At 66.4% G+C, this 54,668-nt stretch carries 58 protein-coding genes and 2 pseudogenes (2 of these 60 cut by a window edge); 25 read left to right on the forward strand and 35 right to left on the reverse strand.

Annotated elements, in window-relative coordinates:
* The 3 genes from ACZ1HC_RS04355 to ACZ1HC_RS04365 all read left to right on the forward strand — a co-directional run.
* On the forward strand, positions 1-62 hold the final stretch of the coding sequence (locus ACZ1HC_RS04355; protein ID WP_472698916.1) for a hypothetical protein. 154 nt of this gene lie to the left of the window's left edge; 62 of the gene's 216 nt are visible here — the last part of the coding sequence; its start codon lies beyond the left edge, outside the window; it ends in the stop codon at positions 60-62.
* Positions 63-174: 112 nt separating this feature from the next.
* Positions 175-399: a hypothetical protein gene (locus ACZ1HC_RS04360; protein ID WP_472698917.1), complete on the forward strand. Its 225-nt coding sequence runs from the start codon at positions 175-177 to the stop codon at positions 397-399.
* Positions 400-489: 90 nt separating this feature from the next.
* Complete coding sequence (locus tag ACZ1HC_RS04365) at positions 490-1,059, forward strand: DUF3489 domain-containing protein (RefSeq protein WP_472698918.1); 570 nt, start codon at positions 490-492, stop codon at positions 1,057-1,059.
* Positions 1,060-1,111: 52 nt separating this feature from the next.
* Here ACZ1HC_RS04365 and ACZ1HC_RS04370 read toward each other — a convergent pair whose 3' ends face one another.
* The 6 genes from ACZ1HC_RS04370 to ACZ1HC_RS04395 all read right to left on the reverse strand — a co-directional run bounded on the left by ACZ1HC_RS04370 (position 1,112) and on the right by ACZ1HC_RS04395 (position 5,100).
* A complete protein-coding gene (locus tag ACZ1HC_RS04370) occupies positions 1,112-1,336 on the reverse strand; it encodes a DUF7220 family protein (RefSeq protein ID WP_472698919.1) in 225 nt (74 codons plus the stop codon).
* A gap of 135 nt (positions 1,337-1,471) precedes the next feature.
* Positions 1,472-2,773, reverse strand: a complete 1,302-nt coding sequence (locus ACZ1HC_RS04375; RefSeq protein WP_472698920.1) for a DNA modification methylase — start codon at positions 2,771-2,773, stop codon at positions 1,472-1,474.
* Positions 2,748-3,512, reverse strand: coding sequence for an HNH endonuclease (locus ACZ1HC_RS04380; protein ID WP_093359506.1), 765 nt, complete (start codon positions 3,510-3,512; stop codon positions 2,748-2,750). The genes ACZ1HC_RS04375 and ACZ1HC_RS04380 overlap by 26 nt, the downstream gene beginning before the upstream one ends.
* 451 nt (positions 3,513-3,963) lie before the next feature.
* Positions 3,964-4,389 carry a DUF6362 family protein gene (locus ACZ1HC_RS04385; RefSeq protein WP_472698921.1) on the reverse strand — a complete coding sequence of 142 codons (426 nt, stop codon included), beginning with the start codon at positions 4,387-4,389 and terminating at the stop codon, positions 3,964-3,966.
* On the reverse strand, positions 4,382-4,582 hold the full coding sequence (locus ACZ1HC_RS04390) for a hypothetical protein (protein WP_111406098.1): 201 nt from the start codon (positions 4,580-4,582) through the stop codon (positions 4,382-4,384). Before ACZ1HC_RS04390 ends, ACZ1HC_RS04385 begins: the two co-directional genes overlap by 8 nt.
* Positions 4,579-5,100: a crossover junction endodeoxyribonuclease RuvC gene (locus ACZ1HC_RS04395; protein ID WP_472698922.1), complete on the reverse strand. Its 522-nt coding sequence runs from the start codon at positions 5,098-5,100 to the stop codon at positions 4,579-4,581. Before ACZ1HC_RS04395 ends, ACZ1HC_RS04390 begins: the two co-directional genes overlap by 4 nt.
* Before the next feature lie 507 nt (positions 5,101-5,607).
* On the opposite strand from ACZ1HC_RS04395, the gene ACZ1HC_RS04400 reads away from it, so the two are divergent.
* Both ACZ1HC_RS04400 and ACZ1HC_RS04405 read left to right on the forward strand, forming a co-directional pair.
* Positions 5,608-6,228: a hypothetical protein gene (locus ACZ1HC_RS04400; RefSeq protein WP_472698923.1), complete on the forward strand. Its 621-nt coding sequence runs from the start codon at positions 5,608-5,610 to the stop codon at positions 6,226-6,228.
* Between the two features lie 7 nt (positions 6,229-6,235).
* The gene (locus tag ACZ1HC_RS04405; RefSeq protein ID WP_472698924.1) at positions 6,236-7,306 is read left to right on the forward strand and encodes a helix-turn-helix domain-containing protein; all 1,071 of its coding nucleotides are present in this window, start codon (positions 6,236-6,238) and stop codon (positions 7,304-7,306) included.
* Positions 7,307-7,340: 34 nt separating this feature from the next.
* On the opposite strand, the gene ACZ1HC_RS04410 is transcribed toward ACZ1HC_RS04405, so the two are convergent.
* The 13 genes from ACZ1HC_RS04410 to ACZ1HC_RS04470 all read right to left on the reverse strand — a co-directional run bounded on the left by ACZ1HC_RS04410 (position 7,341) and on the right by ACZ1HC_RS04470 (position 17,547).
* Entirely contained in the window at positions 7,341-9,932 is a 2,592-nt protein-coding gene (locus ACZ1HC_RS04410; RefSeq protein ID WP_472698925.1) for a VapE domain-containing protein, read from the reverse strand.
* Between the two features lie 8 nt (positions 9,933-9,940).
* A complete protein-coding gene (locus tag ACZ1HC_RS04415) occupies positions 9,941-11,260 on the reverse strand; it encodes an ATP-dependent DNA helicase (protein WP_472698926.1) in 1,320 nt (439 codons plus the stop codon).
* Entirely contained in the window at positions 11,257-12,006 is a 750-nt protein-coding gene (locus tag ACZ1HC_RS04420; RefSeq protein ID WP_472698927.1) for a hypothetical protein, read from the reverse strand. Before ACZ1HC_RS04420 ends, ACZ1HC_RS04415 begins: the two co-directional genes overlap by 4 nt.
* A complete protein-coding gene (locus ACZ1HC_RS04425) occupies positions 12,003-12,854 on the reverse strand; it encodes a hypothetical protein (RefSeq protein ID WP_472698928.1) in 852 nt (283 codons plus the stop codon). Before ACZ1HC_RS04425 ends, ACZ1HC_RS04420 begins: the two co-directional genes overlap by 4 nt.
* Entirely contained in the window at positions 12,851-13,066 is a 216-nt protein-coding gene (locus ACZ1HC_RS04430) for a hypothetical protein (protein WP_472698929.1), read from the reverse strand. The genes ACZ1HC_RS04425 and ACZ1HC_RS04430 overlap by 4 nt, the downstream gene beginning before the upstream one ends.
* Before the next feature lie 11 nt (positions 13,067-13,077).
* Positions 13,078-13,305 carry a DUF6511 domain-containing protein gene (locus tag ACZ1HC_RS04435; RefSeq protein WP_472698930.1) on the reverse strand — a complete coding sequence of 76 codons (228 nt, stop codon included), beginning with the start codon at positions 13,303-13,305 and terminating at the stop codon, positions 13,078-13,080.
* Positions 13,306-13,445: 140 nt separating this feature from the next.
* A complete protein-coding gene (locus ACZ1HC_RS04440; protein ID WP_123195559.1) occupies positions 13,446-13,676 on the reverse strand; it encodes a hypothetical protein in 231 nt (76 codons plus the stop codon).
* A 79-nt stretch (positions 13,677-13,755) separates the two neighbouring features.
* Positions 13,756-14,520: a hypothetical protein gene (locus ACZ1HC_RS04445; RefSeq protein ID WP_472698931.1), complete on the reverse strand. Its 765-nt coding sequence runs from the start codon at positions 14,518-14,520 to the stop codon at positions 13,756-13,758.
* A 22-nt stretch (positions 14,521-14,542) separates the two neighbouring features.
* Complete coding sequence (locus tag ACZ1HC_RS04450) at positions 14,543-15,400, reverse strand: ATP-binding protein (RefSeq protein WP_472698932.1); 858 nt, start codon at positions 15,398-15,400, stop codon at positions 14,543-14,545.
* A gap of 103 nt (positions 15,401-15,503) precedes the next feature.
* Complete coding sequence (locus ACZ1HC_RS04455) at positions 15,504-15,986, reverse strand: hypothetical protein (protein ID WP_446287918.1); 483 nt, start codon at positions 15,984-15,986, stop codon at positions 15,504-15,506.
* Between the two features lie 35 nt (positions 15,987-16,021).
* Positions 16,022-16,369, reverse strand: coding sequence for a hypothetical protein (locus ACZ1HC_RS04460; RefSeq protein WP_472698933.1), 348 nt, complete (start codon positions 16,367-16,369; stop codon positions 16,022-16,024).
* On the reverse strand, positions 16,369-16,665 hold the full coding sequence (locus ACZ1HC_RS04465; RefSeq protein ID WP_068767861.1) for a helix-turn-helix transcriptional regulator: 297 nt from the start codon (positions 16,663-16,665) through the stop codon (positions 16,369-16,371). Before ACZ1HC_RS04465 ends, ACZ1HC_RS04460 begins: the two co-directional genes overlap by 1 nt.
* A gap of 198 nt (positions 16,666-16,863) precedes the next feature.
* Positions 16,864-17,547: a hypothetical protein gene (locus ACZ1HC_RS04470; protein ID WP_068767860.1), complete on the reverse strand. Its 684-nt coding sequence runs from the start codon at positions 17,545-17,547 to the stop codon at positions 16,864-16,866.
* Between the two features lie 116 nt (positions 17,548-17,663).
* On the opposite strand from ACZ1HC_RS04470, the gene ACZ1HC_RS04475 reads away from it, so the two are divergent.
* The 11 genes and pseudogenes from ACZ1HC_RS04475 to ACZ1HC_RS04525 all read left to right on the forward strand — a co-directional run bounded on the left by ACZ1HC_RS04475 (position 17,664) and on the right by ACZ1HC_RS04525 (position 30,634).
* Complete coding sequence (locus tag ACZ1HC_RS04475; protein ID WP_472698934.1) at positions 17,664-17,978, forward strand: helix-turn-helix domain-containing protein; 315 nt, start codon at positions 17,664-17,666, stop codon at positions 17,976-17,978.
* The gene (locus ACZ1HC_RS04480; RefSeq protein WP_472698935.1) at positions 17,924-18,340 is read left to right on the forward strand and encodes a S24 family peptidase; all 417 of its coding nucleotides are present in this window, start codon (positions 17,924-17,926) and stop codon (positions 18,338-18,340) included. The genes ACZ1HC_RS04475 and ACZ1HC_RS04480 overlap by 55 nt, the downstream gene beginning before the upstream one ends.
* Positions 18,341-18,342: 2 nt before the next feature.
* On the forward strand, positions 18,343-19,689 hold the full coding sequence (locus ACZ1HC_RS04485) for an AbiJ-related protein (protein ID WP_068767859.1): 1,347 nt from the start codon (positions 18,343-18,345) through the stop codon (positions 19,687-19,689).
* 314 nt (positions 19,690-20,003) lie between these two features.
* On the forward strand, positions 20,004-20,459 hold the full coding sequence (locus ACZ1HC_RS04490) for a DUF2924 domain-containing protein (RefSeq protein ID WP_472698936.1): 456 nt from the start codon (positions 20,004-20,006) through the stop codon (positions 20,457-20,459).
* The gene (locus tag ACZ1HC_RS04495; protein ID WP_472698937.1) at positions 20,456-21,781 is read left to right on the forward strand and encodes a recombinase family protein; all 1,326 of its coding nucleotides are present in this window, start codon (positions 20,456-20,458) and stop codon (positions 21,779-21,781) included. Before ACZ1HC_RS04490 ends, ACZ1HC_RS04495 begins: the two co-directional genes overlap by 4 nt.
* Positions 21,778-22,176 carry a hypothetical protein gene (locus tag ACZ1HC_RS04500; protein ID WP_472698938.1) on the forward strand — a complete coding sequence of 133 codons (399 nt, stop codon included), beginning with the start codon at positions 21,778-21,780 and terminating at the stop codon, positions 22,174-22,176. Before ACZ1HC_RS04495 ends, ACZ1HC_RS04500 begins: the two co-directional genes overlap by 4 nt.
* A gap of 62 nt (positions 22,177-22,238) precedes the next feature.
* Positions 22,239-23,542: pseudogene (locus ACZ1HC_RS04505) on the forward strand (IS3 family transposase).
* Between the two features lie 132 nt (positions 23,543-23,674).
* Positions 23,675-26,641, forward strand: coding sequence for a type I restriction endonuclease subunit R (locus ACZ1HC_RS04510; protein WP_472698939.1), 2,967 nt, complete (start codon positions 23,675-23,677; stop codon positions 26,639-26,641).
* The gene (locus tag ACZ1HC_RS04515; RefSeq protein WP_472698940.1) at positions 26,628-27,872 is read left to right on the forward strand and encodes a restriction endonuclease subunit S; all 1,245 of its coding nucleotides are present in this window, start codon (positions 26,628-26,630) and stop codon (positions 27,870-27,872) included. Before ACZ1HC_RS04510 ends, ACZ1HC_RS04515 begins: the two co-directional genes overlap by 14 nt.
* Positions 27,873-27,875: 3 nt before the next feature.
* Complete coding sequence (locus ACZ1HC_RS04520; protein WP_472698941.1) at positions 27,876-29,003, forward strand: hypothetical protein; 1,128 nt, start codon at positions 27,876-27,878, stop codon at positions 29,001-29,003.
* The gene (locus ACZ1HC_RS04525; RefSeq protein WP_472698942.1) at positions 29,000-30,634 is read left to right on the forward strand and encodes a type I restriction-modification system subunit M; all 1,635 of its coding nucleotides are present in this window, start codon (positions 29,000-29,002) and stop codon (positions 30,632-30,634) included. The genes ACZ1HC_RS04520 and ACZ1HC_RS04525 overlap by 4 nt, the downstream gene beginning before the upstream one ends.
* Positions 30,635-31,073: 439 nt before the next feature.
* Here ACZ1HC_RS04525 and ACZ1HC_RS04530 read toward each other — a convergent pair whose 3' ends face one another.
* Both ACZ1HC_RS04530 and ACZ1HC_RS04535 read right to left on the reverse strand, forming a co-directional pair.
* Positions 31,074-32,351 (reverse strand): ATP-grasp domain-containing protein, encoded by a 1,278-nt coding sequence (locus ACZ1HC_RS04530; RefSeq protein WP_472698943.1) that lies wholly within the window; start codon positions 32,349-32,351, stop codon positions 31,074-31,076.
* Positions 32,352-32,576: 225 nt separating this feature from the next.
* Entirely contained in the window at positions 32,577-32,987 is a 411-nt protein-coding gene (locus ACZ1HC_RS04535) for a c-type cytochrome (RefSeq protein ID WP_411969835.1), read from the reverse strand.
* Positions 32,988-33,131: 144 nt separating this feature from the next.
* On the opposite strand from ACZ1HC_RS04535, the gene ACZ1HC_RS04540 reads away from it, so the two are divergent.
* The 9 genes from ACZ1HC_RS04540 to ACZ1HC_RS04580 all read left to right on the forward strand — a co-directional run bounded on the left by ACZ1HC_RS04540 (position 33,132) and on the right by ACZ1HC_RS04580 (position 41,283).
* Positions 33,132-33,515 (forward strand): hypothetical protein, encoded by a 384-nt coding sequence (locus ACZ1HC_RS04540; protein WP_245884992.1) that lies wholly within the window; start codon positions 33,132-33,134, stop codon positions 33,513-33,515.
* A gap of 72 nt (positions 33,516-33,587) precedes the next feature.
* Complete coding sequence (locus ACZ1HC_RS04545) at positions 33,588-35,123, forward strand: multicopper oxidase family protein (protein WP_275103815.1); 1,536 nt, start codon at positions 33,588-33,590, stop codon at positions 35,121-35,123.
* A gap of 103 nt (positions 35,124-35,226) precedes the next feature.
* Positions 35,227-35,355 carry a hypothetical protein gene (locus tag ACZ1HC_RS04550; RefSeq protein ID WP_269802031.1) on the forward strand — a complete coding sequence of 43 codons (129 nt, stop codon included), beginning with the start codon at positions 35,227-35,229 and terminating at the stop codon, positions 35,353-35,355.
* Positions 35,356-35,442: 87 nt separating this feature from the next.
* Positions 35,443-35,928, forward strand: coding sequence for a DUF305 domain-containing protein (locus ACZ1HC_RS04555; RefSeq protein WP_105514051.1), 486 nt, complete (start codon positions 35,443-35,445; stop codon positions 35,926-35,928).
* Positions 35,929-35,994: 66 nt separating this feature from the next.
* Positions 35,995-36,381, forward strand: coding sequence for a DUF302 domain-containing protein (locus tag ACZ1HC_RS04560; RefSeq protein ID WP_472698944.1), 387 nt, complete (start codon positions 35,995-35,997; stop codon positions 36,379-36,381).
* 1 nt (position 36,382) lies between these two features.
* Positions 36,383-37,057, forward strand: a complete 675-nt coding sequence (locus tag ACZ1HC_RS04565; protein ID WP_140197618.1) for a TVP38/TMEM64 family protein — start codon at positions 36,383-36,385, stop codon at positions 37,055-37,057.
* Entirely contained in the window at positions 37,054-38,364 is a 1,311-nt protein-coding gene (locus ACZ1HC_RS04570; RefSeq protein WP_472698945.1) for an APC family permease, read from the forward strand. Before ACZ1HC_RS04565 ends, ACZ1HC_RS04570 begins: the two co-directional genes overlap by 4 nt.
* A gap of 66 nt (positions 38,365-38,430) precedes the next feature.
* Positions 38,431-40,764, forward strand: coding sequence for a heavy metal translocating P-type ATPase (locus ACZ1HC_RS04575; RefSeq protein ID WP_472698946.1), 2,334 nt, complete (start codon positions 38,431-38,433; stop codon positions 40,762-40,764).
* Between the two features lie 39 nt (positions 40,765-40,803).
* Positions 40,804-41,283: a DUF411 domain-containing protein gene (locus ACZ1HC_RS04580; protein WP_472698947.1), complete on the forward strand. Its 480-nt coding sequence runs from the start codon at positions 40,804-40,806 to the stop codon at positions 41,281-41,283.
* Positions 41,284-41,478: 195 nt separating this feature from the next.
* On the opposite strand, the gene ACZ1HC_RS04585 is transcribed toward ACZ1HC_RS04580, so the two are convergent.
* The 14 genes and pseudogenes from ACZ1HC_RS04585 to ACZ1HC_RS04650 all read right to left on the reverse strand — a co-directional run.
* Positions 41,479-41,736 carry a hypothetical protein gene (locus ACZ1HC_RS04585; protein WP_472698948.1) on the reverse strand — a complete coding sequence of 86 codons (258 nt, stop codon included), beginning with the start codon at positions 41,734-41,736 and terminating at the stop codon, positions 41,479-41,481.
* Positions 41,733-42,407: a YcbK family protein gene (locus ACZ1HC_RS04590; protein ID WP_472698949.1), complete on the reverse strand. Its 675-nt coding sequence runs from the start codon at positions 42,405-42,407 to the stop codon at positions 41,733-41,735. Before ACZ1HC_RS04590 ends, ACZ1HC_RS04585 begins: the two co-directional genes overlap by 4 nt.
* 72 nt (positions 42,408-42,479) lie before the next feature.
* Entirely contained in the window at positions 42,480-42,767 is a 288-nt protein-coding gene (locus tag ACZ1HC_RS04595) for a DUF6127 family protein (RefSeq protein ID WP_085378178.1), read from the reverse strand.
* Between the two features lie 20 nt (positions 42,768-42,787).
* Positions 42,788-43,864: a DUF2793 domain-containing protein gene (locus ACZ1HC_RS04600; protein WP_472698950.1), complete on the reverse strand. Its 1,077-nt coding sequence runs from the start codon at positions 43,862-43,864 to the stop codon at positions 42,788-42,790.
* A gap of 7 nt (positions 43,865-43,871) precedes the next feature.
* Entirely contained in the window at positions 43,872-47,837 is a 3,966-nt protein-coding gene (locus ACZ1HC_RS04605) for a baseplate multidomain protein megatron (protein WP_472698951.1), read from the reverse strand.
* A 10-nt stretch (positions 47,838-47,847) separates the two neighbouring features.
* Positions 47,848-48,294, reverse strand: a complete 447-nt coding sequence (locus ACZ1HC_RS04610) for an NlpC/P60 family protein (protein ID WP_472698952.1) — start codon at positions 48,292-48,294, stop codon at positions 47,848-47,850.
* A complete protein-coding gene (locus ACZ1HC_RS04615; RefSeq protein WP_093359545.1) occupies positions 48,291-49,175 on the reverse strand; it encodes a DUF2163 domain-containing protein in 885 nt (294 codons plus the stop codon). Before ACZ1HC_RS04615 ends, ACZ1HC_RS04610 begins: the two co-directional genes overlap by 4 nt.
* Positions 49,172-49,798, reverse strand: a complete 627-nt coding sequence (locus tag ACZ1HC_RS04620) for a DUF2460 domain-containing protein (RefSeq protein ID WP_083548837.1) — start codon at positions 49,796-49,798, stop codon at positions 49,172-49,174. Before ACZ1HC_RS04620 ends, ACZ1HC_RS04615 begins: the two co-directional genes overlap by 4 nt.
* Positions 49,798-52,215, reverse strand: a complete 2,418-nt coding sequence (locus ACZ1HC_RS04625) for a phage tail tape measure C-terminal domain-containing protein (RefSeq protein WP_472698953.1) — start codon at positions 52,213-52,215, stop codon at positions 49,798-49,800. Before ACZ1HC_RS04625 ends, ACZ1HC_RS04620 begins: the two co-directional genes overlap by 1 nt.
* Positions 52,208-52,366 carry a DUF7697 family protein gene (locus ACZ1HC_RS04630; RefSeq protein ID WP_419181863.1) on the reverse strand — a complete coding sequence of 53 codons (159 nt, stop codon included), beginning with the start codon at positions 52,364-52,366 and terminating at the stop codon, positions 52,208-52,210. The genes ACZ1HC_RS04625 and ACZ1HC_RS04630 overlap by 8 nt, the downstream gene beginning before the upstream one ends.
* Positions 52,367-52,434: 68 nt before the next feature.
* A complete protein-coding gene (locus ACZ1HC_RS04635) occupies positions 52,435-52,872 on the reverse strand; it encodes a hypothetical protein (RefSeq protein WP_083548835.1) in 438 nt (145 codons plus the stop codon).
* A pseudogene (locus ACZ1HC_RS04640) lies at positions 52,872-53,813 on the reverse strand (phage tail tube protein). Before ACZ1HC_RS04640 ends, ACZ1HC_RS04635 begins: the two are co-directional and overlap by 1 nt.
* Before the next feature lie 24 nt (positions 53,814-53,837).
* Entirely contained in the window at positions 53,838-54,254 is a 417-nt protein-coding gene (locus ACZ1HC_RS04645; protein ID WP_197644523.1) for an acyl-CoA transferase, read from the reverse strand.
* On the reverse strand, positions 54,251-54,668 hold the 3' portion of the coding sequence (locus tag ACZ1HC_RS04650) for a MerR family transcriptional regulator (RefSeq protein WP_165054027.1). 8 nt of this gene lie beyond the right edge of the window; the window shows 418 of its 426 coding nt (coding positions 9-426); its start codon lies beyond the right edge, outside the window; the stop codon is at positions 54,251-54,253. The genes ACZ1HC_RS04645 and ACZ1HC_RS04650 overlap by 4 nt, the downstream gene beginning before the upstream one ends.

Raw genomic sequence — 54,668 nt, forward strand, 5'->3', positions numbered from 1 at the left:
AACTGCCCACCGCGCAGCTCGCCGCAGCCAGCGCATCGCTGGCCGGGATGGGGCTGATCTGAGCGCGGGCGGCCAGATAGCAATCATATGGCTCTGGATTGCCTACACTTTCCGGCGCCGGAGAGCGATTCTGATTGCACAAGGACGATGCAACTCAGCCACGGAGCCAGCCCGATGACCCGCCGCGCACAGGACAACACGAAAGCCCTCGACGCCTTCCTCGCCGCCAAGTTCGAGATCGACGCCATGCTGGAGCGGCTCGCCGCCCTCAGCGCCGACCATTTCGAGACCAGCCCCGACGAGATCAACTGGGGCCACGTCGGCACCCTGAACCACCACCGCGACCGCCTGCGCGAGATCACCGACAGCGCCTTCAAGGAAGGCGAACACGCCGAGTGAGACGACCCGCTCCCAATCCTGCCCGCCGACTGGCGGGCTTGGCTTCGTAGAAGGGCCCGCATCCCGCGCGCCCCGATACGGAAGACGACGATGACCCAGCTTTCCGACACCCAAGCCCTGATCCTGAGCGCCGCCGCCCGGCGGCCCGAGCACGTCGCCCTGCCGCTGCCCGACAGCCTGCGCGGCGGCGCCGCCGCCAAGGTGATCGGCGCGATGCTCGCCAAGGGCTTCCTCGAAGAGGTCGACGTCGACCTGCGCAAGGGCGAGCCCATGTGGCGCGAGAGCGGGGACGGCCACGGCGTCACGCTGGTCGCCACCGACGCGGGCCTCGCCGCCATCGGCATCGAGACCGAGGACGCGAACACCGCGCCTGTGGGCGCGACGGACGCGCCGATAGAGGGGCCCGCGCCGGACAACCCCACCGGGGCCGAGACCGCGCCCAAGACGCGGACGCCGCGCGAGGGCACCAAGCAGGCGCAACTGATCGCGATGCTCCGCGCCGAGAGTGGCGCGACCATTGAAGAGATCGTGGCAGCACTCGACTGGCAAGCTCACACCGCTAGAGGTGCCATGTCCGGCGCGCTGAAAAAGAAGCTGGGCCTGACGATCACCTCCGACAAGGTCGACGGAAGGGGGCGAGTCTACGCCATCCGTGACTGACGCCTGCACCTCAAGTAACCGATGCCGCCGCCCGCCCTCGGGCGGCGGTTCTTCATTCTGCGCTCCGCATTCGGATCGCCTCGAACAGCCGCCTCAGCAGACAGCCGCGCACCAGCGAGACGCCGGCGAAGGCGAGGCCGATGGTCAGATGCTCCGCGAGCCCGGTCTCGATCCCGAACCACGGGAACACGATGATCTGCGTGGCGATGGCCAAAACGTAGCCGACGACAACGTTTGCGGTTGCCTCGACCATCGACATGGTCCGGCTCTGCTTCATCGCAGGCTCTCCATGAAGGCCGTCACGAACTCCGCCGCAAGCGGCGGAACGATCGCATTGCCGTAGCCCCGCAGCAGCCCCAGGCGCAGGCCGCGGGATCGGCATCGTTGTAGTAGACGGCCATCAGGCAGCGGCTTAGGCCTTGTCACCCAAGCGCTCGGCTCTCACCTGCGCGAAGGTCCGGCCGTCGCCGTCGAGGATCGCGTCTCGGCCGGTCTCGGCCTGCCAACGCTCCACGGCGACATCGACATAGGCCGGGCTGATCTCCATCGCGAAGACGCGTCGACCATTGGCCTCGCCTGCCATGATCTGCGACCCGGAGCCCGAGAACGGCTCGTAACATAGGCCGCCGCGGGCGACGTGCTGGCGCATCGGGATGCCGAAGGCGTCGAGCGGTTTCGGCGTCGGGTGGTCGGGGCGCTCGTCCTTCGTGAAGGACGGCATTTCCCAGGTCGAGGGGAGCGTCTGCTCGGCCACCTTCGGCGGGCGGTTCGGGCGGCGCCAACCCATGAAGCAGGGCTCATGCTTCCAGAGGTAATGCGAGCGGGTGAGAACCCCTCGGTCCTTCACCCAGATGATCTGCTGGTGCACGAAGGCACCGGCCTTCTCCCAGCAGGCTTCCAGCATCGCCTGGCGGCGCGAGGCGTGCCAGCAGTACCAGGCGGCGTCCTCGGTGATCGCCTCGGCGACAGCGGCCGCGATGAAGCCATCGTATAGTTCCGCCCCCTGAGAACTGTCGTCCCAGGTCGTGCCATAGGAGGCCGACCAGTCCTTGTTGCGGGTCGGATGGTTCGAGCCGTCGTAGTCGACGAGATACGGCGGATCGGTCGCGAACAGGATCGCCCGCTCGCCATTCATCAGACGGCGCACGTCGGCAGCGCTGGTGCTGTCGCCACAGAGGAGGCGGTGGTCGCCGAGGATCCAGAGATCGCCGGTGCGCGACGCAGGATTGCGCGGCGGCTCGGGGATGGTCACCGGCGGCACGGAGCCCCCGGCGCCACCCTCTTCTTCACCGCCCCCGTCCGGATCGAACGCCAGAAGCTTGTCCAGCTCGCCGTCCGAAAAGCCGACCAGCGACAGGTCGTAGTCGTCCGCGAGCAGGTCCTGCAGCTCGGCCGAGAGGAGCAGTTCATCCCACTCCGCCCAGTTCGCCGATTGGTTGGCCAGCAGACGGAACGCCTTGATCTGCGTCTCCGACAGCTCGTCGGCGAGGACCACCGGCACGGTGTCGAGACCGAGCAGACGGGCCGCCTTCAGCCGCAGGTGCCCGTCGACCACCAGCCCGTCGCTGCGCGCGACGATCGGGATGCGGAAGCCGAACTCGACGATGGCCTGCGCCATCCGGTCGACCACATCGTCGTTCTTGCGCGGGTTGCGCTCGTATTCGACGAGGCGGCCGATGGGCCATTGTTCAAGCTGCAGCGCGTTGGCCGGCATGGGCGGAACTCTTGAGCATGTGAAGGGTCACCGTCCGGCGCGCATGGATGCTGCAGAACAGGACGAGCTTGGTGACTGGGAGCGGCGGATCGACCGCCTCGACATCGTGGAACACGCTCTCCACGCGCTTGTGGCAGGCGCGGCAGAGCGGGATCAGGTTGGTCGGCGAGTTGTCCCGCGTCAGGCGGAACGGGATGATGTGGTGCACCTGAAGGTGCCTGGTCCTTCCGCAGCAGGCGCAGAAGGGCGTCTGCCGGAGCGCAGCCTTGCGGATCGTTTTCCATCGCGAGCCGCGCCCGCGGATGCGCGGCGTCCGGCACAGATGGCGCTCGTAGCAGGACCGCGAGCAGAACCGTCCGCTGGCGTTGGTGCGACCCGACAGGACCGACCGGGGAATGTGAAACGAGCTCCCGCAGGTCGCGCAGCATCGTTCGACCGACTGCGCGGCGCGACGACACGCGAGGCAACAAAACTGCTGGCGGCTGCTCGGCGGCGCCGGGAAGACCCTGCCGCAGTGCCGGCACGTCTCATGGTTCCGATCCGCGGATCGCCTGCAGTGGCCTCTATCCAGCGCTGGTCGGGAGCCGCAGGCTCGACACCGAGTGGCGGGGTTGTCGGCGCGCACCTCCTCGACCTTGCCGCACTCCGCGCAGGTCCGGAGGCGCATCCCGCGGTTGCGCGACCTGGCGCGCGTCGCGACGGCGTCCGTGCCCGCCGCAGTGCCGTGGGCGAGGGTCATGAAGGTTCCTGTCGATGGTCGATCGGCATCCGCCGGGTGGACTCCGGCACGGCGGGGTCCACCGGCTTCCGGCTGGACTCCGGTATCCGCGGGGTATCCACCCCGGGCGGCCGGTCAGATGTTTGAATTCACGAGGCTTTCAGGACGCCGCGGGTGGATGCTGGATTCCGGCGGCTTCCCAAAATTCCGGCCCTGTCGCTGGCGAAATGCCGAGCCAAGCCCGCCAGCATACGTTCCGGCCCGAAAAGGAACCGGAAAGCAACGGCTTGGCGGCCTGGACCCCGGCTGGACCCCGGAAGCCAGCCCCGGTGTCCACTTCGGGATGAGCGTCGGTTCGCCCGAGCGCACGACCCCGAGTATATCGCCATGGATAGCGTCAGCGGGGCGATCCGTCTCGCCGTCCGGTGTCTCGCCGGAAATTGTCTCACGCGCCCGTCGAGCCTTGACATGCTCAGTGCGACGCGTGCGCCACCACGAACTCCATCGACCGCTTTCGCGGCACGCGCCTCCCGTTCAGCCTCCACACGATCACCGCGATCCCGTACTGCCAGCGCCGGTTCGCGGTGGCGCGGCTGATGCCGAGTTCCCAACAGATCGGCTTCCACGGCTTTCGGTTCGCCCGCAGCCAGAGTAGGCGCGCATCGGCGGGCTCGAGCCAGCGCAGCCAGAGCAGAGCATCCTCGGCCAGCGTGATGTCGCGCGGACCGGGCTTCGGCCGGCGGGTTCGGGGCTCCTGGCCGACTTTGTCGGCGAAGCTATGGAAGTACTCGGGCCAGGCGTTGAAGTAGCCCTGCGGTTTCACCTCGGGCAGCGATCGGAACACGTCGGCCGCGCTCTCGAGCCGGTCCTCGACCATGGTGGGCGTCCACTCAGCCATTCGCCGCCTCCCGGGCGCCCGCACGTGGCCCGTAGAGCTTCTCCGCGAGCTGACGCACCAGCTCGCGCTCCGGCCAGGTCAGCCGGTCGTCGTCGACGGAGACGGCGAGCACGCCTTCGTCATGCCAGCCATCGCGCTTCACTTGGTCGGGATCCCGGCGCGTGCCGCCGTAGCCTTTCGGATACCACCTCATCCCAAGCCCCCGTTCGTCTCGATCGCCCACTGCAGAATGGCGATGGCGTCGGCCTCGTTGTCGTCGGCGGGCGAGAACCCTCGTGCTCGCGCCGCAGCGATCATCGTCTCCTTCCGCGCGTTGCCCTTGCCGGTGGCGTGGCGCTTGATCGTGCCGACCGGAACGCCTTGGTAGGGGATGCCGCGCAGCTCGGCCCAAGAAGTCAGGGTCGCCATCAGCCCACCATAGACATGGGCCGCATCGGTGCCGGCGTGTCGGCGGACCTCCTCGAACCAGATGGCGGCGATGGGCCCGGACAGCCGGTCGAGTTCGGTCAGCCAATTGGTGAAGCGCAGGTATCGCATGCCGCCGCCATCGAAGCGTCCGGGCCGGAAGCTGACCGTGCCGCTGGTGATCAGTCCGTCATGACTGCGGAGCGCCCAGCCGGTCGTGGTGCCGAGATCGAGGGCGAGGATGCAGGACCGGCTGATCGCGCCCGGTTCGGGGCGGACGTCCTGCGCGGGGATCGGAGTGTTCATCGTGAAGGCTCACAAGCTGTGGGCCTTCGGCTTCGGTCACCGCAAGATGTAGCATCCGGCGGTCCTCGGCCAAAGCGAAAACGACGAGGGACGACGAGGCCGGCGAAGATCGATGTGCTGCTCGTCTCGGTCCCAACCTCCGACCGCGTGGTCCCAACCTTCAAGGGGGTTGGGACAGCCCTTTATCTTTCCATCCCAATGACTTGACCGGATGTGGTCCCAACCTCGGTGTCCCCAACGGGGGTCCTTATCTTTTCGTATAGAAAAGCATGTTCCCGACCTTTTCCGTTCTCCCACATGAATGTGTAGCAAAAGGTTGGGACCACAGGGTGAGGTTGGGGACACCGTTGTTTTTGAAAGGATTTTAGTGTCCCCAACCCCCTCGGGAGGTTGGGACAGGGTTGGGGCCACCGGGGAGGTTGGGACGGCGTGCGTCAGTTGCATCTTGACCGTGCCCGTTTTTCTAACCTACAAGTAGGTCGAAAAAACGGGCACGAGGAATCGAGCATGGCTGAATGGATCGAGACTAGGCTGCTGGATGAGCCTTGGGATGTGGATCGCCGCATCACCGAGCTGGGATTGACCAAGGACGGCCTGGTCAACGCGGTGCAGGCTGCGCGCACTGCGAGCGGCAACGCGACAGCGCTGCATCCCTCAAACGCGGCAGGCACCTTTGGGTATCATGAAGGCGTCGCGGCTCTGCGCCAGGAGTTCATTGGCGAAGAGTGGGTCATCGACCGCAAGGACGGGGTCGAGACCATCCGCAACGACCGAAAAGGTTTGAAGATTGGCTTCTGCAACGTGGACCGTGCTTGCGGTGAAAAGGCGCCGAAGCCGCGATCAGACAAGGGTGCGGCTTCGGAACGCGCCTGCGGTCCGATGCTATTTGACCCCGAAGAACTTCGCTATTTCGTACGCGATGACGCTGTCGGCCTAGCGTTCTATTATCTCATGGTAGATGAAACTGGGCGGGCAGAGCTTACCCGTCCAAAGATTTCCGGGAAGACATTTGAAGGTGCCGTTGAGCGCATCTTCCTGCTTTCCGAGGGCGACGAGGAAGAAACGTTCCTGAATCTCGACGACGACGGTATCGCGGAAGACTTCGAGCCCAAGATCGTGCGCAAGTAGGCGTCACATGTTCGAAGAAACACGATTGAAATTGGCCCGTGCACGGCGCGGGCTGACAGCTAAGGCACTTGCCGAACAAGCAGGCGTGAGTGTCGATACGATCAAACGCCTCGAGAAGGGGCGCAACGAGCCGGAACCCGATACCGTCGGGAAGCTGGCAGTAGCCCTTCGTTATCCGGAAGAATTTTTCTTTGGCCCAAAGGTCGATGCAGTGGATTCCGGTGCCGTCAGCTTCCGCTCGTTCTCGAAGATGACGGCGAGAGAACGCGACGCGTCTCTCGGCGCCGGATCGGTGGGATTGATGCTGAGCGAGTGGGTCGATGAACGATTTGGCTTGCCTGAGCCTAAGCTCATCGATCTGTCGTACGAGAGCGACCCCGAGGTTGCAGCTGCCCATGTGCGGCAGCACTGGTCACTCGGGCAGCAGCCTATCACGGATCTACTGGCGCTACTGGAGGCAAAGGGTGTCCGGCTGTTTTCGCTCACCGAGAATACCGCGTCGGTAAACGCGTTTTCGTTCTGGCGTGGCGGCAAGCCCTACATGTTTTTGAATAACTTCAAGACCGCCGAAAGCAGCCGATTTGATGCGGCCCACGAATTGGCCCACTTGGTGATGCACATGCACGGCGACCCGAAGAAGGGGAGAAACGTGGAGCGCGAAGCGAACGCCTTCGCTTCAGCCTTCCTGATGCCCGCGGAAGACGTGATCGCCCGCATTCCGAGGCGTATCACGACCGATATCGTTATTCGTGCCAAGGCACGCTGGCGCGTCTCGGCAATGGCGATGGCCTACCGTCTGCATCAGCTGAGGCGGCTGTCTGAGTGGCAATATAAGTCGATCTGCATCGATCTGACAAAGCGCGGTTACCGCACCGGCGAGCCCAACGGCATAAGCCGCGAAAAGTCCAAGGTCTGGCGGCAGGTGCTTACGATGCTCTGGCAGGAGCGCGTGACGAAGGCCGAAATCGCGAGAGAACTCGGCCTGCCGCTCGACGAGGTGGAAGGGCTCATCTGGAGTTTGACGGCAGATGATGTTGCGGCTGAGAGGCAAGCAAAGGGCTCGCTGCGCGCGGTATAACCGGGGCCTCTAGCAAGCGGCGCGGCGGGCGGGACTATGTCAGGGCCCTCCGATACCGCCACTCCCGCGGCGCCTCGCGCCCGCCCTCGTCGCGCCGTCGGTACCGCTCCCAGCCGTTCGCCTTGAGGTAGGCCGAGACGCGCATCTGGTCGCCGCGGGTCCAGCGTGCAGGTTCGAGCCCTATCGCCTCCTCGAGGATCTCGCCGACCGACACGTCCTTCAGCGGCTCAGGGCGCGGAACGCTTTCGGTGCGGGAGTTGCCGTAATCGGGGAAGCCGTCCGATACGGTGCGCATCTCGTGGGTCAGCCAGTGCTCGATCAGGTCGTCCCAGGCGTCGGACTGGTAGCGGCGGTCCTGTTCCTCGCGGGCTTCGGCCAGCAGCGCCGGGTCGTCGATCCACCAGATCGCGCCGGCGCGGAAGCGGTGGACGGCCTCGGCCCAGAGCTGGTCCCGGTCGCGGGCGAGCGCCGCGATGTCGATGGCGCCGCAGCGGAGTGGCCAGAAGCGCCGGTTGCCGGTCTCGTCGCGCAGATAGGTGTCTGGATTTACGGTGCCGGCGAAGACACACTGGCGCGGCACCTCGACGGTGTAGCGCCCGTAGGGCGGGCGGAAGCGGTCGGTGGTGCGGGTCAGGAACGCCTTGATGCGCGAGACCTCGGCGCGGCCGATGGCGTCGAGTTCGGCAATCTCCACGATCCAGACGCCCTGCATGTGCAGCGCCGCGTCCTTGGACCCGAGCTCCGGCAGCTCGTCGGTGAACCATTCCTCGCCGGCGAGCACCTTGATCGCCGTGGATTTGCGCGCACCCTGCGGCCCCTCGAGGATCAGCATGTGATCGGCCTTCACGCCGGGCCGGTATATGCGGGCGATGGCCGAGATCAGCCAGAGCGCGCCGATGGTGTGATGGAACGCCGTGGGCTCGGCGCCGAGATAGGCGCTGGTCCAGGTCTCGATCCTGGGCGTGCCGTCCCATTTCAGCGTGTCGAGCCAGTCGCGGACGGGATGGATGCGCAGCTCGCGGGCGACGGCGCCGACGGCGCGGCTCACGACCACCGGCGCCACGTTGATGCCGCGCAGTTGCAGCCACTCGGCGGTGCGGATGTCGTCGGCATCCTCCCAGGGGCGCGGGAGCGACGTGGCGACGCTGTCCCACGCCAGCGGTTGGCGTACCACGATCTCCTGGCCGAACTCGTCGAAGGCCAACACACCGGCGAAGGCCGGATCGGAGATCAGCGCGACGATGACGTTGGCCTCGTTGCGCTCGGGCGCACCGGCGAGGTCGAGCCGGAGACGTCTGAACCAGGCGGGTTTCGGGATCGGCGCGTGCGGGTCGCCGGTGGCGTTCACGCGGCGGCGGAGCTCCGCCAGCTGCTGGGTCAGCACCGACATGCCGATCCCGGTCGCGGATTTGATCCGCGCGACGACTTGCCGCTCGGGCAGCGGGTCGAGCTTTGCAAGCGCGATGCGCCCGAGCAGCGTGGACAGGGCTTCGAACTCGGGCGGGTTGGTCAGCGCCTCGGCCGCGGCGATCAGGGTCGCGGGATCGTCGGCGGACGCAACGACCGGTGTTGCCGTCTCGGGCTGTGCCGGATCCCCGTCCTGCGGCTCCACTGTGGTGTCAGCCGGTCGCGCGTAATCCTCGGCGCCAGCGCCGCGCAGAAAGTCGTCGTTGAAGTCGTCGCCATGCAGCGGCGCAACGATCTCGTTCGGGATGTCCGCCCGGTTCAGGCGGTCCGAGAGCGTCGCGGCCGCCTGGCGGCCAGCGTCTCCGGCATCGGCATAGATGGTGACGCGCCGGGCACCCTCGGGCCACTGGAACCGCGCCAGACCGTCGGCCGACAGCGCCGCCCAGACCGGTGTGCCGAAGAGCGCGTGCGCGGCGAGCGCCGTCTCGATCCCCTCGGCGATGCCGATTTGACCATCCTCCGGCATCGGTAACAGCCGGACCACGGCATCCTTCACGCTGCCCAGCATCTTCTTGCCCGGAGGCGCCTTGGCGCTGCCGTCGTCGAGTAGGAACGTGCGATGGATACCCGGCGCGCGCTCCCCGCCCGGCAGCCGCAGGATCGCGATCAGGCCGGGCCAGCCGCGGCAGCTGTCGAAGTCCGGCAAGTCGGGATGGAACAGAAGGTCGGGCGATCCGGGATCCGACAGCCCGCGCGCGCGCAGATAAGTCTCGCCCAGCGTGCCCGCGAGTGGAACGGCCCCGTCGACGAGACGTGCGATCTCGGAAGAATGATCCGGGCGCGCGCGCAAGGGCGCCGCCGGCGCAGGCCGCGGCGCTGGATGGTCCATACCCGCGAGCCGCGCCGCCTCGTCGAAGAGCGCGCCATCGCAAAGGCCGGTCGCCTGGGCGATCAGGTCGATGGGACCGGCCCGCTCGCCTGTGGCGTAGTCGAAGCCCCAGCCGGCATAGGGCCCGTCGAGATGGATGGTGCAGGAGCCTTCCTTCCGTGGCGGGCGCCCGGAGAGGTCGGCGCAGCGCAAGGAACGACGGTCGCGCGCCAGCCGGGCCTCCGGGAAGAGCCCCGGCAGCCAGTCGGCGGCCGTGCAGGCCAGCCGATCCTTCACCGCCGCGAGATCGTGCCGGGTCTTCGGGACCGCGATGTCGTTAAGGTCGATCATCGCGCCCCTCAGGCCAGCAGGACGAGCCCGCGCTCGGCGCGGGTGATCGCGGTGTAGAGCCAGCGGCGCCGGTCGATCTCGCTGCGGCCCAGCCCGTCGTCCCAGACGATCACGTTCTCCCACTGCGACCCCTGCGCCTTGTGAGCGGTGATCGCCCAGCCGAAGGTCGCCTCGGTCAACAGGCGCTTCTCCTTGTAGTCGCGGTCATGACGCTTGTCGTCGTAGGCGACGTGGTCCTCGAAATGCCCCTTGTAGATGCGCAGCCGGCCCGGACGCCCGTCCTCATAGGGCTCGCCGATGTGGCGCCCGTCCTCGTCGTGGACGACTGCGGAGAAGTAGAGGCTGCCCTCGTCGACGATGTCCTCGAGCGTCACGAACATGCCGTTGATCAGCCCCAGATCGTTCTGGTTCTTGAGACAGATGATCTTCTCGGCCGGCCCCGTGGGTAGCCAGGTCCCGCCGAGACCGGCGGCCGCGCGCATGGCGTTGTTGATCTGCAGCCGCGTGGCGTTCAGCCCGCAGATCAGCTGGCCGCCGCGCAGCGCCTGTTCCGGCGTGATGTCGCCCTTGCGGAGCTTCGCGACATGATCGTCGTAGACGCCGAAGCCGATGGGCCGGCCTTCGCGCGCCATGGTGGCGAGGCGGATGATCGCGCTCTCGGCCGCCTGGCGGTGGATCTCGGTCAGCATCACGTCCGGCTCGTCGCGAGTGAAGGCGCCTTCGCCCCGGATCGGCGGCAACTGGCCCGGATCTCCGAGGACGAGGATCGGCTTGCCGAAGCTCATCAGGTCGCGCGCCATTTCCTCGCCGACCATCGACACCTCGTCGAGCACGATCAGCCGGGCGTCGGCCGCGTCGCTCTGCGGGTTCAGGGCGAAGCGCGGGTGCTTCATCGCCGAGAGCCCTTGGCGCATCGCCTCGATCGCGGCATCGGCCGTGGTGCGCGCGAACCCGGTGAGACGGAGGGCGTCGCGTTCGGCCAGCGCGATCTTTCGGGCGGCTTCCTCGATTTCCTCCTCGGTCGCCTCGATCACCGTGTAGATCAGGCTGTGGATGGTGCGCGCCGGCGTGCCCTTGCGGGTCAGCACCAGCGCAGCCTTGCCGGTGAAGGTGGCGGTGACCACGCCGGGCAGGCAAAGGCCGTCCTTCGCGCTGCGGTGGGGCGAGAGGCCGAGCTCGTCGAGCGCGAACTTCAGCACGGTGGTCTTGCCCGACCCGGCATAGCCGAACAGGCGGAACACCTGCTGCTGCTCCGTGCGGGTCTCGAACCAGTCCCTGATCTCGCGGATCGCGGCGGCCTGCGTGGCGGATGGGGTGAACTCGGTCATTGTTGGGGCATCTCCACTGCGTAATCCTTGACGATCCCACCGCGGGTTGGATCGCCCACCTCGCACGGACGGACGAAGACCCGGCGCCCGTCGGCGAGCTGCCGCCAGTGACCGCGGCGAATATGCCAGCGCGGGCTGGCGTGACTGCCGCCCTGCGGCGGCGTCGCCGCCTGAAGGCGCGCCGGATCGATGGCGACCTGCCGCCAGACCCATCCGCGCACGCCTTCGCGGGCCAGGCGGGACCGTTTCGCGAGCGACACCTTGCGGTCGCGGATGTCCGGGGACGCGCCGAGGATGGTCAGCGCGCGCCAGACGATGCCGGCGGCGACTTCGCCGTGACCGCGGACCGTCTCGTCGCTCCGCTCTGACGGGTTACCCTCGATCTCCGCCTTGCCGTCCGGATGCATCCAGATCCGCACGAGGCAATCCGTCCAGCCATGCGGCGCCCGCTTGCGCATGAGGAACGTGGCCTCGACGATGTCACCGTCGGCGCGGGCGCAGACGATCAGGCCCGAGGGAGACGCGCGCTGCTCGCGCACCTCGAAGATCACGGACGGATGCGGCAGCCGAAGCGGACCGGTAAAAACCCGGGTCATCGCGCGGTCGACGGTGTCGCCATCGAAGGCCGCCTGATCGTCGAAGAAATAGATCGGCGCGAACTCCGCCGCTCCGAGAAGGTCGGAGGACCAGAACCGGTCGCGATGGGCGCGCACGATCCGCTTGAGCTCGTAGGCATCGGGGATCATGGCCTGGGCTCCGCCCGTTCGCGGCTGAAACGCTCCACTGGAGCGTTTCCGGGACGCCGCTCACCCCAGCACCGCCCCGCCCAGGCGCAGGGAGCGTGCCACTTGCCGGCCGCCATGCCGCCGCGGCAGAGGACGGCCGTGGGCTCTGCGGCGCCGCGCGGCAGCCATTGCCCGGCCTCGGAGGCCCGAACCACCGCGACGGCGCGATCCGACATTTCCTGCGCGAGATGTGCGTCGAAGGGCACGAGCTCGGCGTGCAGCTCCATCGTGTCCCGGTTCAGCGCGGTGAAGAGCGCCGGCGCCGGCAGCTCCATGTAAGCCTGATAGAGAGCGATCTGGGCCGCGTAGACCGGCCGGGCGAGGCTGACGCCGCGCTTGACCACATCCTTCCAGCTCGACGCGCCGAGCGCCTTGTTCTCCCAGAGCGCGGGATAATCCATTGCGACGGGGCCGGAGACGAAGCAGCCATCGATGTGGCCCTTGAAGCGCCCGCCAAGGGCTTCGAAGCCGAACTGGCGGCCGTCCGGGCGCTCGGTCCGCAGGTCGAAGCCGGCGATCCGGAACCAGCCGGCGACGATGTCCTCGGCCCGGTGGCCCGCCTCGAAGATTCGCAGCGTGCGCGGCGCGAACTCCTGGCCCTCGTCCTTGGGCACCGCGAGGAAGTCGTACTGGATCTGGCGCAGGCAGTCGCGGCCAAGACCCGAGGAACTGACATAGGTCCGCGGACGCTCCGCGCGGTTGCGCGCGGACAGCGCCGTGTCGATGGCGGCGGACACGGCTTGCGCGATGGGCGGGCGCGGCGCGTCGGCGCCGTAGAGGCAGCCCGAGCGATGGTTCAGGTCGATCATCGCTCGCGCTCCCAGAACCCGCCAGCCTGCGCGATGCAGGTCAGCTTGTGGAACTGCGCGTCCGTCAGCCGGGCGCTGTCGCCGAACCGCGCGAGCTTCTCGCGGAGGCTCTCGCAGAACTCGACCTCGAAGTCGGTGACGGCGTTCTCGGCGGCAGCCTCGAGCAGAGGTTTCCAGCTGCAGGACGCGGTTTCGTCGTTCAGGTCTATCATCGCGCGCCCCCTCAGAACGGAATGGGGTCGTCGAGGGCCGTGCCGGTGCGCTCCTTGCGTGCGGCCTGGTCCTGCATGCTGTCGATGTAGCCGGTGACCGCCGCCTCGATCAGGCGGTCGATGTCCTCGGCGCTGCGATGGAAGAAGGGCTCCATGAGCCCGAGGTCGTTGAGCGCTTCGGCGAAGAGCGTCCGCGCATCGCGGATCGCACGGGCCTCGCGCGCGGTCTTGTCGATCATGCCGTTGTTCCTTTGGGCGATGGCGCTGCCCACGTCCTGACAGCGGCGCGAGCAGAAGCGGTGGTAGGGGTGGCGATCCCAACGGAGGCCGTGGCAGTAGCCGAAGCCGCGCGCCTCGCGAGCGCAGACGGCGCAGAGCGCTACCCGAGCAAGAAGGTCCCGATCGGGTCCTCGGGCGGCCAGCCCGCCCTCTGGAGCTTTTCGGACTGGAGCACGATCCAGCGGGAGATCGCGTTGCTGGCCATGGCTTCGAGGTCGCCGAGGCTGAGGCTTGCAATGGGGGCGTGCAGTCTTCCTCGGGCCTCGAGCCATCGTCCGATCTCCAGCGCCGCTTCGCGCGTCACGTGCGCCTGCCATTCATCCGGGGTCATCGGCCCGGCCGGATCGCGCCGGGCCTCGGGCAGCGGCGAAGGCCGACCGGACCTCCGCCGCCGTGCTGCCGACCGCGCCTCACCCATTGAGCCAGGCGGGCATGCCGGTCGCCGGCGCTCCGCCCGGCGTGGACGGCGGGGACGCGGGCGGTTGCTGGGCGGGCGGCTGCTGCGGCGCAGGCGCTTGTGCGCCCCAGGCCGGGGCCGTAGCTGGCGCTTGCGGTTGCGCCCCCCACGCCGGCGTGGGCGCCTGCCAGCCCGGCGCCGGCGCGCTCGCGGCCTTGCGCGGCGGTGCGTTGACGGGCTCCGGAGGAACGGCTTCGCCGCGCATGATCGCGGCATGCTGCGGCTCGTCGGGCAGAACGACGTTCGCGATCCGGTTCTGGTCGCGGTATTGGGGGTTGGAGGCGGGCTCCACCATGATCCGCGCGGCGAAGACGATGCCGTCGAGATGCTTGAGCCCGGGCAGCACCCGCTTGGCCTTGGCGTCGGGGCTCTCGTCCCTGGGATCGAGCCCGAGAGCGCTGTCGACCATCGCCCGAAAGGTGGATTTCGAGATCTTCCAGCCGATCGACTGGCCCTTCTCGTCGACCTTGCCGCCCGCCACGGTGAAGCTTTGCCAGAACTTCCGCCGAGCATGCGGGCCCTCGAGGATGGTGAACTCGCAGTCCAGCATCTTCGCGTCGCTCGACTGCGAGGCCTTCAGGAGCTTGGCGTCCATCGGCGTGGCGCCGTCGACGCCGCCGGGGCGCACTGTCAGGCGGACCTTGGCGAAGGTGCCGTCGGGGATCAGCTCGCCGATGGGGGCCATCTGCGGCTGGGCGTCGTTGAGATCGTAGCTCATGGATCAGTCCTTTGCGTCTGGATCAGGAAGGGGTGGCTGTGTGGGCGGGGGCGCGGCCGTCGATCTTGGCGATCAGCGCGCCGAGATCGGGCGGCTCGGTCGTGTCGAGGCGGCCGGAGCGGTCCTTGGCGGGAAGGCCCCAGGGGTTGCCGGAGCGGCAGACGAGGCGGCGCTCGGCGGAGGTATCGTCGAGGGTCCAGTCGCCCTTGGCGTCGCGGCCGAAGAGTTGCATCGAGACCACCTGGTCGACGATCCCCGGTAACTCGCGCCCGGCCTTCGTGCCCTCCATCTGCGGCTGCCATGTCGTCGCGCCGAACTCGTCGGTGACCTTCTCAAGCACCCCGACGAAGATCACCGTCTTGCCGCGGGCGTGCTGGAGGTGCTTCAGCGCCTGGATCACCTCGCGACCGAGCAGCCCATAGGCGCCGCGGATATCGGGCTTGCCGGTCCGCTCGGAGAAGGCCTCCGGCTGCTGGCGGGCATAGGCCATGGCCTGCCGGGTCAGGTCGGTGATCGAGTCGACGAAGACGATCCGCTTCCGGGCAAGGAAGTCCTCGATTCCGGTGCCGAGATACTGCTGCTGCAGCCAGGCGTGATACTCGGCGCCGTACCAGGACTGCGGATGCTGCGCGGGGTCAGGCCCGCCGATCAGCACGGCGAGGTCGCGGAAATCGGTGAAGCTGCGCACCGAGATCGAGTCCCCGCGCCAGTCCTGCACCGACTTCATACCGGCCTCGAGGTCGAGGCAGACCGTCTCATCGGCGGGCAGCGATTTCAGGAGCGTCGTCTTGCCGACGCCGGGCGGGCCGAAGATGGCCAGCGAGGTCTTGTTCTCGGCGGCCGAGAGCCGTTCGTCGGCGGTGATGATGCGGAAGGCCATTGGGTTCTCCGGATGTGAATTCAGGGGGCGCGGCGGCGGGGGTGACCGGGTGCCGAAGGGGAACCTGCCCGGCGTTGCCGCGCGGGCGTCCCGCCGCCGCGCGTCACCGGTCTCGAGCCTCGAGCCGGAAGACGGGTTTGCCGGTGGTCTCGCTGCGCGCGTCCGCGAAACCCTCGCGCATCGCCGCGGGCCAGGCGCCGTAGCGCCGCTCGGGAACGCGATAGGCGATCTCGAGATACTCGGTGGGATCGTCGCCCGCGGCGCGGATGCGCTCGGCCATGGCGGCGAGCCGGTCCTGATCCCAGGAAACCTTCTTCGGCAGGTCCGCGACAACCACGACACCCTCGTCCTCGACCCGCACGGTGCCGCTCGTTTTGCCCTGCGCAGCCCGTTCCGCTGCGGCGGCGGCCTCATAGCGCTGCGCGATCCCGGCTTCGAGCCGGTCCCGCAGCCGCTTCACCCGGGCGGTCTCGGCGAGCGCGGTCGTCTGCAGATCCAGCAGCATCTCGGGCGGCAGCGCCGCGATGTCGCTGAGGGCGAGACCTTCGAGATCGTTGAAATGCGGGGTGTTGTCGGGATGCGGCATGGCGGGGTCTCCGTTGGAAGGAAATGGCAGGGCCATCACGCGGCGCGCTCTTCGAGGAGCAGCGCCGAGAGCGAGGTGTTGGCGGCCTTCGGCCTGGGCCGGGCGACGGCGATGTAGGCGAAGCGGTCGGGACCCACGCGCTCCTGCACGAGGTGGACGAGGCCCTTCTCGAAGGCGCCCAACGCGGCCTGACCGAGATCGGCAAGCTGCCGGCGTTCGGGCTCGGGTAAGGTCGAAATCACCGGCGTTACATCGATCCCGAGAAAGCCGCGGTGATACTCGATCCGGGCGCCAGCCTCGGCCTGTGCGATCCAGGCGTAGAGCTCGACATCGGTGAGCTTCGGCGTCGCCACGCGGGCGCCGATCGGGGTCGCGGCGACCATCAGCACAGCCGCGCAGTCCGCTGGTGCGTGGCACCATGACCGGTGTCCCGCGCCGGGTCCGCGGTCAGACGGCGGGGCGTGTGACCGACGCGCGCGACGGCCTCGCTGATCTTCAGCGCAAGCTGAAGCTGGCTCTGCTCGAAGGCCTCGATGTCGGCGAGCCGGTAGAGCACGCGCCCGCCGAGCTTGAGGAAGGCCGGTCCTTGGCCGCCGTAGCGCCAACGCTCGAGCGTGCGATGGGAGATTCCCCAGCGCCGGGCCAGCTCTTTCTGGTTCAGGCAATGCCTCTGCAGCATCGGTGTCTCCTCTCGTTGTCGAGGAGACCATGCGAAATTCTGCTGTGGGATGTCGTCAGGATCGGCGGGGGATGCGGAGGGGGATCAGTCGGCCCTTGCAGGACTGGCGTTTGGCGGCCGGCGGGGCGCCGTCATCCCCCACCATCCCTCACTCGTCCCCCTCCCGATCCCACAGGGGACCGGGCGGAGGGGGATCCGTCAGTCGAGATTCAGACGGTAGCCGCCGCGCCGGTCTGAGCGGATCAGATGCCGCCAGTCCTTCTGCGACTTGAAGACGTCGGCCATGCGCAGGCTCTTCGAGCCGGCGCGCGACAGGATCGCCTTGCCGTTCTGCCAGGGCTCTCCAGCCTGCGCGGCCTCGTGCAGCGCGCGCACGACTTCTGCCTGGATCGGGCCCAGCTTGAACCGGCAGCCGTTGCAGCGAACCTCGAGATAGTCGGCCGAGTGGATGAAGGTCGCCTCCTCCATCGGCTGCCCGCCCGGCGAGAACCCGGTCTCGATCTCGAAACGGTCGCGTTCATCGCGCCTTAGCAGCAGGTCGCCGATCATGACGAGGACGGGCTTCGCATCGCCCCAAGTCTCCGCGTAGTCGGCCCTCGGCGTTCGAAAGCTCTCGAGATGCACCTCGCCGCACCGGAAGAGCTGGAACACGTCGCGGGCATGGAGGTCGAGCAGACCGCTGTAGTAGCTCTGCTCACACGGTATCTTGAAGGGCTCGCCTCGCGTGTCCTCGTCGATGTCGCCGAACTCCATGGGCGCGCCGAAGACGCGCACCGACAGACGCAGCTTGTCGTTCTCGGCGAGGTAGATCAGGTCCGCTTCCGTGATCTGCCACCGCTCGAGGATCTCGGGAAGCGTGAAGTACGATTTATCGATGTGCATTCGCTGCCCTCCACACCGATTCCCGTGCAAGATGTTTACTTTCTGTTCTTATTCGCTTGACGGGCTTCGATCAATCCGATTTTATCCTATTTCATCCACAGATGGGTGGGGATGATATGACCGAGCACCACACGCTTTCCGACCGCCTCAGGGCCCGGGCCAATCAGCTCGGCATCAGTCCCGCCCACGTCGCCGAGATGGCCGGCGTGAACCGTTCCTTCGTCTACGACATCCTCCGTGGCCGTTCAGCCCGCCCCGGCATAGACCGGCTGGCAGAGGTCGCCCGCGTGCTGAAGGTCGATCGCGACTGGCTGATCCACGGCATTGGCGAGGTGGAGGGGAAGCCCCCTTCTTGGACAATCCTGACGACGCATTCGTGGCCATCGCCCACGCCACCCCGCGTCCAGCAATGGGCGGCGGCGCGGTCGTGACCGAGGACGGCGACACGCCCGGCCGCGTCTACCACTTCCGCCGCTCCTGGATCCGGAACAGCCTCAAGGCCAGCCCGTCGCAGCTACGCATCATGCATGTCGAGGGCGACAGCATGGCGCCGACGCTCCTGAGCGGCGACGCAGTGCTGGTCGACATGACCCGCCGCACGCCCAACCCACCCGGTATCTTCGTGCTGGACGACGGGATGGGGCTGGTGGCCAAGCGGCTCGAGCATATCCCCAACAGCGACCCGCCCGCAGTGCGCGTCATCTCCGACAACAAGCACTACCCCGAATACGAAAGAACCGCCGACGAGATTCATATCGTCGGCCGCATCCGTTGGTTCGCGCGGGAGTTATAGCTGTGGCAGGTGACGAAGAATTGGATGACCTTCTCGAGCTGGCCGGCTGCTGCTTTCGGGATGCCATGAGGGCCATCGATATCGAGGCGTTCTTCTCCAGACGCGACGTCCCACTTGCAGAAGGGACCAGCAAGAAGACGGTCGCCCAGAATACGCTCGCGAGCCTTCCACGAGCAAAGGCGCTGGATCTGGCCCTCGAGTTTGCGCGAGAACGGCGGGATATTGGCCTGCAGGACAGGGTGTACCTCCTGCAAGACAAGGACCAGCCGGAAATCTCCGCGATCACTCGCGACCGAGTGGCCGATCGTCTTGGTGTGGGGATCCATGGACAAGGCATTCGTCCGGACGTGATCGAGGGGCTCTTTGATCTGAGTTCGCCAGCCGACTTCTTCGAGGGGCCCACCAAGACCGAGGAACTCAGACAATACGCGACTGGCGCAGCCCCGTTGTGGAATGCGAAGGAGGTCTTCGAATTCATCGGGGCAATAACATGTCCTTCGAGGAGGTTTGCGCAGCTGATTGAGACCGCTCTGGATCCCCGGTTTCGTGATGCCGACGACCAGGCTGCGCTGGCAGCGGACTTGACCCGCATCCTGCAGCTCGATGGTTACGAGGTTGCTCAGACAGGAGAGGTCTCGGGCCGCGCAACATTCTCGGTACGCCCCGTTCGCCGCGGCGTCGACGGGCGGCCGAAGAACCTGATCTTCGCTTCCAACGGACCAAAGCCGAGGCTCGGGTTCTCGGATGCGATCGACAACGAAGTCGTCGTGCTCGAACATGTCGACAGCTGCCTCATTTACGAGCGCCCCATCGGCAATGGGTTGTCATGGCTCGACCTAGTCCGTTGGTGGATGGAGCAAAAGGGACTCGCCGACCTCGCTGAGGCACGCACCAGCCTCGGGCGTCGTCTACTTGCCTCGCTTGACCACGGTCCTGAGCAGGAATTCTTCAAGGCGTACTTTCGCAATTTCGCTGAGCGACTTGGAGACCAGCTGCCGGCGCTCATCCCGCAGGTCTACCTGCACTACGATCCGGAGATCGCCAGGCGTCTCGCGGACAAACGCGTTTTGTTCCGGCAGCGCATGGACTTTCTGATGCTCTTGCCTGGCCGACAGAGGGTCGTCCTCGAGATTGACGGCAAGCACCACTATGCGAAAGGTGAGCGTGCCGATCCCGGTCTGTACGCCGAAATGGTTGCCGCTGATCGAAACCTTCGCCTCCGCGGCTACGAGGTGTTTCGGTTCGGGGGCTCGGAATTCTCTCACCCGAAGGGATCGATGCAGGAATCTGTCGACGAGCTTGTGAAGTCGTTCTTCGAGGAGCTGTTCGTGGCCCATCGGGTAGGATAGCGCATCCCAAGAACACCGCAGAGTTACGCAGCACTCCTCTAAGCATCTGAAAGCAATTGTTTTCAGGGTGCGTGCGGGTAGCGTTTCCCCATGAGAAACGCGCCGACATATCCGCGGCTGGGCTCGAACCCACTGCCTCCAGACCAGATGACCCCCGCCGAGCGTCGCGCCGAGCTGTGCGGCCTGCTGGCGCTGGGGCTGATCCGGCTGCGGATGCGGGATGGTGGCGAAGTATCTGACCATACTGGAGAACGTCGCCTACACTATCCGCCCGACCAATGCCGTCATGCAACTCCAACTCAACGGAGAAGTGCATGAACAAGCCCGATCCCATCCCCGCGCGCCTGGTCGCGCTGAAGACAACGCCGACGCCCGACCTGAAGAAACATTGGCGCGACCTGTTCGACAGCGAGCCGCCGCCGTTTAACCGACGCTACCTCGAGAGCCGGCTGGCCTATCGGATCCAGGAGCTGGCCTATGGCGGCCTGAAACCGGAGACGATCCGGCGGCTGGAACGGCTGGGCGAGGAACTCGACGGCGGCGACCGTGCGAAGCGCAGTATCCGCACCGACCGCGACCGTCCCATCACCGGCACGCGCCTCCTGCGCGAATGGCAGGGTGTCGAGTTTGTCGTCACCGTCACAGCCGACGGCTTCGAATGGCAGGGGCGGCCTTACAAGTCGCTTTCGGCCATCGCGCGGGCCGTCACCGGCACGCGCTGGAACGGCTGGGTCTTCTTCGGCCTCAAGAACCACAGGGGGCGGACATGACGAAGCCGCGCGAAAAATCGAAGGTCGTCCGCAAGCTGCGCTGCGCGGTCTACACCCGGAAATCCTCCGAGGAAGGGTTGGAGCAGGAATTCAACAGCCTGCATGCCCAGCGCGAGGCCTGCGAATCCTACATCGCCAGCCAGCACTCGGAGGGCTGGGTGCTGGTGCGTGATCAGTATGACGATGGCGGCATCTCGGGCGGGACGCTGGAGCGGCCCGGTCTGCAGCGGCTTCTGGAGGACATCGAGGACGGGCTGGTCGACGTGGTCGTGGTCTACAAGATCGACCGGCTCAGCCGCTCGCTCGCCGACTTCGCCAAGCTGGTCGAGGTGTTCGACCGGAACGGCGTGACGTTCGTCTCGGTCACACAGTCGTTCAACACCACCACCTCCATGGGGCGGCTGACGCTGAACATATTGCTCAGCTTCGCTCAGTTCGAGCGCGAGGTAACGGCCGAGCGGATTCGCGACAAGGTCGCCGCCAGTCGGAAGAAGGGCATGTGGATGGGCGGGGTGCCGCCCTACGGCTACCGCGTCGAGAACCGGAAGCTGGTCGTCGACGACGAGCACGCCGAGCATGTCCGCTGGATCTTCGCCCGCTTCCTCGAGATCGGGTCGGGCACGGAACTGGCGCGGGAGGTCGCGAAGCGCGGCATCCGCACGCCACGCGGCAACCGGATCGACAAGAAGTACCTCTACCGGATGCTGAACAACCGCGCCTACATCGGCGAGGCCGTCCACAAGGGCGACAGCTATCCCGGCGAGCACGACGCGATCATCGACCGCGAGACGTGGGACAAGGTTCACGCCATCCTGCAGGAAAGCCCCCGCAAGCGCGCCGCCCGCACCCGCGCGGAGACGCCGGCGCTCCTGAAGGGGCTGCTGTTCGGGCCGGACGGTGCAGCGTTCTCGCCGACGCACACCCGCAAGGGCAACAAGCTCTACCGCTACTACGTCAGCCAGACGGTCCTGAAGCACGGCGCAGGATCTTGCCCGGTCGGTCGCGTGCCGGCGGGTGAAATCGAGGCCGCCGTCATCGACCAGCTGCGCGCCGTGTTTCGCCAGCCCGAGATCGTTGCGGGGACATGGAAGGCGGCGCGTGCCCACGACGACGACATCACCGAGGCTGATGCCCGCGCGGCCCTGCAGCAATTGGACCCACTGTGGGACGAGCTGTTCCCCGCCGAGCAGGCACGGATTGTCGCACTGCTGGTCGAACGCGTCGACATCGGCACGGATGGGCTGAATGTCCGCCTGCGCGTCGATGGCCTTGGCGGCCTCGCGCGCGAGATGCTGGCTGGCGGCATTGGGAAAGCCGCATGACCCGCGGGGTTCCCATCCCCGACACGGTGATGCTCCATGTCCCGTTCCGCATCGTCCGGCGCGGCGGGCGGAAGGCAATCGCACTCCCCGACGGCGCGTCCGCGCCCCGCCGCCCCGACGATGCTCTGGTCAAAGCCCTTGCGCGCGCCTTCCGCTGGAAGCGCATGCTCGAATCGGGCGAGTTCGCCACCATCGCCGAACTGGCCCAGCGAGAAGGCATCGCTCCCTCCTACATGACGCGCGTTCTGCGGCTGACGTTGCTCGCGCCGGACATCATCGAGGCGATCCTGGACGGAAGGCAGGGGCCGGATGTGACCTTGGCCCGGCTGATGGACGGGTTCCCGGAGGAGTGGGACAGGCAGCATCTCGACATGGGCCGGGGCACGGTTTCTTGAGACAGCGGCTAGCGCTACTTTTCCCAGTGAAGTGGGGGTAGAGCATGGACGATAAGAACGAGATGAAGCCTGGTGCAACGGAGGCTTCGGCCCCGGCGACGCGCGCCCCACACGCTGGCGGCGGCGGGGCCGAGGCCGGGCCGGGGAAGCGGTTCTCGGCGAAGCGGAAGCTTGCGGCGGTGCAGCGGCTGATGCGGGGCGAGAGCCTGGAGGCGCTGTCGCGCGAGCTGAACGTTCCGGCGCATCGGCTCTCAGCGTGGCGCGACCGGGTGCTGCTGGCAGGTGAGAGCGCGCTAAAGGAGCGCGAGCGCGACGCGCGTGACGACGAGATCGCGCGGCTGCAGGCAAAGGTGGGCGAGATCACCATGGCCAACGAGCTTCTTTACGCAAAGATCGACAAGCTGGAGGCGGGCCGCCCTTTGGCCCGCGGGAGGTCGAGGAGATGAGCCAGATGATCTCGCCCTCCCTTCAGCGCCGCTACCCGCTGGCCACCATCTGCCGGTTCTGGGGTCTGTCACGGGCAACCCTCCATCGCCAACGCGCCCGGGCAGCGGCAAGCGAACCGCGCCGCTTTCGGCGTCGCGGACCGCAGGGCGCGGCCAGCGACACCGACCTGCTGGCGGCGATCCGGGAGGTCATCGAGGCCTCGCCCTTCACGGGGGAGGGTTATCGCAAGGTCTGGGCGCGCCTGCGCTTTCGCGGCCTGCGCACGGCAGCACGCCGGGTGCGGCGGCTGATGAAGGAGCATGGCCTGCTTGCCCCTCACCGGCCGGCACCACGGGCGGCGCATCCCCATGACGGGACGGTCGTGACGGAGCGGGTGGATCAGGTGTGGGGCACGGACATGACCGAGACCCTCACGACAGCCGAGGGTCGTGCCTACGTCTTTGTCGCGGTTGACCACTGCTCGGGCGAGTTTGTGGGCATCCACGCCGCCTCCGGCGCCAGCCGTTGGGAGGCGCTGGATCCGATCCGGCAAGGGGTGGCCAGGCACTTTGGCGCGCTCGACAAATCGGGGGTGGCCCAGGGTCTCGTCCTGCGCCACGACCACGGCTCGAACTACATGTCGGGCGATTTCCAGCGCGAGATCCGGTTCCTCGGCATGACCAGTTCGCCCGCCTTCGTCCGCCAGCCCGAAGGCAACGGCGTGGCCGAACGGGCGATCCGGACGCTGAAGGAGCAGCTCCTCTGGGTTCGGCACTTCGCCACGATCGAGGAACTCAGGCTGGCGCTGACCGCGTTTGCGGCTCTCTACAACGCCAGCTGGCTGCGCGAGCGGCACGGGCACAGGACGCCCGATCAGATCCGCGCAGAGCAGAGGACGCTTGAAACCGAAGCCGCCACGGGGTTCAAACTGGCGGCATGACCGGCGCAAAGCGCTGTCTCAAAACCGTGCCCCGGTACAGGCAGCATCTCGACACCCTCGGCGCGTGAGGTTAGTAATCGTATGATTTTACCGCCGAATGCATGAAGGTGCGGCCGCAAGATGGCGGAACGAATGACAAAAGAAAGCGAGATCGAGCAGGATCTGATTTCAAAGCTGGCAAGCTTGAACTACTCGCGGCGTGACGACATCAGGGATCGTGCCGCGCTGGAAAGCAATTTCCGCCAGAAGTTCGAATCGCTTAACCGAGTAAGACTGACAGACAGCGAGTTCGAGCGGCTACTCGGCGAGATCGTGACCCCGGATGTATTCGCCAATGCGGAGCGGCTGCGGAGCTGGAATACTTTTGAACGAGAAGACGGGACGCCACTTCATTATCAGCTCGTGAATCTGAAGGACTGGTGCCGGAACACCTTCGAGGTGGCCAGCCAGTTGCGCATGAACACGCACAGCAGCCATCACCGGTATGATGTGCTTATTTTGCTCAACGGCCTGCCGGTGGTGCAGGTCGAGCTCAAATCGCTCCGGGTTTCGCCCCGGAAGGCAATGCAGCAGATCGTCGAATACAAGAACGATCCGGGGAACGGCTATGGCAATAGCCTTCTGTGTTTCTTGCAGCTGTTCATCGTCAGCAATCGAAGCCAGACTTGGTATTTCGCCAACAACAACAACGAGCATTTCCTGTTCAATGTCGAAGAGCGCTTCCTGCCGGTCTATCGTTGGGCAGCGCGCGACAACCGGAAGGTCGAGCACCTGGCGGACTTCGCCGAGCAGTTCCTTGCCAAATGCACGCTCGCCGAGATGATCAGCCGCTACATGGTGCTGATCCAGAACGAGCGAAAGCTCGTCATGATGCGCCCGTATCAGGTCTATGCCGTCAAGGCGATCGTCGATTGCATCCACGAAAATCGTGGAAACGGCTACATCTGGCACACCACCGGATCGGGCAAGACCTTGACGTCGTTCAAGGCATCCACCCTGTTGAAGGACAACCCCGACATCGAGAAGTGCCTCTTCGTCGTCGACCGCAAGGATCTCGACAAGCAGACGCGCGAGGAGTTCAACCGCTTCCAGCCGGGTTGCGTCGAGGAGAACACGAATACCGAAACCCTGGTTCAGCGGCTCTTGTCCGACGATTACCGCAACAAGGTGATCGTCACCACCATCCAGAAGCTCGGCCTTGCGCTCGACGGCACGAACAGGAAGCAATACCGCGAGCGCCTGGAACCGCTGCGGAACAAGCGTGTGGTCTTCATCTTCGACGAATGCCACCGCTCGCAATTTGGCGAGAACCACCAGGCGATCCGCGAATTCTTCCCCAACGCCCAGCTCTTCGGCTTCACCGGGACGCCGATCTTCGAGCAGAACGCCGGCTACAGCCGGATCGAGGGGCGCGAGGCCAGTCTCGTCACGACGAAGGACATCTTCGACAAGGACCTGCACACCTACACCATCACTCACGCCATCGATGACGGGAACGTGCTGCGCTTCCATGTCGATTACTTCCGGCCCGACGGCGCCGCCGTGAAGCCCGGCGAAACCCCGGCCAAGCGCGCGGTGGTCGAGGCGATCCTCGAAAAGCACGACGCGGCGACCAACCAGCGCAAGTTCAACGCGCTCTTCGCGACCGCCTCGATCGACGATGCCATCGAATACTACCGCCTGTTCAGGGAAATTCAGGCCGCCCGCGCGGCGCAGGATCCGGAGTTCATGCCGCTCAACATCGCCTGCGTCTTCTCGCCCCCGGCCGAGGGCAACCGCGATGTCGCCCAGCTTCAGGAAGACCTGCCGCAGGAGCTCGAGGACAACCGCAAGGATCCCGGCCGCAAGAAGGCCGCGCTGGCCGAAATCATCGCCGACTACAACGCGCGCTACGGCACCAATCACGATCTGGCGAATTTCGACAGCTACTATCAGGACATCCAGAGCCGGATCAAGGATCAGAAATACCCCAATGCCGACCTGCCGCGTGGGCGCAAGATCGACATCATCATTGTGGTGGACATGCTGCTGACCGGCTTCGATTCGGCCTATCTGAACACGCTCTATGTCGACAAGAACCTGAAATACCACAGCCTGATCCAGGCCTTTTCGCGCACCAACCGGGTGCTGAACGATTCAAAACCTTACGGCAACATTCTCGATTTCCGTGCCCAGCGCGCGGCGGTGGACGAGGCCATCGCGCTTTTTTCCGGCGAGGCGCCCGAGCGCGCCAAGGAAGTCTGGCTCGTCGATCCCGCGCCCCAGGTCATCGAACGGCTGGCCGAGGCCACGCGCAGCCTGACCGAGTTCATGGCAGGCCATGGCTTGCCCGCCCGCCCCGAGGAGGTGAGCAACCTCAAGGGCGATGCCGCGCGCGCGGGTTTCATCGAGCGCTTCAAGGAGGTCCGGCGGCTGGCCACCCAGCTTGAGCAATACACCGACCTTGCGCCCGAGCAGAAGGACCAGATCCAGGCGCTGATCCCCCGCGACGACCTGCGCGCCTTTTCCGCCCGCTATCTGGAGCTGGCTAAACAGCTTCAGGACAAGGCCCGCAAGTCCGACGACCCCACCGCGCCCGGCGCCCAGCTCGATTTCGAGTTCGTGCTCTTCGACAGCGCGCTGATCGATTACGACTACATCATGGGCCTGATCGCCCGCTTCAGCCAGGCCGAACCGAAGCGGCAGAAGATGACGCGGGCGGAACTCATGCGCCTGCTCGCCTCCTCGGCCCGGCTGATGGAGGAACGCGAGGATCTCGAGGCCTATGTCGCCACCCTGGCTGAGGGCGAGGGGCTGAGCGAGGCCGAAATCCGCGAGGGTTACGAGCGTTTCAAGGCCCAGCGCCAGGCCGAGGGGCTGGCCCGCATCGCCGAACGCCACGGGCTTGACATTGAGGCCCTGCAGGGCTTCGTCGATATGATCTTGGGGCGGATGATCTTCGACCCCGACGCGCTGACCGGCCTGTTCCGCCCCCGGGGCCTGGGCTGGAAGGCGCGAGCTCAGGCGGAACTGGCCCTGATGGAGGATCTGATCCCCTGGCTGAACCGCAAGGCCGAGGGGCGCGAGATTTCCGGGATCGAGGTCTATGATGCCCGCTGACGGACCTGTTCCAAGCCTGCGCTTCCCCGAATTCCGCACCGCCGGGCCGTGGGACGTGAAACGGTTGGGAGATATAGCAAATGTTGTTCGCGGAGGGTCGCCTCGGCCAATTTCCGCGTATTTGACCGAAGATCCGACCGGCCTAAATTGGCTGCAAATCGGAGATCTTTCGGATGGAGGTAAATATGTTCTCTCCACACGACAAAAAATCAAGCAATCGGGTCTCTCGAATACGAGGGAAGTTGCACCAGGCAATTTAATCCTCTCAAACTCAATGAGCTTCGGGCGTCCATATATCGCTCAAATTCCGGTTTGCGTTCATGACGGCTGGCTTGTTATCGATAACGACAAAAATGCCTCTTTGTCAGAGTTTCTCTATTATCTTCTCCTTTCCGAATCGTCGCAGAAATATATGCGCGATGCTGCTGCTGGCGGAGGTGTTCGCAACCTTAATGCAGATCTCGTGAAGCTTCTCCCCGCACCCCTCCCTTCCCTCCCCGAACAACAGAAAATCGCCGATTGCCTGTCGTCGCTGGACGATCTGATCCGGGCCGAGGGCGCGCGGCTGGGGGTGTTGAAGGACCACAAGCGCGCCCTGATGCAGCGCCTCTTCCCCCGCCCCGGCGAGACCACCCCCCGCCTGCGCTTCCCCGCCTTCCGCGACGCCGGGCCGTGGGAGGTGAAGCGGCTGGGGGATGAGGGAATTGCCGATTTCGTCCGTGATCGGATAGCCGCCGTGGATATCCCTGCGGGTCATTATGTCAGCACGATAAACCTTCTTTCCGACTTCGATGGGCTCGCGGAAAAACCAGAGATGCCGCCACCTGGCAGTGCAATCGCATACCGCGCGGGCGACATTCTCATGTCGAACATTCGCCCATATCTGCGAAAGATTTGGGTGGCAGACCGATCAGGCGGCGCCTCGAACGATGTCATAGTCGCTCGTCCCGGAAAGAAAATCGTGCCGACGTTTCTCGGGCATTTACAAATGTCGGATCGATTCATCTCTTACATAATGGACGGCGCCAAAGGGGTGAAAATGCCTCGTGGAGACCTTGAGCAGATTCAGGGTTTTGAGGTGCCGCTTCCCTCCCTCCCCGAACAACAGAAAATCGCCGACGGACTCACCGCGCTCGACGACCTGATCCGGGCACAGGGCGAACGGATCGAGGCGCTGCGGTCCCACAAGCGCGGCCTCATGCAGCAGCTTTTCCCGCTGGACTTCGGCTAGACCATGCCCGACGCCGGACCCTTCGCCACGCTCGAGGAACTCGCCGCCCATCTGCGCCAGCAGATTGCGGCGCAGAACAAGAAATGCACCCTGATCTTCGCCCATAACGGCACCGGCAAGACCCGCCTGTCGATGGCTTTCAAGGAGCAGGGCAAGACCCGCGACGCCGATGGCACCGTCACGGCCCGCGACACGCTCTATTTCAACGCCTACACCGAAGACCTGTTCAGCTGGGACAACGACCTGACCCACGACCGCGACCGCGTGCTGCGCATGAACACGGCATCGGCCTTCTTCGACGGTCTGGCGGAACTGGAGATGGAAAACCGCATCCGCCCGCTCTTGCGCCGCCATGCCGACTTCGACTTCCAGATCGACTATGGCCAGGGCACGATCCTGTTCTGGCGCGAGACGGTGAAGGACGCCGCGGGTGAGGACGTGCCCGTGCCCATCAAGATCTCGCGCGGGGAGGAGAACATCTTCATCTGGTGCTTCTTCCTGGCCGTGGCCCAGCTCGCCATCGACGGGCAGGAGGCCTATGAATGGGTGCGATACCTCTACATCGACGATCCGATCTCGTCGCTCGACGAGAACAACGCCATCGCCGTGGCTGCGCATCTGGCGCGGATGCTGAAGGGGCAGGAGCGGCTGAAGGCCGTAATCTCATCGCACCACACGCTGTTCTTCAACGTGCTGTGCAACGAGCTGGGCAGGCCCTGGCAGTTCTATCTCAGCCGCGAGGCAGCGGGCTGGGTGCTGCGCGACACAGGGCAGACCCCGCGCTTCTACCACGTCGCTATGCTGAAGGAACTGCACGAGGCGGCGCAGGCGGGCAGGCTCTTCACCTATCACTTCACCATCCTGCGCAGCATCATGGAGAAGACGGCGACGTTCCACGGGTTCAACAATCTCGGCGATATTCTGAAGCGCGACCCCGATGACGAGGACGGCATTCTGCATTTCCGCTATGTCCAGCTTCTCAGCCACGGCGGCTATTCGCTGTTCGAGCCAACCGAGATGCAGCCGGAGAACAAGGACATCTTCCGCAGCATCCTCGCGGACTTCATGACCGATTACCGTTTCAACCCGGCGCTGTTTCCGCAGCCCGCGCCAGAGGGAGCCACCCCATGACCGAACAGGACCAGATCCGGCTGGGCCGCACGCTCTGGGCCATCGCCGACGAGCTGCGCGGGGCGATGAACGCGGACGACTTCCGCGACTACATGCTGTCGTTCCTGTTCCTGCGCTATCTGTCCTCGAACTACGAGGATGCCGCCCGGGCCGAACTCGGTGCCGACTGGCCCGAACTTGCCCCCAGCGACCGGCGCTCGCCCCTGGCCGTCTGGTATGCGTTGAACCCCGAGGATGCGCCGGACTTTGAGACGGTCATGCGCCGCAAGGTGCATTACGTCGTCAAGCCCGAATTCCTCTGGACCTCCATCGCCGAGATGGCCCGGACGCAGAGCGATGCGCTGCTGCGCACCCTGCAGGCGGGTTTCCGCTTCATCGAGACCGAGTCCTTCTCGTCGAACTTCCAAGGCCTCTTCTCCGAGATCAACCTCGACTCAGACAAGCTGGGCCGGACCTATCCGCAGCGCAACGCACGGCTGTGCACGATCATCCAGAAGATCGCCGAGGGGCTGGCTGAATTCCCTAGCGACCGCGACCTTCTCGGCGACGCCTACGAATACCTAATCGGCCAGTTCGCCGCCGGGTCGGGCAAGAAGGCCGGTGAGTTCTACACCCCACAGCAGATTTCCACCATCCTGTCGCGCATCGTGACGCTCGACAGCCAGGACCCGGCGCTCGGCCCGCGGGCGAAGCTGAACCGCGTCTACGACTTCGCCTGCGGCTCGGGCTCGCTTCTCCTGAACGTGCGCAGGCACATCGGCAAGCACGGGATTGGCAAGATCTACGGGCAGGAAAAGAACATCACCACCTACAACCTCGCCCGCATGAACATGCTGCTGCACGGCGTGCGGGATACCGAGTTCGATATCCACCACGGCGACAGTCTGGAAAACGATTGGGACATCCTGCGCGAGCCGAACCCGGCGAAGAAGGTCGAGTTCGATGCGGTCATCGCCAATCCGCCCTTCAGCTACCGCTGGAGCCCGACCGAGGAGATGGAGAAGGATTTCCGCTTCAGGGATTACGGCCTCGCGCCTAAGTCGGCGGCCGATTTCGCCTTCCTGCTGCACGGGTTCCACTTCCTCGCCAAGGACGGCACCATGGCGATCATCCTGCCGCACGGCGTGCTGTTCCGGGGCGGGGCGGAGAAGAGGATCCGCACAAAACTGCTGAAGGACGGCAATGTCGACACCGTGATCGGTCTGCCCGCGAAACTGTTCTATTCGACCGGCATCCCGGTCTGCATCCTGGTACTCAAGAAGTGCAAGCGCACCGATGACGTGCTGTTCATCAACGCGGCCGAGCATTATCAGCCGGGGAAGCGCCAGAACGCGCTCCTGCCCGAGCATATCGACAAGATCGTCGATACCTACAGCCAGCGGAGGGAAGAAGATCGCTATTCGCGGGTCGTGAGCCTTGAGGAGATCGAGAGGGAGCACGACTTCAATCTGAACATTTCCCGATACGTCAGCACGGCCGAAGTCGAGCCAGAACTCGATCTCGGGCTGGTGCATCGCCAGCTGGCCGACCTGCAGGAGCAGGCTCAGTCTGCGGCGAGAAGGCACAACAGCTTCCTTGAGGAGCTTGGCCTGCCGCCCCTGCCTTTCGGGGCGACAGCTCGGACGGAATAATCGTGCTCCGTGCAGGACATGCCAATGCCGAAGGAGGCCGCGCCGGGTCTCCGCTGCAGTCGAAGCACCTGCAAGCTGCGGTGATTGGCGAAGGTTTGATCCGGGTCGCGTAACCGACCGCGCCACCGGCATCGAAGTGTTCAGCTCGCACCGACGGTTTTTCAATTAAAATCAATATGATGAGAAGAATTCACCAAATCCGCGCAGTCAACAGGTCCGGAGAATATCGGCCCTGAGAGACCGTTTCCGGGCCTCCCGGCACCCATGCCGGTGCTCAGCCCATCTCGCATAACCCACGAAAACAACGGAAAAATCCGGCGGCAGCCGGATCGGGAGAACGCTTTCGCGGGGGCAAGTGGCGGAGGGAATGGGCCTGATATCCAACCTTCTCCACCTTAAGCCATTGATTCATTTGGGCCAGAGCCCGCCAGTTCACGCTTCAGATCATGAACACCGGCGCAAAACCGCCCCCAGGTGTCCTGAAGTTCGTGGTCTGACCTTGATAGAGACGCGCAGCCACCAGAAGCACCTTTCCATCATACGTATACAATCGCACGTCCATTTTGCGCGTCTGGGGTGTCTCGTCGATCTTGATCATGCGCTCGCTGGGGCGGACCAGCGTCTGAGCAATGTATCCGCCTCCCGCGATTTCCGCCCAGACGCCTTTCGTCAGCTTGTCGCCACGATATACCGCCTTACCGCCATGACCCCCGGTCGGCTTGAAGAACAGGTCCTTGCGGGATTTCCAAAGTGCATCAGCGTTGTCTGGATTGACAAGGACGGTGCGTGGAACGGCTGCAAGTCCGGCCCGAATCTCGGGATCGACACCCCATGCCTCAAGCGTCGCGGAATTCGAAAGAAGCGAAAGGTTGCGCTTGTCGGCAAGGAGTGCGTGGTTGTGCGGATTCGGCGTCACGACAACCGCGCCATCCCGGTAGGCTTCCTGCAACGCCTTGTGCTGGGGCTGATTGAAGGCGAAATCGGTGACCCGGTTGTAAACGAGATCGATTTTCTTTCCACCGACGCTGAGATGACCATCGTCGTAGCGAAGGTGACCGGCGTCGGCGATGACCGCGTCGATGCCTCGTGCCGCCATAACTTGCCGCGCGAGCACGAACTCGGGATAAAGGTACTGTTCCAGCGGGCCGTCATCGACGATGGCGATGCACTTTGGCGCGCCCGTTCCCCGCTGCCGAAGCCATTCCTCTTGGAACATGCCAATGACCGCATCCTCAAAGCTTTGTGACGTAGCGGGGATATCCATTTCGGCGCAGCACGCGCGCTGCGCCCTTGCAAGGAAGGCATTGAGAAACGCGCCGCCGGCGTTGGTATTGATTTCGATCAACCGGGGGCCGTCTTCGCCAAGATGAAAGTCGTAGCCCATCAAGGCCCCGAGTGGACCGTGATCCGCCCGCGCGATTTCCGGCGCCCAGGAGAGGACCGCGGCTTTGTATGCCGCGAGTTGGGCGGTGGTCTCCACAGCCACTGCGATCGCGCGCATCTCGTCCACGGTGGTGGCCGAAAGGAACACTGGCACATGTGAGAACAGGTGGGCCTTGGGGCGGATGAACGTCTCGAAGAACGCCGGCTCTCCGGCTTCCTGCTCCATCGCTTCGCGCAGAGACGGAACATCCAGTGTAACGCAGAAGCAGTTCTTGTTGAGCCGGTCCGTGCGGTCCTGAACTCGATCCGATGAACTGGATCCCGGATTGTTCATCGAGGGAAAACCCGAGGCTGCGCCAAGATCAGGCGCGCTTCAAACGCGAGGTAAGCCATGAATAATCCCACGAACACCGCTCCCAAAAGTTTCCCCATCATGCCGATCCAAATATGCCGCTTCTGTCCGGCGGCCTCAACTGCCGCCGGGCGGGCCTCGGAAAGCTGAGCTGCCGGTCGCACGGGGCTGCAGCGAAGTTCCACATCCCGAAGGCACCATCAGCGCTCAACGTGGTTGCGACACGCTCTCCTGGTAGCTCCGTTCACGCTCCGGCCAGGTGCTCTTGATGTAAGCAAGAACGGTCCGAATTTCCGCATCGCTCAGCACGTCTCCGAAGCCTGGCATGTCGCTCTCGTAGCCGCCGCCGACGATGGCGGCCGTGCCTTCCTTTACGATGCGGAATAGCACATCGTCGGGATGGTGCCAGGTGTGGCCGCTGGCATCATGCGGCGGCGCAGGCAACCGTCCGGACGGAAGCGGCGAGCGCCAGTCGGGCTGGCCCACCAGATCCGCGCCGTGGCAGGCGGCGCACTGATCGACATAGACCTGCCGACCTTGAGAAATGTCTTCCTCGGATGCCGCTGCGGTGGACGCAGTACGGGTGTACTGCAATCCAGCGAAGATCGCGAGGATCAACACTCCGGCAAACAGTCCGATCCAGAAAGTATTGGGGAGGCCCTTTGGCAAAACGCTGATGTCCGTTGATTAGTAGGGCGTCTTCACTTCACGCCGAGTTGACGTTCTGCCTGAGACGCCCCGCTTCGCACAATGGACATTCTCGTGAGCAGCGCCTATCTTTCGGCCATGCTTGCGCGTCTCATCAGCATCCTTGCCATACTCGCGATCGCCGTTGTCACCACGGTCAGCGCAGCGCATGCGGCGCGCATGGTTGGCATGCAGGTGGATCACGCGGTCCATGCGGGCGAGATGATGCACGCGTCGACCGACGGTCATCCGTCCTGCGACGGCGGCCAGCATTGTGGATCGGCGGACGCCGGAATGTGCGAGTTCGTCTGCGCGGGCCTGTCGGTCGTTCTGACGATGCCGGGTGCTGAAACCGGCCACGCGTTCGGGCCTGCCAGCCACGATCTTCCGTCCGAGCCCAGCCATGTCAGCAGTTCGCCCGGACTGAACGAGCGACCTCCCAAACTCAGTCTCCTCTGAGCGCGCCCGGGCAGACGCCTGCGGCGTCCCATCGGTGTTGATGAACGGGACGGATGTCCCGAGGAGACGACCATGTATACCCTTTCGCGACGCGGCTTTCTCGCCGCAAGTGCTGGCGCCATTGCCGCTGCACAGATGCCCCGTCTTGCTTTCGCGCAGACGGACTCCCCTGTCACCCTGTCCGCCGCAACCCGTACTCTCGACATCAACGGGCGCGCGGCCACCGTGTTCGGCCTTGCCGGTCCCGGCGGCCAAGGCCTCGTGCTCGATCCCGGCCAGATGTTCCGGGTCGACCTGAAAAACGATCTCGACGTCGCGACGATCATCCACTGGCACGGCCAGATCCCGCCCAATGCGCAGGACGGCGTGCCAGACATGCCGATGCCCCTTCTCGCCCCGGGTGAGACCCGATCCTACGACTTCGAGGCACGGCCGGGCACCCACTGGATGCACAGCCACGTGCCGATCCAGGAGATGCAACTGCTTGCCGCACCGCTGATTGTGCGCACGCAGGAGGATTTGGCAGCAGACCGGCAGGAGGTCGTGATGTTCCTGCACGACTTCTCGTTCAAGTCTCCCGAAGAGGTTCTGGCGGAGATCAGCGGCGGGTACGGCGCAGGTCATGCCGCCGCCGCTGAAGCGAGCCCCAGGCAGGGCGTGCCCATGGAGGGCTTGGGCGGGATGCCGGGCATGGGTCATGGCGGTATGGGGCACGGTGCCATGGGCGGCATGGCGATGGGCAATATGCCAGGAATGGGCGGGATGATGGACATGGGCGGTATGGCCATGGACCTGAACGACTATAATTGGGATGCCTATCTCGCCAACGACCGGACACTGTCGGACCCGGAGGTAGTGCGGGTCGAGCGCGGCGGGCGTATCCGGCTCCGGGTCATCAACGCCGCAGCGGCGACGGTGTTCTGGATCGACACCGGGGCGGCCGAGGCGCGGCTGGTCGCGGTGGACGGGCACGCCGTCCAGCCTATCGCGGGCTCGCGGTTTGGGCTGGCGATGGGCCAGCGGCTGGACATCGAGATCGACCTGCCGAACGAGGGCGGCGCCTGGCCGATCATTGCGCTACGCGAAGGGGCGCGGGAGCGCACCGGGCTCATCCTCGCCACGCAGGGCGCCGAGGTCCAGCGCCTCGATGCCGTGGCGGAGTCTGAAGCGCCCGCTTTCGACACCGATCTGGCGCAGGAGGCGCGCCTGGTCGCGCTGAATGCCCTGCCGGACCGGCCGGTGGATCGCAGCCAGATGCTTATGCTGGGCGGTTCGATGCAGCCCTATCTCTGGACGATCAACGGGGCTGTCTGGGGCCAGCACCAGCCGATCACCGCTCGCAGCGGCGAGCGCGTCGTACTGTCGTTCCACAACATGTCGATGATGGCCCACCCGATGCATCTGCACGGCCATGTGTTCCAGGTCGTCGGGTTGAACGGGCGACGCGTTGCCGGTGCGCTGCGCGACACGGTTCATGTGCCGCCGATGTCCAGGGTCGACGTCGCGCTCGATGCAGGCGAAGCCGCCCGCTGGATGCTGCACTGTCACCACATGCCGCACCTCGCCTCGGGCATGATGACCGAGTTCGCGGTCACTGCTTCGGTCTGACTTAGTCGGGGCGCTCGGACCGATCGCCCCGACGTCCTGCCCCTTGTTGTCGCTAGGGTCAGTTACGAAGCCCATCCCAGGGCTGAAAAACACGGAGTATGAAATGATGAACGGCGACAACACGGGCTCGATGATGGGTTGGGGAATGGGCTTCGGTTGGTTCTGGATGGTCGTCATCCTTGTGCTGGTCGGTCTCGTGATTGCCGCGCTGGTAAAATATCTGCGCAAGTGAGGGCTTTCCCTTACCTGAAAAGCCAAGGGCATTGTTGCTTTGCTGAATGCGCTTAACTTGCAGCAACATTCGTTCAGGAGCTGAAATATGAACTACGGACGTTTCTTTGCAATGATTGCGACTTCGACGGTCGTGATGTTTGGATTGATGTATCTGAACACCTACGCGCTCGACCACATCTTCTTCTCGCAGACGCGGATGTGGATGGCGATCTATATGGGCGCGGTGATGGCAATCATCATGCTAGCTTTCATGCTGGGCATGTATTCCAACAAGAAGGTCAATTTCGCGATCTTCGCGGGCGCTGCCGCAGCCTTCGCCCTGTCGCTGTGGCTTGTCCGCAGCCAGGAGACGGTCGACGACCTCGCCTGGATGCGGGCGATGATCCCACACCATTCCATCGCCATCCTGACCAGCGAGCGCGCCAATATCTCAGATCCTAGGGTTCGGGCACTGGCAGATGCAATCATCGAGGCACAGCTCAGCGAAATTGCTGAAATGAAGAGCTACATCGCAGACATCGAGGCGAATGGCGAGGCACCTGCGGGCACGCCCCGCGCCGAAATTGAATGACGCCACAGCCTGGTGGAGAGCAGATTCCGCTGCTGGAGTTGAAGTGATGAACCGAAAGGAACGACAATGGACTACACGATCAACCGCCTGATTGCGGACGCAGAATTTGACGCCGTCGAGGCCCGCACCCGTGCTGCGTTGACCGACAACGGTTTCGGCATCCTGACCGAAATCGACGTCAAGGCGACGATGAAAAAGAAGTTGGATGTCGAGATGCCGGCCTATCGCATCCTCGGTGCCTGCAACCCCAAGATGGCACATCAGGCGATCGGGATCGAGCCTAGGGTGGGCGCGATGCTGCCCTGCAACGTCATCTTGCGCGAAGTCGAGGACGGCGTCGAGGTCAGCGCTATCGATCCTGTGGCGTCGATGCAGGCGATCGAGAACGCCGAGGTGACGGCCGTGGCAGGCGAGGTGCGCGACCTGCTGGCGAAAGCCGTCGAGGCGATCTGAGATGAGCCTGCGCGCCGCCATCCTCACGGGCCTTGCGATCCTCGGGATCGGACTGCTCGCTGTCTGGCAGTTCGCGCCCTCGGTATTCGCCGAGGCGCGCAGCCTTCTGGACGTCGAGCGTCTGGAAATGCTGGTGGCGCGCGCCGGTCTCTGGGGGCCGGTCCTGATCGTCACGCTTATGACCCTTGCGGTCGTGGCCAGCCCCATCCCGAGCGCGCCGATCGCACTGGCGGCCGGAGCGGCCTACGGACATCTCTGGGGGACCGTGCAGGTCGTCATCGGCGCCGAGCTCGGGGCGCTGATCGCCTTCGGTCTCGCACGGGTTCTGGGGCATGATGTCTTGCGGCGGGTGTTCGGTGATCGCGTCGATGCCGGGCTTCTCGGCTCGCAGACCGCGTTGACGGCGACGGTTTTTGCCAGCCGCCTGATGCCCTTCGTGTCCTTCGACATGATCAGCTACGCGGCCGGACTGAGCCGATTGCACGCCTGGCTTTTCGCCCTCGCAACATTGGCGGGGATCATCCCGGCAAGCTTCCTGCTGGCACATTTCGGCGGTGAGGCGGTTAGCGGAGACCTCGGGCGCGCGACATGGGCGGTGCTCGGACTCGGGCTTGTGACGGGGCTGCCGCTGCTCTGGGTGGCGCTGCGGCAAAAGCCTGAAAAGGAAAATCCATGACGAAAAGCGATTACGAGAAGAACAGCATTACCCTGCCGGGCGCAGTGGCCATGGGAACCGGCGTGATGATCGGCGCGGGCATCTTCGCGCTGACCGGACAGATCGCCGAACTTGCCGGACCGCTCTTCCCGCTCTCGTTCGTCGTCGGCGCCATCGTGACCGCGTTCAGCGCCTACACCTACATCAAGATGTCGAACGCGTATCCGTCAGCGGGCGGCATCGGGATGATCCTGAAGAAAGCCTACGGACCAACGACGGTCGCGGCGGGCGCCGCTCTCCTGATGGCGCTATCGATGGTCATCAACGAAAGCCTCGTCGCGCGCACCTTCGGAACCTACACCCTGCGAGCCTTCGGCGGTGATCCGGACAGCGTTCTCGTCCCAATCCTCGGCGTCGGGCTGATCGTCTTCGCCTGGCTCGTGAACGTATCGGGCAACCGGTCCGTCGGGCTGTTCTCCATCGTCATGGCCGTACTCAAGGTGGGCGGCATCGCGCTGTTCGGGGCAGCCGGCCTCTGGGCGAGCGGCATCTCGTTCGAGGCGACGGGTGGAGACATGGGCGCCACCGGCTTCGTGGCGTCGGTTGCGCTGTCGATCCTGGCCTTCAAGGGCTTCACCACCATCACCAACAGCGGCGCAGAGGTCACCGACCCGCACCGCAATGTGGGCCGGGCCATCATCTGGTCGATTGCCATCTGCGTCGTCGTCTATCTGCTGGTGGCCTTCGCGGTCGGCTCCAGCCTGCCGCTCGACCGTATCGTGGCGGCGAAGGACTACGCGTTGGCCGAAGCGGCCCAGCCCTCCCTCGGTCAGACCGGCTTCTACCTGACGGTGGCGCTGGCGCTGGTGGCCACGGCGTCAGGTCTGATCGCCAGCGTGTTCGCGGTCTCGCGGATGCTGGCGATGCTGACGGACATGAAGATGATCCCGCACAGCCATTTCGGGATGCCAGGCACGATCAAGGACCACACACTCGTCTACACCGTCGTGATCGCAGGCTTCCTGACGGTCTTCTTCGACCTCAGCCGCATCGCCTCGCTCGGGGCCTTCTTCTATCTGGTGATGGACATGATCATCCATTTCGGCGTGTTCCGGCATCTGCGCGAAGAAATCGGCGCTCGGGGCTGGGTGTTGCTGACGGCAATCGCACTTGATGCCGTGGTCCTAGCCGCCTTTGCCGGGATGAAGTGGCAGTCCGACCCCTTGATCGTCGTCCTGGGTGCGATCGGCATGGCGCTGGTGTTCCTGTTTGTCGGGATCTTCCTCGCACGCAATCCCGCCCCGGAAGATGCTCACGACCACCAATGAAAGAGCTTGAGCTTCCAACGGCTGGAGGCTGCAAGCTGAAACGAAATACTGAAAGGCTGGCAAAACATGGAGCATGATCACCAACACGCGGCGCCCGATATCCCGGCGGGGACAGAGACGGCGAAGGACCCGGTCTGCGGGATGACGGTCGCGGTCAAGACGGACGGGCGTCACGCCGCGTTCCAGGGCGAGACCTTTCATTTCTGCTCGGAGAAGTGCCAGACCAAGTTCAAGGCGGATCCGTGGTTCTATGCCTCGGGCCGGGCTGCCGGGCAGAAGAAGGCTGCTCCGGCCAACGTCCAGTACACCTGCCCGATGCATCCCGAAATCGTTCGCGATGCGCCGGGGTCCTGCCCGATCTGCGGCATGGCGCTGGAGCCGATGGTTCCCTCGGACGAGCCGAGCGAGGAGTTGACCGACTTCACCCGCCGGATGTGGATTTCCGCCGCGGCGGCGGTGCCGCTCATTATCCTGACGATGGGTGAACTGGTCGCGCTGCCGGTGCGCGACTGGATCGGGCATCAGACCGCCAGCTATCTCGAATTCATGCTGGCCACGCCGATCATCCTCTGGGCCGCCTTGCCGTTCTTCCGGCGCGGCTGGGACTCGATCGTGAACCGCAGCCCCAACATGTGGACGCTGATCAGCATCGGCGTGGCGGCGGCCTATCTTTACTCGATCGTCGCGACGTTCCTGCCGGGCCTCTTTCCCGAACAGTACCGGATGGGCCACGGCGTCGGCACCTATTTTGAGGCGGCGGTGGTGATCGTCGCGCTGGTCTTCGTGGGTCAGGTGCTGGAACTACGAGCGCGCGAACGCACAGGTGACGCGATCCGCGCACTTCTGGATCTGGCGCCCAAGACGGCGCGGCGCATCCTGCCGGACGGCACCGAATACGACGCGCCGCTGGAGAACATCATGGAGGGCGACCGGCTGCGCGTGCGCCCGGGCGATGCGGTGCCTGTGGACGGGACGGTGATCGAGGGTCGGTCTTCGCTGGACGAGAGCATGCTGACCGGCGAGTCCATGCCGGTCGAAAAGGGCCCGGGCCATGCGGTGACCGGCGCCACGATCAACAAGAACGGTTCCTTGGTGATCGAGGCGGGCAAGGTCGGGTCCGACACCGTTCTGGCGCAGATCGTGGCGATGGTGTCGAACGCGCGCCGCTCGCGCGCACCGATCCAGGGTCTGGCCGACCGCGTGTCGGCGGTGTTCGTGCCAACCGTGGTCGCCATCGCCATCATAGCCTTCATAGTCTGGATGATCTTCGGGCCGGAACCCGCGCTGGTCTTTGCCATCGCCTCTGCAGTGTCCGTCCTCATCATTGCCTGCCCATGCGCGCTTGGCCTTGCGACGCCGATCTCCATCACCACGGCCGCGGGGCGCGGCGCACAGGCGGGCGTGCTGATCAAGGACGCCGAGGCGCTGGAGCGTATGGCGGGTGTCGATACGCTCATCGTCGACAAGACCGGCACGCTGACCATGGGCAAGCCGAAGCTGACGGACGTTGTGGCGCTTGGCGACACCGCCGAGACAGACCTGCTGTCGCTGGCCGCAGCTCTGGAGCGCGGCTCGGAACACCCGCTGGCTGAGGCGATCGTTGAGGGAGCCGAGGCGCAGGGTGCGCCGCGTCAGGAGGCCACGGACTTCGACGCCGTCACCGGAAAGGGCGTGCAGGGCCGCGTCGGTGGGCGCGCGGTGGCGCTCGGCAACGCGGCGATGATGCGGGAGATGGGGCTCGACACCGCGCAGGCCGAGGCAAACGCCGACACCCTGCGCACCGAGGGCAAGACGGCGATGTTCGTCGCACTTGATGGCGCGCTCGTCGGCATCGTGGCGGTCGCCGACCCGATCAAGGACAGCACCGCGCAAGCCATCAGGGAACTTCATGCCCAGGGTCTGCGGGTCATCATGGCGACCGGCGACAACGAGCGCACGGCCCAGGCGGTGGCGGGCAAGCTCGGCATCGATGAAGTGCGTGCGGGCATCCTGCCCGAGGCAAAGAAGGACCTGATCGACCAGTTACGCCGCGACGGCCACAAGATCGCCATGGCGGGCGACGGGGTGAACGACGCGCCCGCGCTGGCCGCGGCCGATGTCGGCATCGCCATGGGCACCGGGGCCGATGTGGCGATGGAAAGCGCAGGCATCACCCTGTTGGGCGGCGACCTGATGGGCATCGTGCGGGCGCGCAAGCTCGCCCGCGCCACCCTGCGCAACATCAGGCAGAACCTGTTCTTCGCCTTCGCATACAACGCGCTTGGCGTCCCCATCGCCGCCGGGCTGCTTTACCCTGTCACCGGACTTCTGCTCTCGCCGATGATCGCCGCGGCGGCGATGAGCCTGTCGTCGGTCTCGGTGATTACCAATGCGTTGCGGCTCAGGCGGGTCGATCTCTGACCTGTCAGTCCACCCATGCAATCTCGAAAGGAAGATGAGATGAACCAAGACACTTTTTCCCGCCGCACGCTTCTGGTCGGCGCAGCTGCGCTGGTGGCTGCGTCGCCCTTGAGGGCTCTGGCGCAAGGTGCCGGACCGGCGATCCACGTGATGAAGGACCCCAACTGCGGCTGCTGCTCGGCCTGGATCGAGATCCTCGAAAACGACGGCTTCGTCGTCACGACGGAGGCAAGCGCCGGAACGCTTCTGATGCGCTACAAGCTGGACAACGGGATCCCGCAGGAGATGGTCTCCTGCCATACGGGTCGCGTGGATGGCTACATGATCGAGGGCCACGTGCCCGTTGCCGACATTCGCCGTCTGCTGGGGGAACGCCCTGACGCTATTGGCCTCGCAGTGCCGGACATGCCCTTTGGGTCCCCCGGGATGGGGCCGGAAAGCGAGCGCGAAGCCTACGACGTGTTCCTCATCCGAGGCGATGGATCGACCGAAGTCTTCACCAGCTACGCTGCCGCGTGACTTTGAAGCTGGACATGCACCGGTTCTGATCAGGGACGAGAACACAGGCGCGCCTGCTCCCGCATAACGGCGTAGTCGCTCAGCATCTCGCCAATGACCGAACCATGCGGCAGCAGGGCCAGTTCCTCGGCCGCCCGAGCTTGGAAATCACTGCTATACTCGGGGACCGGCGGACACGCCCGGACGCCGCCAAGGTCAGAAGCGCCCGTCGCGCAGCCGCTCAGCCAGATCGTCACGAGACCGAGGGCGATGCGCCGCCGCCTCGAGCATCCTTCGTTGTGCATCATGGCTTCTCTCCGTGGTCTCGAGCTGCTCGGCCAGCCGGCCGGCGCGCTCGCCGGAACGGCGCAGGGCCAGCAGGAACAGAAGGATCGCGAACGCGGTGACGCCGTAGCGCAGCGCCGCCCGCATCCACGGACTCGCGACGATCCCGCTGAGGAGCGCGGCGATCACCGCTGCCCCCGGCGCCAGTCGTCGAGACGCGCGTAGATCGTGACCGCGATGCCGCCCAGCGCCACGGCGATGAACACCCAGCGCAGGGTGTCGAGATACGGCACCAGCGGCAGGATGGCGGTCTGGGTCTCGGCCAGGACGCTCTGCGCCACCTCGACGCCCGCAGCACCCAACGTCGCCACGCCAGCCGCCCCGCCACCCTTCATGGTGCGGCTGTCCGCCAGAACTTCCCGCGCGGGCGGGATTTCCGCCGCGAAGGTTGTCTGCCGAACGGGGAACCGCTCGCCCCACTGCCGCGCGGGGCCGAGGTCGATATGGATGAACCCCGATCGCGGGTAGAACCCGAAGCCGAGGAACCCGAACTCGCGCGCTGCGGCCTCGAACGCCACCGGGTCATGGTTCGCCATGGCGATGTCGAAGGCGGCGCCGTCGAGATGCTTCGACCGGGTCGCGCCGCCGACGGCGCGGTTGTGCTCGGGGCTGCGATAGGCGGAACGCACGATCAGCGGCTTGCCAAGCCGGTCACGAAGCGCCTGCAGCTTGTCGAGGGCGGGCTCGTTGACAAGCAGCTTGCCGGTGCCCCGGCAGGCGATCTCGGCCGGGCTGAAGTTCGGCCAGCGCCACGCGCTCTCCGGGACGTTGCGCCAGTGGCGGTAGAAAGTCTTGGTCATGGGGGTCCTCCAAAACGAAGAAACCCGCCTCAAGGGCGGGTGCGGTTGGGTCGATGAATTGAATGGGCGCGGCTACGGGCTGCCGCCGAAGATCTTCAGCTTGATGGCGATGCCCGCGAGCAGCGCCAGCATCACGCCGGTGGTGATCATGCGGACGGCGGTCTGCATGGCGGTGCGGCGCACCAGGCGGATGCAGTCCACCAGCGATCGCAGATCGCGGATGTCGAGCGCGGCCTCGTCGCCGTCGAGGCCAACATCAGCCAGCGCGCGCTTCGCGCCTTCCTCGGCCGCTCGCGTCAGGATCGCCTCGAACTCGGCGTCCGGCATGCGCACGAAGCCCTCGGATCGGGGTGGTGTCATCGGGATCCTCCTTCCGCCGCTCAGCCGATCTTGCATCCCCAGAAGGACGTGTGGTCGGCCGCGAAGTAGCCGTCCGCGACCCGGAAATACCCCTGCAGCTCGACGGTATCGCCCGCTGTGAGCGGGACCATGGTCTGCAGCCAGATCGCGGTGGCGAGCGAGACATGGGTGGCGGAGATTTCGCCGAGGGAGCCGCGGATTTCGGTCGTGCCGTTCAGCACAAGCCGCCCGCGCATGCGGGCCGTGGCGCTGGCATTGATCTTGTAGAGCAGCGTCGCGCCGAAGAAGTAGGTGCCGTCCACGGGGGCGACGAAGTGATTGTTCGCGGCGTCGAACGCCCCCTGATCGTTGTAGTCGGTGTTGTTCAGGCCGATCTTCGTCCAGGTCCCGATGCCCACGTAGTTGTCGTAGTTGGTCCAGGCCTTGAAGCGCGGCAGCCGGGGCTGGTCTACGATGCCGTTGGCGTTGTCGACGCTGAGCCCGTCGAAGAAGGTGCTGCCATCGGCCGAGACCGCCAGCCGGAAGCGGTCCGACCCGAAGAGGCCGACCAGCGCCTTGGTCACGAAGCCGGTCTGCAGCGTCAGCCCGAGATCGTCGCCCGCCGCCTCCTTGTTCATGGTGTAGAACAGATCGCCGGTGCCGCCCTCAGCGACGCTCTTGGCGGTCCAGAGCGCCGCGTTCAGCTTGGCCGAGAACGGGTTCGAAGCGTCAGCCGTGGTGCCGATCCCGAGCAGTGCCATGTTCTGTAGCGCCGCAGGCGTGGTCCCGACCCAGCTCGCGCCGTCGTAGACGAGCAGCAGCCCCTCGTCCTCGACCCACGCCCGCCACCCGCTCCGCGGCGGCAGACGCAGCCACGCGCCGTCCGTCCAGAGCGCCACGTTCAGGTCCCAGCCCGCCCAGTCGCCCGTCGCGCTGGAGCCGACGATGTAGCGGTCGCCATCGGCGGGCGAACCAGGCGGCGCGGTCAGGTCCCGGTCGAGCACCGAGAGCTGGACGAGCCCGTCGAGCAGCCGCAGCGCCTCGTTGTGGGTGACGTGCTTCTGGGCCTGCGCCGCAAGAATGTAGGGCAGCAGGAGATGGGTCGTGGCGTCGGACATGGGAACCTCAGATGGTCAGCGTGACGGCTTTCGGCGCGCCCCGCCCGACGAGGGCGGAGAGCTGGAAGATACGGACGGTGAGAGCATCGCCGGGACCGAGCAGCGCGCCCCAGTCGGCGGTCTGCTGGGCGGCGGTGTAGACAGCGCTGGTGGTGGCGGTGCTCAGCACCCGCTTCACGGTGGCGCCGTCGAGGATCTCGACCTCGTAGGCCTCCAGTTCCTCGGCCAGCGGCACCTCCAGCCCGCCCCAGCTGTCGGCGGCGAGCGCGCGGGACCGGCGTGTCCAGCGGATCGTCAGATCGCCGGGCGTGCGCGGCCTGCGCCACGGCTGCTCCACATGGGCGACCGAGAACGGCCGCAGTCCGACGCCCTCGGGCGTGAAGGACTGCGCGACGTAGGTCTCGTCGCTGACCGGTCGGCTCGCCGGGCCGATGCGCCAGTTCCACGGGATGCCGAGATCAGCCTCGGCGATCGGCAGGGACGCCAGCGCGGTGTCCAGCACGACGACCCGCGCTCCCGCAGGCGCCGGGTTGCCCATGGCGCCCTCGGTGCCGCGCTGGCCCCGCAGCAAGCGTGTCAGACGATACCGGCCGGGCGCCAGCAGCTCGGCCGCACCCGCCTGGACGATCTCCCAGACGCCGGGCGCGCTCTCGATGGCCAGCGCGTTCGCCCCGCCGAAGAGCGTCAGGTCGGTGACGCTCTCCAGCGTGCCGGTCAGAAAGTCGACAACAAGCGCATTGCCGAGGTCGAAGCGCGATGTCGGCCCCGCGAAGAAGTCCGAGACCAGCGCACCGATCCGGGCGCGGCTGCCGAATGTCGTCAGCAGCTCGAAGCCATCGGTCGAGGGGCTGCGGAACACCGCCATCTCGCCCGGCCAGGGAACCGCGTTCGCGGCGACCAGCGGCCGATGCGCGGGCTGGTCCTCGGTAAGCTGCGGCAGGTCCATCAGCACCGCATCCGGTGCGCCGAACACCACGGCCCGCGTCAGTGATGCCGCGCGGGGATCGCCGGGCGGCAGGTCGTAGGTCGCCCGATCCTGGCGGACCGCCTCGATCCCGCGCGCCTCGGCGTCGGCGATGGAGACGAGCCGCAGATCGACCAGCCGCCCGTCATGCTCCAGCCGGATCGCGTCGCCTGGATCGAGCGCAAGCCGCGAGGGCGGCAGTCGGAACGCCGCCGTCTCGCGTCCCACCCACGCCTCCGTCAATGCGCGGCGGCAGCGGCGCTCGGCCTCCTCGGGCGGGACCGCCATCGGGAAGGACTCCGAGGTGACGCGCGTCGAGTCCACGGTGATGCGCCGCGCTTCGACGAGGGCCGCGTCGTAATCCTCGTCCGCCCGCGCGACCTGCCACTTGAGCGCCTGCGGCAGTTCGGTCTCCTGGCCGCGCGTCAGTTCCAGCACGTCGCCCTCTCGGGCGGCGACCAGATCGTCGGGCGCGAAAGTTGCCACAGAGGCCCGGCCGCGCATGACGAAGCGGATCACGCCTTCGGTCTCCACCGCGTCGAAGCCGAAGTGGCGCGACAACGTGGTGATCGAGGCGCGCGGGCTTTCGAGCGCCGTGATGGCGTAGCCCTCGACCGCGCCCCAAAGCCCGGTGACGTCGATGCGGTCCTCGGGCAGACCGGCGCGCAAGCAGAGATGCCGGACCAGTGCGGCCAGCGACACCGCTCCCAGCCGACCGGTCAGCCAGTGCCCAAGCCGCCAGTTCGCGCCGTCCGTCCAGACATCGGTCAGCGCCGGGAAGAAGGGATAGGGCCGCGCGTCCCAGGTCCAGGCGGCGCATTCGGGGACGTGCACCATCCGGCCGCCGTAGACGGCGGAGATCGGGTTGTTCGCGGCCTCGCCCCACCAGAGGTACGTCGCCTCGAGATAGGCGCGCTGGATCGCGTCATCGCGCCATCCCCGCGAGAAATGCGGCGTGAAGCTTTCCGACGACTTCGGGTCGAAGAAGACGTTCGGCTGGTTCGTGCCCCGGTCGATGGCGGGACAGCCGAGCTCGGTGAACCAGATCGGCTTGGATTGCGGTGCCCACGCCGTCGGAGTCTCGCTCTCCACCCCGCCCGGGCGGTCGTAATGCGGGTTCGACCACCAGGCGCGCAGATCCTTGTAGCGGAAGACCCACGGCTTGGCCGCCGCGCCGTCTGTGATCGCGGTCCGGAGCTGCGCGGATCGGTCGGCCGCGCTGGCGTAGAACCAGTCGAAGCCTTCACCGCCCGCGATGTTCGCCTGCAGATAGGCCCGGTCATGGATCGCGGGCCAGGACTCGGCCGCGTCGAGATGCTCGAAGCCGTCGCGCCAGTCGGAGAGCGGCATGTAATTGTCGATACCGATGAAATCGACGTTGCTGTCCGCCCAGAGCGGATCGAGGTGAAAGAACACGTCGCCGCTGCCATCGCCCGGCTGGTGCCCGAAATACTCCGACCAGTCGGCGGCGTAGCCGATCTTCGTGCCAGCCCCGAGAATGGCGCGCACATCGGCGGCGAGCGCCTTGAACGCGGTGACGGCGGGATAGCTGCTGGCACCCGAGCGGATGGTGGTCAGGCCGCGCATCTCCGAGCCGATCAGGAAAGCATCGACCCCGCCTGCCACCGCGCAGAGATGGGCGTAGTGCAGCATCATGCGGCGCAGGCCCCAGTCCCCGGACGGGCCGGTCCAGGAGACGGTGTCGCCCGAGATCGCGAAGTCAGAGGGGGCCGCGCTGCCGAAAAAGGCTGCGACCTGGCTCGACGCCTTGGCCGTCTTGTCTACGCTCCCGGCATAGCCTGCCGCGGGCGAACAGGTGATCCGACCGCGCCAAGGGAATGTGGGCTGGCCGGTCTCGGCGGCATTATCGGAATACGGGTTCGGAGCCAAGTTGCCGGGCGGCACGTCCATCAGGATGAACGGGTAGAAGGTGACGCGCAGCCCGCGGGCCTTCATCTCCTGGATCGCCTGCACCACCGCGAAGTCGGACGGCGTGCCGCCATAGAGCGGGCGGTCCTGGTCGTCGCGGCTGACAAGGAAGGCGCTGGCGCGGCTGACGCCGTTCACCGACCAAGTGGCGGGCGTGGTCGACTTGGCCGTCACCTCGACGCCGGGCCGCACCTTGCAGGACTCTGCGCGCAGATCGTCGCCAAACCAGGCAACGACCAGGCTGACGCTCTCCACCTTCGGCGCCATCGCCTGCAGCCGGTCGATGGCCTCCACCATGTCGGTGGAGTCGGCCAGCGCGTTCAGGTTCTCCGGCACCGTCGCGCCGCCGTCGGTCTTGCGGATGGTCTGAGTGGCATAGGTGAACTCGCCCGAGGCGGGGATCATGGTGACGGCGCGGGTCAGCCCCTCGGCGGTGTCGGGATCGGCGAGCGGGCGGAACACCTCGAAGGAAAGCTGCGGCAGCCGGTTGCCATAGGTCGCAAGCGGCAGCTCCTCGAAGACGACATAGGCCGTGCCGCGATAGGCCGGCGTGTTGGCCGCCCCCATCTTCGCGGCGATGAACGGATCGGCCGCCTGCGCCTCACTTCCCGGATACCAGCGCCAGGTCACGCCGGAGAGGTCCATCGGCTTGCCGTCGGCCCAGATGCGCCCGATGCCGGTGACCGGGCCCTCGCAGAGCGCCACGGCGAAGCTGGCATAGTACAGATACTCGGTGGTTTTGACCTTGCCGCCCCCGCCGCCCTTGCCGCCGCCCTGCGTGGTGGTTTTCGTCTCCTCGCGGAAATCCGTCGCCCAGATGATGTTGCCGCCCATGCGCATGCGCCCGTAGAGCCGCGGGATGACCGCGCCCTCGGTGGCCGAGGTGATGCGCAGCGTGTCGAGCCGCGCGCCCTCGATGCGCTGCGTGGGCGCCAGCGACGAGATGATCCAGCTGTCGACGACCGAGCCGATGCTGGAGCCGATGAAGCCGCCGATGGTCGCGGCGCTGACGCCGAGGATCGCGCCGCCGATCGAACCGCCAATGGCGGCGCCAGCGGCACCGAGAACGAGGGTGGCCATGTCGGGGGTCTCAGCGTTGCGGGAAGAGGAAGGCGAAGGCGATGCGCCGCCTCCAGCTCTGGGTGAGCGGTTCCTCGATCACGCCGAGCCGCTCGTAGGCGTGCAGGAATGCGCCGGGCCCGGTGAGGATCCCGACATGCTTGGCGATGGCGCGGGGCCTCATGCAGAAGAGGACCAGCGCGCCGGGACCGGCCTCGGCAGGCGACACCTCGATCATCATGCGCCGCGCGCCTTCGGCCAGAACCTCGCGCGGGCCGGTCTCGCCCCAGTCGCGGCTGTAAGGCAGAATCGGGAACGGCTCCGGCCCCACCACGTCGCGCCAGACCCCCCGCGCGAGCCCGAGGCAATCGCAACCGACGCCGCGCAGGCTGGCCTGGTCGTGGTACGGCGTGCCGAGCCAGGAGCGTGCGACGGCGACGACACGCGCGGGGTCGGCCGATGCGAGAGGTTGCGTCACAGCACGCCTCCCTCGTGGCCGCCATCCTTGGTGGCGTAGCGCAGCACGGCATCCTGGCCGGGGATGTGCGGGAACCCCCGGAAGTTGGCCGTGTTGGCGAACCTGGCGCCGCAGGTCTCGATCCGCTTATCGCAGCCCGCACGGATGGTGAAGGCATTGCCCTCGGAGATCTCGCGCACCGGCGCCTCGAGAAGGGTCAGCACGGCGATGCCGTCCGTCACATCATGGCCGAGAACCTCGGCCCGACGCCCCGCGTTGGAGCCACTGGTCCATTCGATGGTCCCGAAGGTGAACCAGCCGGAGGCGAAGCCGCCGAGGCCCGAAGCGGTGAAGGCGCGGTCGCGTAGAAGGTCGATCACGACGCTCGTGCCCTTGAACGCCGGGTTCTCCAGATCGACGCCGCAGCGCGCATCGCCGAGCGCGGCATCGCAGGTCGCCTGGAACGTCCGCCCGATCGTCTGGCCAAGCACATGCGCGAGCGAGCGGACTTCGGCGACGAAGGCCAGCCGCCCGCGCCGGATCTGGCCGATGGCCCCGCGCCGCATCAGCACGCGCTGGTTCGTGTCGGCCCAGTTCACCCGCCAGACTTCGACCTCGGCGTTATCCCAGCGGCCGTCGAGGATGTCGGTCTCGGTAATCCGGTCCGAGGTCAGCACGCCCTCGGCGTCCTGCGCATCGACCGAGAGGTCCGAGCCGGAACGGACCTCGGAGGCCGTCAGCCCGCTCTCGGGCTCGAAATCCGTCCCCTCGAAGCTGAGCGTCCGATCGTGGTCGGTGAAGCCGAAACTCGTGCCGTCGGCGCGCACGATCCGCCAGCACCAGGCGAGCGTCGTCGTTCCCTCGTCGAGATGGGCCTGCAGGTCGGGGTCGAGGGACTTCATCGGCGCAGTTCCAGAAGCGGGATGGAGGTGATCGAGCCGAGCCGCTCGAGGTCGAGCGTCACGTCGAGCGCGTCGGTGTCGAAACGGACCGGCACGTCGAACTCGAAGCCCGCGGTGATGGCGGCGCCAGCGCCCGGCGCGGTGCTGAAGGTGACGACGCCGGTGGCGGTGTCGACCGACCAGCCGGAAGGCTGCTCGACCCCGCCGAGCGCGATGCGCGCGGTTCCGGTCACCGGCTTCGCGACGGCGCGCGTCCAGGATTGCGCACCCGAGGCGTAGCGCTTGACCAGCTGGAAGGCGGTCGTCGCGCCGTCGCCCGTGCCGATAGACTGATCGGTGGGCGACGGCGTGCCCGAAGGCAGGCAGGACTTGTGGTCACCCCAGTCCTTGAACCGGAAGCCATGCAGGCGGCCATTGCGCGCCTCGAAGAAGGCGACGACGGCGGCCAGATCGTCGGCGCGGCGGATGCCATAGGCGACATCGTAGCGGCGGCGCGAATTGGCCCAGCTGGCGTTGCGCTCCTCGTCGCCCGAGGCGAGCTCGACGATCTGCGTGCGCCGCTCCGGTCCGCCCCGCGCACCTCGGCTGATGTTGTCGGGAAACCGGACCTCGTGAAACGCCATCACATGCCCCTCCGACCGAGCGACACGGCGCGGGCGATATCCGCGGCGACCTGCGTTCGCGATTGCCGGAAGCTCTCGGCGTCGCGGGCCATGATGGTCACGTTGACCCCGCCGCCCGCGCCGTAGCTCTGTGCCTCCCGCCGCGACAGCACCCGCTCGCCGCGCTGCAGGATCGCGGGCACCTCGTCATGGCGCAGCCCCGCCATGCCGCCGCTATGCATCCGAGGCGCGGCGGCAAAGGCCATGGCCGGGACCATGCGCGAGGGCCCGGCCGCGCCGACCATGCCGCCCGCATGCAGGACGTTGGCGAAGATGCCGCCAGCACCAGAAAACACGCCCGAGAGCGCGTTGGCGATCGGCCCGAGGATGAACCGCCGCGCCGCCAGCTGCGCGAGATCGGCCAGCAGCGAGGTGACGAGATCGCGGAAGTTCAGCTTGCCGGTCCGCACGAACTGGCCGACGGCGTTCTCGGCCGACTGGAAGGCGCCGACGAGGCTCTGGCCAATATCGCCGCCGATCTCGCGCGCCTTGCTGGCGTAGTCCGACAGCGCCGCCGTGACCGCCTGCCAACCGGTGACGGCAGCCTCGGACGCGGTCTCCGCTGCCGCAGCAGCAGCCCCGGCCGCCGCGCCTGCACCTGTCGCGGCGCGACCTGCATCGCCGAGTGCCGTCTCCAGCCGCTCGGCCGCACCCGTGGCCTCGGTCAGCGCATCGCCGCTCGTCTCGTCGGTTCCCCGCACGGTATCGCGCAGCGCCTGCCAGCTTTCCAGCGGCGCGCGGGCCCCTTCGGCCAGGTCGCGCGCGGCCCCGCGATAGAGGTTGGCGGACGCGAGCGCCCGGTTCGCCGCCTCGGTCAGGCCGAGGTCCGGGGCCGTGAGCGGGTTGTCCTCGAAGGCCATGTCGAAGGCCGCCTGCGCCGCTGTCGTGGCAGCACTGGCCGCACCTTCGAAGCGGTTCTCGATCTCGCCGAGGTCGAGGTCGGGCACCAGCGAGATGCGCCGCTCAGACCCGAGCGCTTCGAGCCCCTGATTGATGCCGCCGATGAAGCCGTTGATGCGCGACACCACGCCGTTCAGCATCGCCTCGACGCCGTCGACCAGGCTGTTGGCTGCCTGGAACGCCAGATCGCCGATGGCGGCGGGCAGCAGACCCCAGATCGCCTTGATCGCCTCGTAGGCGCCCTCGAACGTGTTCGCGGCGGTGTTGCCGAAACCCACGACGCTCTCGATGGCGCTCTGCATGCCGGATGCGGCGTCGGCCTTCAGGTCGAAGAACATCGCCGTGGCGGCCGCGCCCGCAGCCGCTGCGCCCATCCTGATGCGCTCCCAGACCTCGACCGCGACGTCTTTCAGCAGCGACATCGCCCCGCCGAAGCCCCCCGCACCGGAGACGAGCCGGGTGAACTGATAGACAAGCTCGCCCGCGCCGACGATCAGCGCCCCGATGCCGGTCCGGATCAGCGCCCCGCGCAGGACGACCAGCGCCGTGGCGAGGCCGCGCACGGAGAGCGCGGCAGCGGCCATGCCAGCCACCCAGCGGCCCGCGAGGAAGGCCGCGAAGGTCGCGGCATAGGTGGTCAGGCGGCCGATGTTGTCGAAGAGACCGCGGATCGCGATGCCGAGCGGCCCGGTGCGGCTGGCGACCGCCGCCATGGCGTTGGCGACGGCTTCCAGCGCAGGCGCTGCGGCAACCGCCAGTTGGTTCGATAGCCCGCGCCAGATCAGCCCGAGCCTTGATATGGCGTCGTTCGTGCGCTCGATCTGGTCGGCATCCTGTTCGGAGACGACGACGCCGAAGGCGAGCACGTCCTCCGTCGCCTGGCGCAGCGTCGCCGTGTCGATCCGCGACATGGCGATGGAGCCTTCCTCTCCGAAGAGCTGGCCTGCCACGGCGGCACGTTCGGCGGCAGGCACGAAGCTCTCGATGGCGGCGTTGATGGCACCCACACGCTGGTCCAGCGGCAGCGCGATCAGGTCGGTGGCGGAAAGGCCAAGCCGGTCGAGCGCATCGGCGGCAGGGCCGGTCCCGGCGGCCGCCTGACTGAGACGGCGCGTCAGATCCTTGGTGGCCTGCTCGATGCCGGACATGGAGACGCCCGCCAGATCGCCCGCGCGCTCCAGCGTCTGGATCGAGGCGACGGTGGTGCCGAGCGACTGCGCCAGCTTCGCCTGCGCATCGACCGTCTGCAGGCTGGACCGGATCATCGCCACGCCAGCAGCGGCTGCGGCGGCCACGGCAGCGGCAGCCGCGACCCGCACCCGCCGCGAGAAGGCCGCGAGCCGGGCGTTCGCGGCTTCCATCTCCCGGCTCAGCCGTCCGAAGCCGCGCGACCCGGCCTCGCCCACGCCTTCGAGTTCGGCGCGCACCTGCCGTCCGCCCACGGCCGCGAGGCGGACGCTGACCCTCTTCTCAGCCATGGGAATGATCCATCTTTTCGTTGAGCTTGGCCACCATCACCGCTTCGATGACGGGCAAGAGTTCACCCGCAGCAGCGGGCGGGACGCCGAGCGCATTTCCCAGAGCGAGGGCCGCGGACAGGTCCCAGCCGACCACCGCGCCGGGCAGCACGCGCAACTGACCGCCGAGGCGGCCGACGAGATCCCAGACCTGCCAGCCCTCATGGGTAAGCGGCCGGTTCAGGCGCGTCGGGCAGTCTTCGCACGCTTGCGCGCAGGCTTCGCAGTAGCGCTCGCCCCCGCCGAAGGACCACTCGGCGAGAGCGCGGAGGCGTTTTTTTCCTGTTCCAGCAGCAGGCCTTTGGACACGTAGGTCAATTGGAAGGCCTCGAAGATCGGCCAGACGTCGAGCAGCGCGTCGATGGCCTCGGGGGTGGGATCGATCGGGTTGCCGTCGGCATCGCCGATGCCCTCCCAGCCGAGCACAGCCCGTCGCGCCAGCGCCTTGGCGAAGGCGACGGCGCGCTCCTCGTCGGAAGCCTCCTCGGGCACCGCCTCGACGGCGGGGTCGCTGCGCGTCGCGACCATCAGGGCGGTCGTCAGCGGGCGCAGTTGCACCCGGACGCCGGGGGCGAGGTCATGCCAGCGCGGCGCGTTGGTCAGGTCGAGCGTCAGCATCAATACGTCTCCACGTCATTCACGAGGGTGGCGGTGCACATCCGGCCGACGACGCTGTCGCGCGCGGCCTGCCAGTCGAAGGTCGCCTGCACGCCCTGTGGTCCGGAAATCTCGATGCGCGGACGCGGCAGGTAGACGGCGTGCACGGTGAAGGTGAAGCTCTCGCCCGAGGGCAGGACATAGGCGAACTCCATCTCGCAGGCCTCGCCGTTGATGGCCTGCGTCACCAGCGTCTGGTCGGCGAAGCGCACCTCGATCCGACCGGTCAGCGCGGCGATGGACGGGTCCGCTCCGTCGATCCGCCCGTCGCTGCGGATGGTCTCGATCCGGTCGAGATTGTTCGCGTAGGTGATCTCGGCCGAGACCACGTTGCCGAGCGCCGAGCCGTTCCGCGTGATCGCCCCGTTGAAATGGCCGAAACGCTTCAGCTCCAGCGCGGCGGGTGTTCCGGCGCTCGTCGTCGTGCCCACGGCCTCGCCCTGCGCCACCAGCCGCGCCGTCGCGGTCAGCAGGCCCGAGCGCTGCATCTGCCAGCTGATCTGGTCGAGCACGCAGCCCGAGTACATCGCGTAGCGCGGCACCTCGGGCATGCCGGTTTCGATCGACATGCTGGGCAGCGTCCATGACCCCGACTGTTACTCGTGGCTGTAAGGGGCTTCCGCGCCGGTGGTCGTCGGCGTGCCGAAGGCGGCCTTCAGCCAGAAGCCCAAAGCCTCGGCGTCGAGCGGCACCACGACATCGCCGTCGGCAGTGACGGCGTCCTTGATCGGCGCCAGAGGGTCGCGGCCGTAGCCGAGAAGTTCCGAGTTCAGCAGCGGCTGCTCCGCCCCCAGCGAAGTGCTGGCGAAGGGCATGCGCGTGAAGCCGCTAGCCGGCGGCGTTCCATAGGTCGTCTCGAACGCAAGCGCCATCAGCGCCCGCGCCCCCTGGGCTCGTGCCATCGTCGTCTCCTGTGGTCGGTTGGATCAGGCCAGTTGGTCGGCCGTGGAATAGTGCAGCACCACCGGGATCACGGCGGCCTTCAGGCTGGCCGCGCCCTCGACCGGCAGATCGACCGGGCGCGGCGCTTCCGCCTCGACCCAGTCGCAGAGGCCGCCGAGTGTGCGGTCGATCGAGAGCGCAGCCCCGATGCTGGCGATCAGCGTGTCGAAGTCAGCGTCACGGTCGGTGCCCTGCACGACCGCCTCGATCTCGGCGCGGTGCTGATAGTGGTAGGCGAGCGGCGACAGCGTCACTTCGGGCTCTCCCGGCTCGCCATCGCGCAGGATCAGCAAGCCATTGGTCGGTACGCGCTCGGGCAGGACGTCGCCGCGCAGGGCGGTGGCAGGCAGCGCCGAGAGCCGCGTGTGCAGCGCGGCGAGGATGGTTTCGCGAGGGGTCATGGATTGGCGGACCTGGAAATTGCGTCGAGCACCGGACAGTCCGGAACCTCGGCGCCCGAACACTTGGATGCGGTCTCGGTGAGGACGATTTCGATGCGCCTGAGATCCGCGATCCTCGCGCGGACATCGGCAAGGTGGCGCTCGGTCCGCTCCTTGACCTCTGCGCAAGTTGGCGCGGCACCGTCTTCGAGCCCCATGAATCCGCGGATGTCCTCCATCGAGAACCCGAGTTCGCGCGCGCGCAGGATGAAGCGCAGGCGCGTGGCATGCACAGAGGAGTAGATGCGGTAGCCTGCGCCCGTCCTGGGCGGGTCGGGCAGCAGGCCAGTCTTCTCGTAATAGCGAATCGTCTCGATGTTGCAGTCGGTCGTCCGAGCTAGGTCTCCGCGTGTAAGGCCGCTCTCGCTCTCGTGA

The organism is Paracoccus sp. BR5-17, assembly GCF_055693925.1.

Excerpts from the sequence above, each read along its gene's own strand:
- ACZ1HC_RS04360 (WP_472698917.1), top strand. The coding sequence starts at position 175 with ATGACCCGCCGCGCACAGGACAACACGAAAGCCCTCGACGCCTTCCTC.
- ACZ1HC_RS04365 (WP_472698918.1), top strand. The coding sequence starts at position 490 with ATGACCCAGCTTTCCGACACCCAAGCCCTGATCCTGAGCGCCGCCGCC.
- ACZ1HC_RS04370 (WP_472698919.1), bottom strand. The coding sequence starts at position 1,336 with ATGAAGCAGAGCCGGACCATGTCGATGGTCGAGGCAACCGCAAACGTT.
- ACZ1HC_RS04375 (WP_472698920.1), bottom strand. The coding sequence starts at position 2,773 with ATGCCGGCCAACGCGCTGCAGCTTGAACAATGGCCCATCGGCCGCCTC.
- ACZ1HC_RS04380 (WP_093359506.1), bottom strand. The coding sequence starts at position 3,512 with ATGACCCTCGCCCACGGCACTGCGGCGGGCACGGACGCCGTCGCGACG.
- ACZ1HC_RS04385 (WP_472698921.1), bottom strand. The coding sequence starts at position 4,389 with ATGGCTGAGTGGACGCCCACCATGGTCGAGGACCGGCTCGAGAGCGCG.
- ACZ1HC_RS04390 (WP_111406098.1), bottom strand. The coding sequence starts at position 4,582 with ATGAGGTGGTATCCGAAAGGCTACGGCGGCACGCGCCGGGATCCCGAC.
- ACZ1HC_RS04395 (WP_472698922.1), bottom strand. The coding sequence starts at position 5,100 with ATGAACACTCCGATCCCCGCGCAGGACGTCCGCCCCGAACCGGGCGCG.
- ACZ1HC_RS04400 (WP_472698923.1), top strand. The coding sequence starts at position 5,608 with ATGGCTGAATGGATCGAGACTAGGCTGCTGGATGAGCCTTGGGATGTG.
- ACZ1HC_RS04405 (WP_472698924.1), top strand. The coding sequence starts at position 6,236 with ATGTTCGAAGAAACACGATTGAAATTGGCCCGTGCACGGCGCGGGCTG.
- ACZ1HC_RS04410 (WP_472698925.1), bottom strand. The coding sequence starts at position 9,932 with ATGATCGACCTTAACGACATCGCGGTCCCGAAGACCCGGCACGATCTC.
- ACZ1HC_RS04415 (WP_472698926.1), bottom strand. The coding sequence starts at position 11,260 with ATGACCGAGTTCACCCCATCCGCCACGCAGGCCGCCGCGATCCGCGAG.
- ACZ1HC_RS04420 (WP_472698927.1), bottom strand. The coding sequence starts at position 12,006 with ATGATCCCCGATGCCTACGAGCTCAAGCGGATCGTGCGCGCCCATCGC.
- ACZ1HC_RS04425 (WP_472698928.1), bottom strand. The coding sequence starts at position 12,854 with ATGATCGACCTGAACCATCGCTCGGGCTGCCTCTACGGCGCCGACGCG.
- ACZ1HC_RS04430 (WP_472698929.1), bottom strand. The coding sequence starts at position 13,066 with ATGATAGACCTGAACGACGAAACCGCGTCCTGCAGCTGGAAACCTCTG.
- ACZ1HC_RS04435 (WP_472698930.1), bottom strand. The coding sequence starts at position 13,305 with ATGATCGACAAGACCGCGCGCGAGGCCCGTGCGATCCGCGATGCGCGG.
- ACZ1HC_RS04440 (WP_123195559.1), bottom strand. The coding sequence starts at position 13,676 with ATGACCCCGGATGAATGGCAGGCGCACGTGACGCGCGAAGCGGCGCTG.
- ACZ1HC_RS04445 (WP_472698931.1), bottom strand. The coding sequence starts at position 14,520 with ATGAGCTACGATCTCAACGACGCCCAGCCGCAGATGGCCCCCATCGGC.
- ACZ1HC_RS04450 (WP_472698932.1), bottom strand. The coding sequence starts at position 15,400 with ATGGCCTTCCGCATCATCACCGCCGACGAACGGCTCTCGGCCGCCGAG.
- ACZ1HC_RS04455 (WP_446287918.1), bottom strand. The coding sequence starts at position 15,986 with ATGCCGCATCCCGACAACACCCCGCATTTCAACGATCTCGAAGGTCTC.
- ACZ1HC_RS04460 (WP_472698933.1), bottom strand. The coding sequence starts at position 16,369 with ATGGTCGCCGCGACCCCGATCGGCGCCCGCGTGGCGACGCCGAAGCTC.
- ACZ1HC_RS04465 (WP_068767861.1), bottom strand. The coding sequence starts at position 16,665 with ATGCTGCAGAGGCATTGCCTGAACCAGAAAGAGCTGGCCCGGCGCTGG.
- ACZ1HC_RS04470 (WP_068767860.1), bottom strand. The coding sequence starts at position 17,547 with ATGCACATCGATAAATCGTACTTCACGCTTCCCGAGATCCTCGAGCGG.
- ACZ1HC_RS04475 (WP_472698934.1), top strand. The coding sequence starts at position 17,664 with ATGACCGAGCACCACACGCTTTCCGACCGCCTCAGGGCCCGGGCCAAT.
- ACZ1HC_RS04490 (WP_472698936.1), top strand. The coding sequence starts at position 20,004 with ATGAACAAGCCCGATCCCATCCCCGCGCGCCTGGTCGCGCTGAAGACA.
- ACZ1HC_RS04495 (WP_472698937.1), top strand. The coding sequence starts at position 20,456 with ATGACGAAGCCGCGCGAAAAATCGAAGGTCGTCCGCAAGCTGCGCTGC.
- ACZ1HC_RS04500 (WP_472698938.1), top strand. The coding sequence starts at position 21,778 with ATGACCCGCGGGGTTCCCATCCCCGACACGGTGATGCTCCATGTCCCG.
- ACZ1HC_RS04510 (WP_472698939.1), top strand. The coding sequence starts at position 23,675 with ATGACAAAAGAAAGCGAGATCGAGCAGGATCTGATTTCAAAGCTGGCA.
- ACZ1HC_RS04515 (WP_472698940.1), top strand. The coding sequence starts at position 26,628 with ATGATGCCCGCTGACGGACCTGTTCCAAGCCTGCGCTTCCCCGAATTC.
- ACZ1HC_RS04520 (WP_472698941.1), top strand. The coding sequence starts at position 27,876 with ATGCCCGACGCCGGACCCTTCGCCACGCTCGAGGAACTCGCCGCCCAT.
- ACZ1HC_RS04525 (WP_472698942.1), top strand. The coding sequence starts at position 29,000 with ATGACCGAACAGGACCAGATCCGGCTGGGCCGCACGCTCTGGGCCATC.
- ACZ1HC_RS04530 (WP_472698943.1), bottom strand. The coding sequence starts at position 32,351 with ATGAACAATCCGGGATCCAGTTCATCGGATCGAGTTCAGGACCGCACG.
- ACZ1HC_RS04545 (WP_275103815.1), top strand. The coding sequence starts at position 33,588 with ATGTATACCCTTTCGCGACGCGGCTTTCTCGCCGCAAGTGCTGGCGCC.
- ACZ1HC_RS04550 (WP_269802031.1), top strand. The coding sequence starts at position 35,227 with ATGATGAACGGCGACAACACGGGCTCGATGATGGGTTGGGGAATGGGC.
- ACZ1HC_RS04555 (WP_105514051.1), top strand. The coding sequence starts at position 35,443 with ATGAACTACGGACGTTTCTTTGCAATGATTGCGACTTCGACGGTCGTG.
- ACZ1HC_RS04560 (WP_472698944.1), top strand. The coding sequence starts at position 35,995 with ATGGACTACACGATCAACCGCCTGATTGCGGACGCAGAATTTGACGCC.
- ACZ1HC_RS04565 (WP_140197618.1), top strand. The coding sequence starts at position 36,383 with ATGAGCCTGCGCGCCGCCATCCTCACGGGCCTTGCGATCCTCGGGATC.
- ACZ1HC_RS04570 (WP_472698945.1), top strand. The coding sequence starts at position 37,054 with ATGACGAAAAGCGATTACGAGAAGAACAGCATTACCCTGCCGGGCGCA.
- ACZ1HC_RS04575 (WP_472698946.1), top strand. The coding sequence starts at position 38,431 with ATGGAGCATGATCACCAACACGCGGCGCCCGATATCCCGGCGGGGACA.
- ACZ1HC_RS04580 (WP_472698947.1), top strand. The coding sequence starts at position 40,804 with ATGAACCAAGACACTTTTTCCCGCCGCACGCTTCTGGTCGGCGCAGCT.
- ACZ1HC_RS04590 (WP_472698949.1), bottom strand. The coding sequence starts at position 42,407 with ATGACCAAGACTTTCTACCGCCACTGGCGCAACGTCCCGGAGAGCGCG.
- ACZ1HC_RS04595 (WP_085378178.1), bottom strand. The coding sequence starts at position 42,767 with ATGACACCACCCCGATCCGAGGGCTTCGTGCGCATGCCGGACGCCGAG.
- ACZ1HC_RS04600 (WP_472698950.1), bottom strand. The coding sequence starts at position 43,864 with ATGTCCGACGCCACGACCCATCTCCTGCTGCCCTACATTCTTGCGGCG.
- ACZ1HC_RS04605 (WP_472698951.1), bottom strand. The coding sequence starts at position 47,837 with ATGGCCACCCTCGTTCTCGGTGCCGCTGGCGCCGCCATTGGCGGTTCG.
- ACZ1HC_RS04615 (WP_093359545.1), bottom strand. The coding sequence starts at position 49,175 with ATGAAGTCCCTCGACCCCGACCTGCAGGCCCATCTCGACGAGGGAACG.
- ACZ1HC_RS04620 (WP_083548837.1), bottom strand. The coding sequence starts at position 49,798 with ATGGCGTTTCACGAGGTCCGGTTTCCCGACAACATCAGCCGAGGTGCG.
- ACZ1HC_RS04625 (WP_472698953.1), bottom strand. The coding sequence starts at position 52,215 with ATGGCTGAGAAGAGGGTCAGCGTCCGCCTCGCGGCCGTGGGCGGACGG.
- ACZ1HC_RS04635 (WP_083548835.1), bottom strand. The coding sequence starts at position 52,872 with ATGCTGACGCTCGACCTGACCAACGCGCCGCGCTGGCATGACCTCGCC.
- ACZ1HC_RS04645 (WP_197644523.1), bottom strand. The coding sequence starts at position 54,254 with ATGACCCCTCGCGAAACCATCCTCGCCGCGCTGCACACGCGGCTCTCG.